General features: G+C 61.4%; 52 protein-coding genes and 2 pseudogenes (1 of these 54 only partly in view). 32 read left to right on the top strand and 22 right to left on the bottom strand.

Features of this window, described 5'->3' with window-relative positions:
• From V9K84_RS13025 to pvdM, 4 genes are all read right to left on the bottom strand, one after another.
• On the bottom strand, positions 1-1612 hold the 5' portion of the coding sequence (locus tag V9K84_RS13025) for a cyclic peptide export ABC transporter (RefSeq protein WP_088515651.1). The gene continues 38 nt to the left of window position 1, outside the view; only the first 1612 of its 1650 coding nucleotides appear in the window; the start codon lies at positions 1610-1612; its stop codon lies beyond the left edge, outside the window.
• Positions 1613-1648: 36 nt separating this feature from the next.
• Positions 1649-2521 (bottom strand): formylglycine-generating enzyme family protein, encoded by an 873-nt coding sequence (locus V9K84_RS13020; protein WP_088515709.1) that lies wholly within the window; start codon positions 2519-2521, stop codon positions 1649-1651.
• Between the two features lie 76 nt (positions 2522-2597).
• Complete coding sequence (locus tag V9K84_RS13015) at positions 2598-3887, bottom strand: aminotransferase class V-fold PLP-dependent enzyme (RefSeq protein WP_088515652.1); 1290 nt, start codon at positions 3885-3887, stop codon at positions 2598-2600.
• A gap of 19 nt (positions 3888-3906) precedes the next feature.
• Positions 3907-5253, bottom strand: a complete 1347-nt coding sequence (gene pvdM, locus V9K84_RS13010) for a pyoverdine-tailoring dipeptidase-like protein PvdM (protein ID WP_043863160.1) — start codon at positions 5251-5253, stop codon at positions 3907-3909.
• 211 nt (positions 5254-5464) lie between these two features.
• Here pvdM and V9K84_RS13005 point away from each other — a divergent pair, with 211 nt between their 5' ends.
• Positions 5465-7084: a PvdJ/PvdD/PvdP-like protein gene (locus V9K84_RS13005; protein WP_088515653.1), complete on the top strand. Its 1620-nt coding sequence runs from the start codon at positions 5465-5467 to the stop codon at positions 7082-7084.
• Between the two features lie 21 nt (positions 7085-7105).
• Here the strand turns inward: V9K84_RS13005 and V9K84_RS13000 are convergent, their stop codons facing one another.
• Genes V9K84_RS13000 through V9K84_RS12990 form a run of 3 tightly spaced genes read right to left on the bottom strand, consistent with a single transcriptional unit; the run spans position 7106 to position 11663 of the window.
• Positions 7106-8512: an efflux transporter outer membrane subunit gene (locus V9K84_RS13000; RefSeq protein ID WP_088515654.1), complete on the bottom strand. Its 1407-nt coding sequence runs from the start codon at positions 8510-8512 to the stop codon at positions 7106-7108.
• A 7-nt stretch (positions 8513-8519) separates the two neighbouring features.
• Complete coding sequence (locus V9K84_RS12995) at positions 8520-10493, bottom strand: MacB family efflux pump subunit (RefSeq protein WP_043863157.1); 1974 nt, start codon at positions 10491-10493, stop codon at positions 8520-8522.
• On the bottom strand, positions 10494-11663 hold the full coding sequence (locus V9K84_RS12990; protein WP_054915663.1) for an efflux RND transporter periplasmic adaptor subunit: 1170 nt from the start codon (positions 11661-11663) through the stop codon (positions 10494-10496).
• Between the two features lie 256 nt (positions 11664-11919).
• On the opposite strand from V9K84_RS12990, the gene V9K84_RS12985 reads away from it, so the two are divergent.
• From V9K84_RS12985 to V9K84_RS12975, 3 genes are all read left to right on the top strand, one after another.
• The gene (locus tag V9K84_RS12985; protein ID WP_088515655.1) at positions 11920-12396 is read left to right on the top strand and encodes a sigma-70 family RNA polymerase sigma factor; all 477 of its coding nucleotides are present in this window, start codon (positions 11920-11922) and stop codon (positions 12394-12396) included.
• Positions 12397-12573: 177 nt separating this feature from the next.
• Complete coding sequence (locus tag V9K84_RS12980) at positions 12574-13059, top strand: histidine kinase (RefSeq protein ID WP_088515656.1); 486 nt, start codon at positions 12574-12576, stop codon at positions 13057-13059.
• 67 nt (positions 13060-13126) lie between these two features.
• Complete coding sequence (locus tag V9K84_RS12975) at positions 13127-14440, top strand: MFS transporter (protein ID WP_043863153.1); 1314 nt, start codon at positions 13127-13129, stop codon at positions 14438-14440.
• Positions 14441-14515: 75 nt separating this feature from the next.
• Here V9K84_RS12975 and V9K84_RS12970 read toward each other — a convergent pair whose 3' ends face one another.
• Positions 14516-16180 (bottom strand): electron transfer flavoprotein-ubiquinone oxidoreductase, encoded by a 1665-nt coding sequence (locus V9K84_RS12970; RefSeq protein ID WP_043863152.1) that lies wholly within the window; start codon positions 16178-16180, stop codon positions 14516-14518.
• 543 nt (positions 16181-16723) lie between these two features.
• Between V9K84_RS12970 and V9K84_RS12965 the strand changes: the two genes are divergently transcribed.
• The 9 genes from V9K84_RS12965 to V9K84_RS12925 all read left to right on the top strand — a co-directional run bounded on the left by V9K84_RS12965 (position 16724) and on the right by V9K84_RS12925 (position 23729).
• The gene (locus V9K84_RS12965; RefSeq protein ID WP_043863151.1) at positions 16724-17473 is read left to right on the top strand and encodes an electron transfer flavoprotein subunit beta/FixA family protein; all 750 of its coding nucleotides are present in this window, start codon (positions 16724-16726) and stop codon (positions 17471-17473) included.
• On the top strand, positions 17474-18403 hold the full coding sequence (locus V9K84_RS12960) for an FAD-binding protein (protein WP_088515657.1): 930 nt from the start codon (positions 17474-17476) through the stop codon (positions 18401-18403).
• Positions 18404-18473: 70 nt separating this feature from the next.
• Positions 18474-19304: a transporter substrate-binding domain-containing protein gene (locus tag V9K84_RS12955; protein WP_088515658.1), complete on the top strand. Its 831-nt coding sequence runs from the start codon at positions 18474-18476 to the stop codon at positions 19302-19304.
• A gap of 9 nt (positions 19305-19313) precedes the next feature.
• Entirely contained in the window at positions 19314-19667 is a 354-nt protein-coding gene (locus tag V9K84_RS12950) for a DUF4398 domain-containing protein (RefSeq protein WP_088515659.1), read from the top strand.
• On the top strand, positions 19664-20473 hold the full coding sequence (locus V9K84_RS12945) for an OmpA family protein (protein ID WP_043863147.1): 810 nt from the start codon (positions 19664-19666) through the stop codon (positions 20471-20473). Before V9K84_RS12950 ends, V9K84_RS12945 begins: the two co-directional genes overlap by 4 nt.
• A 189-nt stretch (positions 20474-20662) precedes the next feature.
• Positions 20663-22108 (top strand): PLP-dependent aminotransferase family protein, encoded by a 1446-nt coding sequence (locus V9K84_RS12940; RefSeq protein ID WP_043863146.1) that lies wholly within the window; start codon positions 20663-20665, stop codon positions 22106-22108.
• Between the two features lie 67 nt (positions 22109-22175).
• Entirely contained in the window at positions 22176-22706 is a 531-nt protein-coding gene (locus tag V9K84_RS12935) for a translation initiation factor 2 (protein ID WP_178075079.1), read from the top strand.
• 127 nt (positions 22707-22833) lie between these two features.
• Positions 22834-23088 (top strand): YkgJ family cysteine cluster protein, encoded by a 255-nt coding sequence (locus V9K84_RS12930; RefSeq protein ID WP_043863144.1) that lies wholly within the window; start codon positions 22834-22836, stop codon positions 23086-23088.
• Positions 23089-23123: 35 nt separating this feature from the next.
• Positions 23124-23729, top strand: a complete 606-nt coding sequence (locus tag V9K84_RS12925) for an START domain-containing protein (protein WP_043863143.1) — start codon at positions 23124-23126, stop codon at positions 23727-23729.
• Positions 23730-23863: 134 nt separating this feature from the next.
• On the opposite strand, the gene gltA is transcribed toward V9K84_RS12925, so the two are convergent.
• The gene (gene gltA / locus V9K84_RS12920; protein WP_043863142.1) at positions 23864-25153 is read right to left on the bottom strand and encodes a citrate synthase; all 1290 of its coding nucleotides are present in this window, start codon (positions 25151-25153) and stop codon (positions 23864-23866) included.
• A gap of 350 nt (positions 25154-25503) precedes the next feature.
• Between gltA and sdhC the strand changes: the two genes are divergently transcribed.
• The 12 genes and pseudogenes from sdhC to V9K84_RS12860 all read left to right on the top strand — a co-directional run.
• Entirely contained in the window at positions 25504-25890 is a 387-nt protein-coding gene (sdhC, locus tag V9K84_RS12915) for a succinate dehydrogenase, cytochrome b556 subunit (RefSeq protein WP_088515660.1), read from the top strand.
• Complete coding sequence (gene sdhD, locus V9K84_RS12910) at positions 25884-26252, top strand: succinate dehydrogenase, hydrophobic membrane anchor protein (RefSeq protein WP_043863140.1); 369 nt, start codon at positions 25884-25886, stop codon at positions 26250-26252. The genes sdhC and sdhD overlap by 7 nt, the downstream gene beginning before the upstream one ends.
• Positions 26253-26255: 3 nt before the next feature.
• On the top strand, positions 26256-28028 hold the full coding sequence (gene sdhA, locus V9K84_RS12905; RefSeq protein WP_043863139.1) for a succinate dehydrogenase flavoprotein subunit: 1773 nt from the start codon (positions 26256-26258) through the stop codon (positions 28026-28028).
• A gap of 11 nt (positions 28029-28039) precedes the next feature.
• Entirely contained in the window at positions 28040-28744 is a 705-nt protein-coding gene (locus V9K84_RS12900) for a succinate dehydrogenase iron-sulfur subunit (protein ID WP_043863138.1), read from the top strand.
• A gap of 244 nt (positions 28745-28988) precedes the next feature.
• Complete coding sequence (locus V9K84_RS12895) at positions 28989-31820, top strand: 2-oxoglutarate dehydrogenase E1 component (RefSeq protein WP_043863137.1); 2832 nt, start codon at positions 28989-28991, stop codon at positions 31818-31820.
• A gap of 42 nt (positions 31821-31862) precedes the next feature.
• Complete coding sequence (gene odhB, locus V9K84_RS12890) at positions 31863-33080, top strand: 2-oxoglutarate dehydrogenase complex dihydrolipoyllysine-residue succinyltransferase (protein ID WP_043863136.1); 1218 nt, start codon at positions 31863-31865, stop codon at positions 33078-33080.
• Positions 33081-33174: 94 nt separating this feature from the next.
• Positions 33175-34611: a dihydrolipoyl dehydrogenase gene (gene lpdA / locus V9K84_RS12885; protein WP_043863135.1), complete on the top strand. Its 1437-nt coding sequence runs from the start codon at positions 33175-33177 to the stop codon at positions 34609-34611.
• A 175-nt stretch (positions 34612-34786) separates the two neighbouring features.
• Positions 34787-35953 (top strand): ADP-forming succinate--CoA ligase subunit beta, encoded by a 1167-nt coding sequence (gene sucC, locus V9K84_RS12880; protein ID WP_043863134.1) that lies wholly within the window; start codon positions 34787-34789, stop codon positions 35951-35953.
• Positions 35953-36837 (top strand): succinate--CoA ligase subunit alpha, encoded by an 885-nt coding sequence (gene sucD, locus V9K84_RS12875; protein WP_038613108.1) that lies wholly within the window; start codon positions 35953-35955, stop codon positions 36835-36837. Before sucC ends, sucD begins: the two co-directional genes overlap by 1 nt.
• A gap of 351 nt (positions 36838-37188) precedes the next feature.
• Complete coding sequence (gene brnQ, locus V9K84_RS12870) at positions 37189-38502, top strand: branched-chain amino acid transport system II carrier protein (RefSeq protein WP_088515661.1); 1314 nt, start codon at positions 37189-37191, stop codon at positions 38500-38502.
• A gap of 178 nt (positions 38503-38680) precedes the next feature.
• The gene (locus V9K84_RS12865) at positions 38681-39421 is read left to right on the top strand and encodes a DUF599 family protein (protein ID WP_054915669.1); all 741 of its coding nucleotides are present in this window, start codon (positions 38681-38683) and stop codon (positions 39419-39421) included.
• Positions 39418-39573: pseudogene (locus V9K84_RS12860) on the top strand (MAPEG family protein); the annotation flags it as partial. The gene V9K84_RS12865 and the pseudogene V9K84_RS12860, both read left to right, overlap by 4 nt.
• A gap of 471 nt (positions 39574-40044) precedes the next feature.
• Here V9K84_RS12860 and V9K84_RS12855 read toward each other — a convergent pair.
• From V9K84_RS12855 to V9K84_RS12845, 3 genes and pseudogenes are all read right to left on the bottom strand, one after another.
• Positions 40045-40497, bottom strand: a pseudogene (locus V9K84_RS12855) (chromate resistance protein ChrB domain-containing protein).
• Between the two features lie 69 nt (positions 40498-40566).
• Entirely contained in the window at positions 40567-41937 is a 1371-nt protein-coding gene (gene chrA, locus V9K84_RS12850; RefSeq protein ID WP_043860740.1) for a chromate efflux transporter, read from the bottom strand.
• On the bottom strand, positions 41930-42871 hold the full coding sequence (locus V9K84_RS12845) for a chromate resistance protein ChrB domain-containing protein (RefSeq protein ID WP_012316910.1): 942 nt from the start codon (positions 42869-42871) through the stop codon (positions 41930-41932). The genes chrA and V9K84_RS12845 overlap by 8 nt, the downstream gene beginning before the upstream one ends.
• A gap of 191 nt (positions 42872-43062) precedes the next feature.
• Between V9K84_RS12845 and V9K84_RS12840 the strand changes: the two genes are divergently transcribed.
• Positions 43063-44367, top strand: a complete 1305-nt coding sequence (locus V9K84_RS12840) for an MFS transporter (RefSeq protein WP_012316911.1) — start codon at positions 43063-43065, stop codon at positions 44365-44367.
• Positions 44368-44407: 40 nt separating this feature from the next.
• On the opposite strand, the gene V9K84_RS12835 is transcribed toward V9K84_RS12840, so the two are convergent.
• From V9K84_RS12835 to V9K84_RS12810, 6 genes are all read right to left on the bottom strand, one after another.
• A complete protein-coding gene (locus tag V9K84_RS12835) occupies positions 44408-44581 on the bottom strand; it encodes a DUF1289 domain-containing protein (RefSeq protein WP_012316912.1) in 174 nt (57 codons plus the stop codon).
• Positions 44582-44650: 69 nt separating this feature from the next.
• Positions 44651-45592, bottom strand: coding sequence for a CDF family Co(II)/Ni(II) efflux transporter DmeF (gene dmeF / locus V9K84_RS12830; protein WP_012316913.1), 942 nt, complete (start codon positions 45590-45592; stop codon positions 44651-44653).
• Positions 45589-45864 (bottom strand): metal/formaldehyde-sensitive transcriptional repressor, encoded by a 276-nt coding sequence (locus V9K84_RS12825; RefSeq protein ID WP_012316914.1) that lies wholly within the window; start codon positions 45862-45864, stop codon positions 45589-45591. Before V9K84_RS12825 ends, dmeF begins: the two co-directional genes overlap by 4 nt.
• A 170-nt stretch (positions 45865-46034) precedes the next feature.
• A complete protein-coding gene (locus V9K84_RS12820) occupies positions 46035-46157 on the bottom strand; it encodes a hypothetical protein (protein WP_016489889.1) in 123 nt (40 codons plus the stop codon).
• 74 nt (positions 46158-46231) lie between these two features.
• On the bottom strand, positions 46232-46888 hold the full coding sequence (locus tag V9K84_RS12815; RefSeq protein WP_012316915.1) for a hypothetical protein: 657 nt from the start codon (positions 46886-46888) through the stop codon (positions 46232-46234).
• Between the two features lie 11 nt (positions 46889-46899).
• Positions 46900-47637, bottom strand: coding sequence for a HupE/UreJ family protein (locus tag V9K84_RS12810; RefSeq protein WP_012316916.1), 738 nt, complete (start codon positions 47635-47637; stop codon positions 46900-46902).
• A gap of 512 nt (positions 47638-48149) precedes the next feature.
• Here V9K84_RS12810 and V9K84_RS12805 point away from each other — a divergent pair.
• Genes V9K84_RS12805 through V9K84_RS12795 form a run of 3 tightly spaced genes read left to right on the top strand, consistent with a single transcriptional unit; the run spans position 48150 to position 49631 of the window.
• Positions 48150-48458: a metal-sensing transcriptional repressor gene (locus tag V9K84_RS12805; protein WP_012316917.1), complete on the top strand. Its 309-nt coding sequence runs from the start codon at positions 48150-48152 to the stop codon at positions 48456-48458.
• A 4-nt stretch (positions 48459-48462) separates the two neighbouring features.
• On the top strand, positions 48463-48903 hold the full coding sequence (locus tag V9K84_RS12800; RefSeq protein ID WP_012316918.1) for a YqaA family protein: 441 nt from the start codon (positions 48463-48465) through the stop codon (positions 48901-48903).
• Complete coding sequence (locus V9K84_RS12795) at positions 48900-49631, top strand: TraX family protein (protein ID WP_043860741.1); 732 nt, start codon at positions 48900-48902, stop codon at positions 49629-49631. The genes V9K84_RS12800 and V9K84_RS12795 overlap by 4 nt, the downstream gene beginning before the upstream one ends.
• Positions 49632-49703: 72 nt before the next feature.
• Here the strand turns inward: V9K84_RS12795 and V9K84_RS12790 are convergent, their stop codons facing one another.
• Together V9K84_RS12790 and V9K84_RS12785 are read right to left on the bottom strand one after the other, a co-directional pair.
• Positions 49704-49835 carry a YHYH domain-containing protein gene (locus V9K84_RS12790; protein ID WP_016489890.1) on the bottom strand — a complete coding sequence of 44 codons (132 nt, stop codon included), beginning with the start codon at positions 49833-49835 and terminating at the stop codon, positions 49704-49706.
• Between the two features lie 283 nt (positions 49836-50118).
• Entirely contained in the window at positions 50119-50802 is a 684-nt protein-coding gene (locus V9K84_RS12785; RefSeq protein WP_177336881.1) for a hypothetical protein, read from the bottom strand.
• Positions 50803-52297: 1495 nt separating this feature from the next.
• Between V9K84_RS12785 and V9K84_RS12780 the strand changes: the two genes are divergently transcribed.
• The 3 genes from V9K84_RS12780 (at position 52298) to V9K84_RS12770 (ending at position 55274) form a co-directional block, all read left to right on the top strand.
• Positions 52298-53785, top strand: coding sequence for a SulP family inorganic anion transporter (locus V9K84_RS12780; protein ID WP_009684101.1), 1488 nt, complete (start codon positions 52298-52300; stop codon positions 53783-53785).
• 11 nt (positions 53786-53796) lie between these two features.
• Complete coding sequence (locus V9K84_RS12775) at positions 53797-54648, top strand: universal stress protein (protein ID WP_012316922.1); 852 nt, start codon at positions 53797-53799, stop codon at positions 54646-54648.
• A 92-nt stretch (positions 54649-54740) separates the two neighbouring features.
• Complete coding sequence (locus V9K84_RS12770) at positions 54741-55274, top strand: NUDIX domain-containing protein (protein WP_009684099.1); 534 nt, start codon at positions 54741-54743, stop codon at positions 55272-55274.
• A 33-nt stretch (positions 55275-55307) separates the two neighbouring features.
• On the opposite strand, the gene V9K84_RS12765 is transcribed toward V9K84_RS12770, so the two are convergent.
• Positions 55308-56843 carry an IS66 family transposase gene (locus tag V9K84_RS12765; RefSeq protein WP_009684098.1) on the bottom strand — a complete coding sequence of 512 codons (1536 nt, stop codon included), beginning with the start codon at positions 56841-56843 and terminating at the stop codon, positions 55308-55310.
• Positions 56844-56904: 61 nt separating this feature from the next.
• Positions 56905-57240, bottom strand: a complete 336-nt coding sequence (gene tnpB, locus V9K84_RS12760) for an IS66 family insertion sequence element accessory protein TnpB (protein WP_009684097.1) — start codon at positions 57238-57240, stop codon at positions 56905-56907.
• Positions 57241-57671: the final 431 nt, after the last annotated feature.

The following is a 57671-nucleotide window of genomic DNA, read 5'->3' as shown; positions in this document are numbered from 1 at the left end:
GCAGGCGGATGAGCTGGTCGGCACTGTCGAAGTAACGGTCATCGTGGGAGATGACGATGATGGTCTTGCCCAGGCGCTTGAGGTCAGGCAACAGCTCGGTATAGAAGATTCGCCGGAAGGTCGGGTCCTGGTCGGCCGCCCATTCGTCGAACACCAGCACCGGTCGCTCTTCCAGCCAGGCACTGACCAGCGCCAGGCGCTTGCGCTGCCCGGTGGACAGATCGGTGGTGCTGAACACGCCATCGCGAATGCTGACCTTGTGGTCGATCTCCAGCCGCCGGAGGTAGCGCGCAGCATCCTCGGGCACGGGCTTGTCACCCTGGATCACGTCGTCGAACAGGTAGTAGTCGGCAAAGATGGTGGTGAAGATCTGCCGGTAGTCATCGCGGTTGGTCGCCGTCACCGCCTGGCCATTGAGCTCGATGCTGCCCGACTGCGGGGCGTACAGGCCCAGCAGCAGCTTGATCAGGGTGGTCTTGCCGCACCCGTTCTCGCCCACGATGAACACGATCTCACCCTGGTTGATGTGCACGTTCACCGGGCCCAGGCGGAATGGCTCGCTGCCCGGCACGGGGGCAAAACTGTAGCTCACCTGGTTCAGTGCCAGGCTGTGCAGCGCGGTGGCGGGCTGGCTCTGGTCGTCGAGCAGCAGGTGGGGCTCGGGGGAGGAGAACTGCTTGGACAGCTCGGCAATGCGGCGGAAGGCGATCTGTGCCTTGCTGATGATCGGCAGGGTGCCGATCAGGTGCTCCAGCGGGCCCTTCATGTACAGCAGCACCAGCACGAAGCCGCTCATCACCGTCTTGTCGGCGCTGGGCCACCAGGACTGCAACGCCAGCGCCAGGCCGATGACCACGAAGAACAGCATCGAGCCCAGGCTCTTGGCGATCACGAAGGTGTTGATGGAGCGGATCTGCGTGTCGCAGATGCGGTTGGCGGTGTTGCGGATGCCGTGCAGGAACATGCGCTGGCGGCGCGGGCGGTGGATGCGCAGTTCCTTGGCGCCCTCGGCAATCGCGTTGTAGTGCTTTTGCAGGTCGTCCTCGGCTTCACGCGCGGCCTCGAAGCCGCGCATGCCCCAGGCGCGGGCGACAAACTGCATCGCCGTGCCCAGGCCGATGGCCAGCAGCATCACCAGGAACATCGGCCACGACAGGCTCGCCAGGTAGCCCAGGCAGCCCAGGGTCACGGTGAGGGACACCGCCAGTGGCGCGAAGGCGAAGGCGAAGTCGCTGATGGTGTCGACGTCGTGGGTCAGCACCGGAATCAGGCGGTGGCTGCGGTAGCGTTCGATCTGGTCGATGGGCGCAGCCAGGACCTTTTCGCCCAGTTCGCGGCGCAGCCTGGCGATGATGTGCTGGCCCACGTAGTTGCTGCCGATATCGGACAGGATGGTGCTGAGCAGGGCCATCAGGCACAGCCCGGCAAAGCCCAGCACCAGCCCCTGGGTGAGGCCGCTTTCGTTGTGCAGGGCGCTGTTGATGGTGGCCAGCAGCGCGGTGACGCTGAGGCCGCCGAGCATGCCCAGGCCGATCGACAGGCTTACCAGCGGCCAGAAGGGTTTGAGCAGGCCGAACAGTTCACTGATGGCCCCGCGAGGTTTGCTGGTCATTCGAGTCTCCCGAATCACACGTGGTTGAGGGGGCGGTCAGAGCTCGCGGGCAACGCGAAAACCCAGGTAGTCGCCGCGTACATCGGGGGCGCGGCTGTTGCGGTTGCCCGAGCGCGAGAACACCGGCGCCTCGCCCCAGTCATTGCCGCGCATGATGCGGATGTCGCAGTTGCCGGTCAGCCACGCGCTGCCGTCGGCGGGGGCGCCTTCATAGCTGGTGTTGAGGCAGTCGGCGACCCACTCGTAGACGTTGCCGTGCATGTCGTACACGCCGAAGGCATTGGGCGGGAAACTGCCTGCCGGGGAGGTGTACGAGTAGCCGTCGGCAGGCCCGTAGGTGTTGGCGTGCCGGGCGATGCTGTACTTTTTTTCGTCATTGTCATCGAACGGGAACGGGAACGGTCCGCGCGAGCCGGCGCGTGCGCCGTACTCACGCTCGGCCTCGCTGAGCATGCGGTAAGTGTGGCCGGTCTTTTTCGACAGCCACCGGGCGTAGTCCTGCACGTCGAAGTAGCTGACGCACACCGCTGGCTGGCGCGGACCCTGTTTGTAGGTCGGCTTGCTGGCGGTGCAGGCACGCCCGGGTCGGGTGTCGCCGTCGGCGATCTTCACCCCGGTTTCGCGGATGTAGGCGTCCAGCTCGCCGGCGGTGACCTGGTAGCGGCTGATGGCAAAGGGCCTGGCGAAGGTCACGGTGTGCAGCGGCCCTTCGTCGTCCTCACGGCCGGTCTCACCGGGCTCGGTGCCCATGGTGAAGCTGCCGGCGGGCAGTACCACCATTTCGGGGCAGTCCTTGCAGTCGGTGAATACCTGGCCGGGCTGGCGAGGGGAATCTGCCGCGTGGGCGCCCGCGCACAGTGCCAGGCCGAGCGCGGCACTGCACGACAGCTGTGCAAGGGTGCGCGACATGCGCGGGTACGGGGTTGAACGATGGTGAGGCATGGCAGGTTCCGTCAGCTGTTGGCTACAAGATGAAAGGGCGCGATCAGGCACGCAGGCGTTGGCCCAGCACGCTGATCAGGCGATCGATTTCGGCTTCGGTGTTGAGCAGGCCGGGCGCAGCGCGCACCACCGGGCCCACGTCGCGGGACACCGCATCCACCACGATGCGGTGGCGAGTCAGGTACACGGCCACCTCGTCGGCGTCCTGGCCCTTGACCCGGAAGAAGGTGAAGCCTGACGAGTGACGCGGGCTGCGCGGGGTGACCAGTTCGATCGCCTTGTACTCGGCCAGGCGTTGCTTGAGGTAGTCGTTCAGCCCGTGGATGCGCGCCTGGATCGGCGCCTTGCCCACCTGCAGGTGCAACTCGAAGGCCTTGCCCAGGGCCCAGCGGTGCTCGAAGGCGTGGTAGCCGCCGGGGCTCATGATGGTGGCGAAGTCCTCGTTCTCGGAGAACGTGGCGAAGGTCGGCACCAGGTCCTTGAGCTCGGTGGAGGCAGCGCAGATGATGCCGGTGCCCCGCGGGCCGAACATCCATTTGTGGGTACCGGAGATGAAGTAGTCGCACTTGAGGTCGGCAAAGCGCATGTCTTCCACGCCAAAACCGTGCACGCCGTCGACCACATAGAGGATGCGGTCCTGCTCGTCGCGGTTGCGGTTGCGCTCGCGTACCAGCTCGCCGATGGCCCCGATGGGCAGTTTGACGCCGCTGCCCGAGTGCACCCAGGTCATGCCCAGTACCCGCGTGGACGGGCGGATCGCGGCGGCGATGTTGCCCAGTACCTCGTCGTCCGAGACCCGCTGCGGGTCGCGGAACAGGCGAATCTTGCGCACCTGGGTGCCCTCGCGGGTGGCGCGGTAGGCGAGGCTGTTGCGGGTGGAGTAATGCTCGTGTTCGGTGGTCAGGATCTCCTGGTGGGCGGCCACCTTAAGGCCGCCGTAGATCAGGCCCAGGCCCTCGGTGGTGCTGCCGGTGAGGGCGATCTGGCGTGGCTTGACCTCCAGGTAGCGGGCGGCCCAGTCGCGCACTTCGCCTTCGCGCTTCCATTCGGCCTGGGTTTCCCAGTCGACCCATTGCGCGGGGTGGCGGTCGAGTTTTGCGCGATAGTCTTCGATGGCATCGCGCACCGGCTTGGGATGGGAGGTGATCAGGAAGTTGGCGAAATGAGCGTAATCGGGGTCGAGCTCGAACAGGCTGCGAAAGCCGGCCCAGGCATCGCTGCCGTTGCCGGGCAGGGACGGGCCGGCGAGGGCGCCGGGCAACAGCTGGCTGCCCAGCGGCAGGCTGGCGGCCAGCAGGCCGGCGTACTTGAGAAGGGTGCGGCGATCGGTCATGACGGGGCTCGCTGGCGAGTCAACGGGAAGAGGCGGCTACAGGGCGGGCGGCGTTTTGCGCCTGTTCCCACACCCGCAGGAAGTTGCCGCCCCAGAGCTTGGCTATATCGGCCTCGGAGTAGCCGCGTGAGAGCAGTTCGGCAGTGACGTTGCGGGTTTCGCCCACATCGCGCCAGCCGTCCACGCCACCGCCCTCGTTGAAGTCCGAGCTGATGCCAACGTGATCGATGCCGACCTTGCGCACGGTGTAGTCGATGGCGTCACCGAACTCCTTGAGCGAGGCCGGCGGCTCTTCTTCGAGAATGCCGTACAGCTCGCTGGCGTACTGGCCGAAGCGCTGCTCGGGCCAGGCAGCGATGATCGGGTCGCCGGGCATCAGGGCCACCGCCAGGTTGGGCAGCGGCAGCAGGTCGAAGCGCGCTCGCAGGGCGTTGAGCTTGTCCTGGGTCTTCTGGCTCAGGGGCTTGAGGTAGGTGGAGAAGGCCACCACCTGGATCACGCCGCCGCTGTCCTTGATCAGTTGCATCTCCTTGTCGCTGAGGTTGCGCGGGATGTCGACCATCGCCCGTGGGGCGGAGTTGGACGCCACCAGCGGCGTGCGGCTGAGCCGGGCCACCTGCTCCAGGGCCTTGGTGGACATCTGCGAGACGTCGATGATCACGCCCAGGTCGTTGAGCCGCTGTACCGCCTGGCGGCCCAGGGGCGACAGCCCGTCAAGGGCGTCGGCGGTGTCGTTGAAGAACGGCAGCGGGCGCGAGGAGTCGGCCCAGGCGTTGTTACCCACGTAGCTGAAGCCGAACATGCGCATGCCGCGCGAGGCCCACAGGTCGAGCAGGTCGAGGTCGGTACCCAGCGGGTAGGCGTTGAGCATGCTGATGAACACCGCGAACTTGCCTTCGCCGTGCAGGCGCCGCATGTCCTGTGGGGTGTAGGCGATGGCCACCTGGTTGGGGTAGTCGCGCACCATCGCCATGATCGACTTGTAGCGCACTTCCTGCAGGTTGCGTGCTTCCTGCACGAAGCCTTCGGTGGGCCGGTGCGGACCGTTGGGGCCGTTCCACATTTCGGGCCAGGCAAAAATGGTCAGCGCGGCGCCGGACAGGCGCCCGCGGGCGGTCTTGACCAGGTCGAAGCGTCCGCTGCCTTCCTTGTCGGCTTCATTGCCTTCCATGCCGAAGTTGGCCGGCAGGGTAATGTGGCTGTCGAACGAGAGCAGGCGATCCTGCAGTTCATTGGCCTGCTTGACCACCTCGCGGGGGTAGCCGGCGCTGGGGCCGAAGTAGGTCCAGGCGGCCACCCCGGCACCGGCGGTGAGCGCGGTGGCCAGGCTGATGTACAAGGCTTTTTTCCAGCGTGGTGTGGTCATCGTGGTCTCAGTCAGGTTCACCGTCGAGGTTCAGGCACGAGGCCTTTGCTATCTGGTGAGGACGAGCGCAATCGGCAGAAATTTAGCCGTCGCCTGCGCCCTGCGCGGGCCGCCCGGGGCCGCTTGCTGGCTAAATTTCCCTGTGTGCACAACGTTCTAGCTTCGACAACGCCATGCTCCATGGCGCAACGCGAGACACACAGGTAGGTCAATGACGATTTCTCGACGAGGGTTCATTGCGGGTGTTGCACTGACGGGCGTGGCGGTGCCTGGGGCGCTGTACGCGCACCGCGAGCTGACACGCGAGGAATTTCCGATCACCCCCGGGGAGGCCACCGTCGACTTGCCCGATACCGCCGGCCAGCAGTTGGCCGATACCCTGCGTGGCATCTGGCAGCTGGACGGTGGCAATGCCGGCCTGGAAGGGCTTGAACACACGTCCCTGGAGTTGTTGCTGGATATTGCTCCGCGTGGCCGCGGCCTGCGCGGTTGCCTGGACACGCCCGAGCGCCTGCGCAGTGACGCCGAGCCCCGCTACCGGGTGGTGGGCGACCTGATGCCGGGTGCGCCGAATGTGTTGAGCTGGCGGCTGATACCCACAGCGGACGCTGCGGGGCTGGCGCGCTATGAGTGCCGCGTGCTGCTCGATGAGGTATGGGGCGATTTCGGTAACGCCGGCACTGCCACGCTCACCGGCCAGGTGCTGGACCTGCAGCGCCCGCTGGCCCTGCCCGAGCAGAACCACCGCTTTGTGGCGCGCAAGCGGACCTTCCCCGAAGCTCGCGAGCGCACCGCGCTGAACCCGACGTTGCTGGCGTGGCTGATCTCCCCCGAGCATCGCCTGTTCCACCAGTTGTGGCATGCCTCGCGGGACAAGTGGCACAAGCTGGCACCCAAGCAGCACGAGGCGTTGCGTGCCATCGGCTGGCAGCCCGGTCCGCGTGACCATGAGCGCGATGCCCGTGGCCCGCGCAAGGATCGCAACGGTTCGGGCGAGGACTTCTTTTTCATGCACCGGCACATGCTCGGTACCGCACGTTCGATGCAGGACCTGCCGTCCTGGCCGCGCTTTCCGATGCCGCAGCCGGAACTGGCGCGTGACCGCGCAGGCTTTTTGCGCTACTTCGACAACCAGGATGGCAACGCCTTGCCGCCCACCTGGCTGGCGCAGGGCGATGACGAGTACACCCAGTGGGTCAAGGACATCAAGAGCAGTGAGGTTTTCCATGCCAACTTCGAGCTGTGGGAGTCACGCTACAGCGACCCGCATTATCTTTCGCGCCTGACCCTGGGGCAGTTCGGCTCGGAGGTGGAACTGGGGTTGCACGACTGGCTGCACATGCGCTGGGCGTCGGTGCCGCGTGACCCGGTCAACGGTGCACCGGTGCCCTATGCGCGCACCCCTAGCGATTTTGCGCCGCGCTGGTACGGGCCCGAAAACGATTTTCTCGGCGACCCGTTCTCGTCCCACGTCAACCCGGTGTTCTGGCGCTTCCATGGCTGGATCGATGACCGTATCGAGGACTGGTACCGCGCCCATGAACGCTTTCACCCCGGCCAGGTGGTGCGGCGCGAGGTCAACGGGGTGGCGTGGTTCGCGCCCGGGCGCTGGGTGGAGGTGGCCGACCCCTGGCTGGGCCCGATCACCCACGGTTGCAGCACGGTGCCGGGCCAGCAGGTGGGCAAGAGCGTGGAGATGGACCCGGAGACCATGAAGCTGGCGTTGCGCATCACCTACAGCGACGAAGACGGGCTGGCCAGCCTGGTTCGCCGGGTGCCGCAGCGTCCGTGGTACGCCCGTCACCTGAAGGTCAGGCAGCGCCAGGTGTAAGGCGCTGCCTGCCGGTGTGCCCTAGCGTACCTGGGGGGTTGCCTGCCAGCCGCCGCCCAGCGCCTTGTACAGCGCGATGCTGGCCTGCAGGCGCGAGCGGCGCAATTGCACGTTGTCGTCCTGGGCAGCGAACAGCGTGCGCTGGGTTTCCAGCACGGTGAGCAGGTCTTCGGCACCTGCCTGGTAGCGGCTCTGGGCAATCTGGAAGGCGCGTTGCGCCTGGGCCAGCTCTTCGCTTTGCCACTGGCGCTGCTGGTCCAGCCCGCGAATGCTGTTCAGGGCCTTCTCTACGTCGGCAAAGCCATTGATGATCGCGCCGCGGTAGGTTTCCAGCAGTTCCTGCTGGCGTGCCGTAGCCTTGTCGCGCTCGGCCTTCAGGCGCCCGCCGTTGAAGATCGGTGCCACCAGGCCGGCGCCCAGGTTGTACACCGGGTTGCGCAGGATATCGTCGACGTGCGAGGCGCCTGAACCCACCCCGGCGGTGAGGGTCAGTGCCGGCAGCATGTTGGCCCGCGCCACCTGCACATCGGCTTGCGCTGCGGCCAGCTGGGCTTCGGCGCTGGCGATGTCGGGGCGGCGGGTGAGCAGCTCGCTCGGCAGGCTGGCGGCGATGTCCGGCCAGCTCAGGCGGGCGAAGGCTTCACGATCCAGCTGCAGTTGCTGGCGCGGCTGGCCGAGCAGGGCGGCCAGGCTGATCAATGTCTGCTCGGCGTCCTGGGCCAGCAGTGGCAGCTGGCGCTGTTGCGCGGCCACCAGGCTCTTCTGCTGGGCCAGTTCCAGTGCGGTGGCGGAGCCCGAGTCGTAGCGGCTCTGCACCAGGTGCAGCACGCTCTGGGCGTTGTCCAGGTTCTGTTCGGCAATGCGCTGCTGTTCGACCAGGGCCAGCCAGCGCGTGTAGTGGTCGGCCACGCCGCTGAGCAGGGTCAGCTCGACGGTGTCGCGCTCGAACTCGCTGGCTTGCAGGCTGAAACGGGCACTGTCGCGACCGGCGCGCTTGCCGCCCCAGAAGTCCACCTCGTAGGTGGCGCTCAGGCTGGCCTGGTAACTGTTGGTGGCCTTGTTGGCGGTGCTGTTGTCCAGGGTGCTGGAGCGGTAGGCGTACATGCGCTTCTGGCGCGTGGCGTTGAGGCCCGCATTGAGTTCGGGCAGCAGCGCGGCGCCTGCGATCACGGCACTGGCCTGGGCCTGGCGCACACGGGCGACGGCACCAGCCAGGTCATGGCTGCCCACCCGCGCCTGGTCGATCAACTGGTCGAGTTCGCGGCTGCCGAAGGTGGTCCACCATTGCCGGTCGAGGGTGCCGGCCGCGTCCAGGTGTTCGGTATGCCAGCGTGGCGGTAGCTGCAGGCCGCTGTCCGGGCGCGGCGGCTGGCTGGCGCAGGCCGCCAGCAACAGGCTGGCGGCAAGTAGGGTCAATGGCGCTTTCATAGTGTGTTCATTCGCTGGTAAGGGCTGCCACCGGGTCGAGCCGGGCGGCCTTGCGGGCAGGCATGAAGCCGAAGATGACGCCGGTGACCAGGGCGCAGGCAAAGGCACCGAGCACGGCGGTCAGGGAAAACGCCACGGCCACCTCGCTGAGCAGCAGCGCCCCCCCCACCAGCAGGGCCAGGCCGATGCCGGTGAGGCCGCCGACCACAGAGAGCATCACCGCCTCGGTCAGGAACTGGCGCAGGATGTCGCGCTGGCGGGCACCGGTGGCCATGCGGATGCCGATTTCGCGGGTACGCTCGCGCACGGTCATGAGCATGATGTTCATCACGCCGATGCCGCCCACCAGCAGCGAGATGGCGGCAATCGCGCCGAGCATCAGCGACAGGGTGCCCTGGGTGCGGGCTTCGGCCTGGATCATGGCGGCGTTGTTGGTCAGCTCGTAGTCGCGCTTGCCGTTGTGCAGGCGCAGCATCAACTGGTCGATGGCCTTTTCGGCCTCGTTGACGCGGCGTGCATCGGCGGCGGCAATGGCCACGTACTCGGGGTTCTGGCTGCCGAACAGGCGGATGCTGGCGGCCGAATAGGGCACCGCGATACGGTCGTCGCTGTCCTGGTCGCCTGAACTTGCGCCTTTTTCGGCGAGCACACCCACCACCTGGAAGGGCACGTTCTCGATCAGGATGTATTCGCCAATGGGGTTGGCGGCGTCCTTGAGCAGCTTTTCGCGCACCTTGTGGCCGATGACCGCGACGGCGCTGGCGTTGCGCTCGTCGGCTTCGGTGAAATAGCTGCCTTGTACCACCGGCCAGTTGAAGATGGCCGGGAAGTTGGTGTCGTTGCCGCCCACGTAGCTGGTGTAGTCGGCATTGCCGTAGCGCACGCCGGCGGTGGAGCCGTTGACCGGCATGATGCGCTGGACCTGCGGCAGCCTGCCCACGGCGGCGACGTCTTCCAGGGTGATGACCCCAGGCGGTGTACGCGGGTTGGGAGCGTGCCCGCTGAGGTAGATGATGTTGGAACCGAACGCGCCCATCTGCGCCATCACCTGGCGCTTGCTGCCTTCGCCCACCGCCAGCATCACCACCACCGAGGCCACGCCGATGACGATGCCGAGCAGGGTGAGGGCAGTGCGAAAACGGTTGATCCACATGACGCGCCAGGCGGCCTGCACGGCATCGACCAGCTCGCCCTTCCAGGCCCCGGCATATTCGCTGCCGTCGGCCATGCGTTCGCGCAGGTCGACGGCCTGCAGGGCGCCCGGCGGAGCGTCCACCGGCTGGTCCAGCGGGACCGGCGCCGAGTCGCTGATGATCCGGCCGTCGCTGATCTCGATGATGCGCCTGGCGCGGGCCGCCACCGCACGGTCGTGGGTGATGAGGATGACCACGTGGCCCTGGCTGGCCAGTTCGTCCAGCAGCTTCATGACCTCTACGCCGCTGTGGCTGTCCAGTGCCCCGGTGGGCTCGTCGGCGAGGATGATGTGGCCGCCGTTCATCAGTGCGCGGGCGATCGACACCCGCTGTTGCTGGCCGCCGGACAGTTGGTGCGGGCGGTTGGCGGTACGCTGGCCCAGGCCCAGGCGCTCGAGCAGCGCAGCGGCGCGCGCGTGTCGCTCCGGCGCCGGGGTGCCGGCGTAGATCGCGGGCATCTCGACGTTCTCCTGGGCCGAGCAGGAGGGGATCAGGTGATAGCCCTGGAACACGAAACCGAAGGCCTCGCGGCGCAGCCAGGCCAGGGCGTCGCTATCGAGGTGGGCGACGTCCTCGCCGGCGAACAGGTAGTGGCCGCTGGTGGGGCGGTCGAGGCAGCCGAGGATGTTCATCAGGGTCGACTTGCCGGAGCCCGAGGCGCCGACGATGGCGAGGAACTCACCGGCATGGATGGACAGGTCGATGCCATGCAGGACGTCGACCCGCGGCGTGCCTGCGCCGCCGTAAGACTTGCTGATGGATTTGAGCTGGATCAGTGGCGTCTGCATTCAGCCCTCGCTGCCTTCTAGCGGGCCGATCAGCAGGCGGTCGCCTTCGCTCAGGCCATCGAGGATCTCGATGTGCAGGCGGTCGCTGATGCCGGTGCGTACCTGACGTTCCTCGACGCGGCCGTTGCTGGCCACCACCCTGGCCATCTGCGTGGTGTCCCTGAGCCCGCCGTGCAGGGCGGCGATGGGGGCGGTGAGGACATTGCTGGCCTGGCTGGCCACGAAGAATACCTGGGCGGTCATCTCGGCCATCAGTGCGCTGTCGGCGTTGTCGACGTCCAGCAGTACGGTGTAGAGCACCACGCGGCCACTGCCGCTTTTGCTCGAGGTGTTCGGGCTGCCACCGCCCTGGCCGCTTTCGCCCAGCGGCTTGGGCGGGATCGGCAGGATCTGGCGCACGGTGCTGGCCCAGCGCCGGCTACCGCCGCTAAGGGTGGTGAAGTAGGCGTTCATGCCCGGCTTGACGTGGCCGATGTCGGCTTCGGAGACCTCGGCCCACACGGTCATCGGCGAGAGCTTGGCGATGCGCAGGATCAGCGGGGTCTGCTGCTGTGCGTTGAGGGTCTGGCCTTCGCGGGCATCGACGGCCACCACGGTACCGGACATCGGCGCGTAGATGCGCGTGTAGCCCAGTTCTGCCTGGTCGCTGCGCAGGGTGGCCTGGGCCTGGCGGATCTGCGCCTGGTACATGTCGATGCGGGCCTGGGTGGCCTTGAGTTCGGCGCGCGCGGTCTGTACGTCTTCCTCGCGGGTGGCGCCATTGGCCACCAGGCTCTGCTGGCGCTGGTACTTCTGGCGGGCCAGTTCGTTCTGGGCGCGCTGTTCCTGGAGCTGGGCCTGCAGGTTCTCGATGGCGAAGCGGCTGGCATCGAGCTTGGCCTGCTGGGTGGAGGGGTCGATCTCGACCAGCAACTGGCCTTCCTCGATCGAGTCGCCGGCTTCGACGTGGATCTTGCGGATCTGCCCGGAAGCCTGGGCACCTACATCGACGTAGCGTCTGGGTTGCAGGGTGCCCAGCGCGGTGACGCTGCTTTCGATGTTGGCGCGGGTGACCGCCACGGTGGTCAGTTGGTCGTTGCCTGGCAGGGTCTTCCAGGCGACCAGCGTGCCCAGGGCAAGCAGGCCGAGGCAGCACACGAGCAGGCGGCGTTTGTTTTTCGGGCGTTTCATGCGGGCTTCCAACCAGGGGGTTGATCCATGCCAGGAGGTGACGAACACGCGCTCGGCAGGCATGGGAGGCTGCAAGTTAAACGAGCGGTATTCGAGGTAATTTAAACCGGTGCGTGGCTGGGCCAGCCCGCGCCAGGGCAACACGGGCGAGAGTATGACCGAGTCGCTTGATGAGAATAATATTAATTAGTGTTATTGTGTCGAGCCATACGACCCAGCGGGTTCAACCTCGGCAACGTCGCGCACAGGTACTGTTGTGGAACACTACTATCGAGAGCTGGTGAGCTTTCTGATGTCGCGCCTGGGCAGCCGCCACGCGGCCGAAGACGTTGCCCATGACGCCTACCTGCGGGTGCTGGAACGGGCTGATTCGCAACCTATCGAGCACCCTCGTGCGTTTCTCTACCGTACGGCACTGAACCTGGTGGTGGATGGCCATCGACGCGAGCGGATCCGCCAGGTCGAACCCCTGGAGGTGCTCGATACCGACGAGCGCTGGCACAGCCCGACCCCCTTGCACGCCATGCATGGCGATCAGCGCCTGGCATTGATGCAGCGTGCGCTGGCCGAACTCAGCCCGACATGCCGCGACAGCTTCATGTTGCGCAAGCTCGATGGCCTGTCGCATCAGCAGATCGCCTCGCGCCTGGGCATTTCCCGCAGCCTGGTGGAGAAGCACATCGTCAACGCGATGAAGCACTGCCGCGTGCGCATGCGCGAGTGGGAATCCTGAGCGCGGGGCTGCGATCCAGGGTGAAAGTTCGGGCTGTTCCTTGATTTATGCGCGATTCCCTACAAGTATCAGTGGCAGACCTCTGTTCAGGCGCGATGTTTGCAGCAACTTGCAGTCGTGGATTGTCGCTGTAGGGTCAAGGACGCTAACCCCTTTACCTTCTGCCAGGTCCGGACGATGCCAAACAAATCGATGCGCATCCTGATCGCCGACGAGCACCCCAGCCAGTTGCTGCAACTGGAGAAGATGCTCAATGGACTGGGCTATTACCGCATTGCCCCGGTCGAGAGTTTCGACGAACTGCAGCGCCTGGTGCAGGCGGCCCTGCAGCCCTTCAATCTGCTGATCGGCAACATCGATCTGGCCAGCCACGCGGGCGTGGACATGGCGCGCTTCTGCAAGGCGAGCCTGCCGATCCAGCATGCCTTGCTGTATCACTCTCAGCACCTGAAGGTACCTGCAGTACCGGTGTCACAGCGCCAGGCGGTGAGCCTGAGCCTGCCCAAGGTGCCGGACAGCGAGGCGCTGGAGTCCTTCATGGCGATCATCGATGCGCCGGTGGTAATCGATCAGATGGAACTGAGCGGTGGCCTGGGCGCCCGTGCAGGCTACCTGCCGCGGCGCACCAATTTTGCCCAGACCGTGTTCTGTCGACCGTCCTGAAGCTTGTCGGGCCATTGGCCGCAGTGTTTTGCTATCCTCTTGCGTTTGCCGATTTGCGGAAACGCCCATGAGTGCCATCGCTACCCCCCGACCGTCGTTGTCACGCGCAGACCACAAGACCCTGGGCCTGGCGGCGCTGGGCGGTGCGCTGGAGATCTACGATTTCATCATCTTCGTGTTCTTCGCGCTGACCCTGAGCCAGCTGTTCTTCCCGCCCGAGATGCCGGAGTGGCTGCGTCTGCTGCAGAGCTTCGGGATCTTCGTCACCGGGTACCTGGCGCGGCCGCTGGGCGGCATCCTGATGGCGCATTTTGCCGATCACCTGGGGCGCAAGAAGGTCTTCAGCCTGAGCATCCTGATGATGGCGCTGCCGTGCCTGCTGATCGGGGTGATGCCGACCTATGCCGACATCGGCTACGCGGCGCCGCTGATCCTGCTGGGCCTGCGCATTCTGCAGGGCGCGGCGGTGGGCGGTGAGGTGCCAAGCGCCTGGACCTTCGTCGCCGAGCATGCGCCGGCCGGGCGGCGGGGCTATGCGCTGGGTTTTCTGCAGGCCGGGCTGACGTTCGGCTACCTGCTGGGCGCGCTGACCGCCACGGCGCTGGCCCAGGTGTTCACCGCCCAGGAGATTCTGGACTACGCCTGGCGCTATCCATTCTTGCTGGGCGGGGTGTTCGGCGTGATCGGGGTGTGGCTGCGCCGCTGGCTGAGCGAGACGCCGGTGTTCCTGGCGCTGCGCGAGCGGCGTGAACAACCGGTGGCCTTCCCGCTGCGCACGGTGCTGCGCGAGCACCGCCGCGCGCTGGTGCCGGCGGCCCTGCTGACCTGCGTGCTGACCTCGGCGGTGGTGGTGCTGGTGGTGATTACCCCGACGGTGATGCAGCAGCGTTTCGGCATGAGCGCGGCCGACACCTTCGCCCTGAGCGCGCTGGGTATCGTGTTCTTGAACATCGGTTGCGTGCTGGCCGGCTTGCTGGTGGACCGGGTAGGTGCCTGGCGCGCGCTGATGGTCTACAGCCTGTTGCTGCCGTTGGGAGTGGGGGCGCTGTATGCCAGCCTGATCGGCGGCTGGGGCTGGACCGGGGTGGCCTATGCGCTGGCAGGGCTGGCCTGTGGTGTGGTGGGGGTGGTGCCGTCGGTGATGGTCGGGCTGTTTCCGCCGGCCATTCGCGTGTCGGGGATTTCCTTTACCTACAACCTGGCCTATGCGCTGTGGGCCAGCACCACGCCGCTGATGCTGATTGCGCTGATGCCGTGGAGCCCATGGGTGTGTGTGGGGTTCTGCCTGCTGATGGGCACGGTGGGCCTGCTCACGGCGGTGTACTTCAGTGCGCGGGAGGACCTGCGGGCCGGGGATGAACTGGTGTTGGCGAAGGTGTGAGACCGTTTGCTCGAACGCCTTCACGAAAAAGCCCCCAGCGCCGCAAGGCGTGGGGGCTTTTTTTGTGGGCGGTACTTACATGTTCGGGTAAGTCGGGCCGCCAGCACCTTCCGGGGTCACCCAGGTGATGTTCTGCGAAGGGTCCTTGATGTCACAGGTCTTGCAGTGCACGCAGTTCTGGGCGTTGATCTGGAAGCGCTTGCTGCCGTCTTCCTGGCTGATCACCTCGTATACGCCGGCCGGGCAGTAGCGCTGCGCCGGTTCGTCGTACAACGGCAGGTTGGTGCCGATCGGGATGCTCGGGTCGGTCAGCTTCAGGTGGCACGGCTGCTCTTCTTCATGGTTGGTGCTGGAGAGGAACACCGAGCTCAGCTTGTCGAAGCTCAACTTGCCATCGGGCTTGGGGTAATCGATCTTCTTCGAGTCGGCCGCCAGCTTGAGGCAGGCGTAGTCCGGCTTGGTGTCGTGCAGGGTGAACGGCAGCTTGCCGCCGAACCAGTTCTGGTCGACATAGTTGAATGCCGCGCCGAGCATCGGGCCGAACTTGTGCATCGCCGGGCCGAAGTTGCGGCTGGCGAACAGTTCTTCGTACAGCCAGCTGGCCTTGAAGCCGTCGACGTAGGCGGTCAGTTCGTCGCCACCCTCGCTACCGGCCAGCAGCGCATCGGCCACCGCTTCGGCTGCGAGCATGCCGGACTTCATGGCGGTGTGGCTGCCCTTGATCTTGGCCACGTTCATGGTGCCCAGGTCGCAGCCGATCAGCGCGCCGCCCTTGAATACCATTTTCGGCAGCGAGTTCAGGCCGCCCTTGGCCAGGGCACGGGCGCCATAACTGATGCGCTTGCCACCCTCCAGGTACTGGGCGAGCACCGGGTGGTGCTTGAGGCGCTGGAACTCGTCGAACGGGGAGAGGTAGGCGTTGGCATACGACAGGTCGACGATCAGGCCGACCACCACCTGGTTGTTTTCCAGGTGATACAGGAACGAGCCACCGGTGTTCTCGGTGCTCATCACGTCCAGCGGCCAGCCGGCGGTGTGGATCACCAGGCCTTGCTGGTGCTTGGCCGGGTCGATTTCCCAGATTTCCTTGAGGCCGATGCCGTAGTGCTGCACGTCGCTGGCATTGTCCAGGTCGAAGCGCTTGATCAGTTGCTTGCCGATATGCCCACGGCAGCCTTCGGCGAACAGCGTGTACTTGCCGCGCAGTTCCATGCCGGGGGTGTATACGCCTTCCTTGGGGTTGCCTTCGCGGTCGACACCCAGGTCGCCGGTGATGATCCCGCGGACCACGCCGTTTTCATCGAACAGCGCTTCCTGGGCAGCGAAGCCTGGGTAGACTTCCACGCCCAGGTTCTCGGCCTGCTGGGCCAGCCAGCGGCACAGGTTGCCCAGCGAGATGATGTAGTTGCCTTCGTTGTGCATGGTCTTGGGCACGAACAGATCGGGCACCTTGACCGAGCTGCTGGCGTCGCGCAGCACGTAGATGTCGTCGCGCTTGACCTCGGTGTTCAGTGGCGCGCCGAGTTCTTTCCAGTCCGGGAACAGTTCGTTCAGGGCACGCGGCTCGAACACCGCACCGGAGAGAATGTGTGCACCGACCTCGGAGCCTTTCTCGACCACGCAGACGCTGATTTCATTACCGGCTTCGGCGGCCTTCTGCTTCAGTCGGCAGGCGGCGGACAGGCCTGCCGGGCCAGCGCCGACGATGACCACGTCGAATTCCATGTATTCGCGTTCCACAGGTTCTCTCCTACTCAAGGCTCATCGGTTTTTCTTTGTTGGCGGGTGTCAGGCGGTCATTTCGAAGTACCCGGGTGTGTAGCTCGGGTGATGACGGACTACACCGCTTTCTCTTGGCCGCGCATTATATCTACACCACTTGCGAGGTCCAATACAAACGTTTGTTTGAATTTGCCGCAGCCCAGTAAAATCAAAGACGCACGGCTTGAAGCTGGCTGGTTTGCCGTATTGACCGGATTGGGCGTTACGGTCAAGATACGGGCGGTTTTACGCTCGCCGTAGGCTGACCGTCGGATGCAGGAGCACCCCTAAAAACCAGGCAAAAAGCAGGGCAGTTACGCCAGGACCCGCCTTTGTAGTGGAGTTTACACGCCACGACAAACAATGACCCACGGGTTTTGCGCGCAAGCGTCGAGAACAGACTGCACAGTCAGTTGAGTTTCACCTGCTCGCGTTCGTTTTTGGAGGTGCCCTTGTACCCACGCGCAATCGCCCGGTTCTGCCCAGGCGACATTCTTTTCACCGGAGAGTAACGAGGAATCCATGAAGGTTCTTGTAGCTGTCAAACGAGTGGTCGACTATAACGTCAAGGTTCGCGTCAAGGCGGACAACTCCGGCGTAGACCTTGCTAACGTCAAGATGTCCATGAACCCCTTCTGCGAAATCGCCGTAGAAGAAGCCGTGCGCCTGAAAGAGAAGGGCGTGGCGAGCGAAATCGTCGTCGTTACCGTCGGCCCGGCCACTGCCCAGGAGCAGCTGCGTACCGCCCTGGCCCTGGGTGCCGACCGCGCCGTGCTGGTCGAGTCGGCTGAAGAGCTGACCTCGCTGGCCGTGGCCAAGCTGCTCAAGGCTGTGGTCGACAAGGAGCAGCCGCAGCTGGTCATCCTTGGCAAGCAGGCCATCGACAGCGACAACAACCAGACCGGCCAGATGCTGGCTGCGCTGACCGGCTATGCCCAGGGTACTTTCGCCTCCAAGGTGGAAGTGGCCGGCGACAAGGTCAACGTCACCCGTGAAATCGATGGCGGCCTGCAGACCGTTGCTCTGAACCTGCCGGCCATCGTGACCACCGACCTGCGTCTGAACGAGCCGCGCTATGCGTCGCTGCCGAACATCATGAAGGCCAAGAAGAAGCCGCTGGAGACTGTGACTCCGGACGCGCTGGGCGTTTCCACCGCCTCTACCAACAAGACCCTGAAAGTCGAAGCGCCAGCTGCACGCAGCGCTGGTATCAAGGTCAAGTCGGTGGCTGAACTGGTCGAGAAACTGAAGAACGAGGCGAAGGTAATCTAAATGACTATCCTGGTTATCGCTGAACACGAAAACGGCGCCATTGCCCCGGCGACCCTGAACACCGTTGCTGCCGCCGCGAAAATCGGTGGCGATATCCACGTACTGGTCGCTGGCCAGAACGTGGGTGGCGTTGCCGAAGCTGCCGCGAAAATCGCTGGCGTGGCCAAGGTGCTGGTAGCCGACAACGCTGCCTATGCGCACCAGCTGCCGGAAAACGTCGCGCCGCTGGTGGCCGAGCTTGGCAAGGCCTACAGCCATGTGCTGGCACCTGCCACCTCCAACGGCAAGAACATCCTGCCGCGCGTTGCCGCGCTGCTGGACGTCGACCAGATCTCCGAGATCATCGCGGTCGAGTCGGCGGACACCTTCAAGCGTCCGATCTACGCCGGTAACGCCATTGCCACCGTGCAATCGAGCGCTGCGGTCAAGGTCATCACCGTGCGTGCCACCGGCTTCGACGCCGTTGCCGCCGAAGGTGGTTCGGCTGCTGTCGAAGCGGTTGGCGCTGCCCACGATGCGGGCAAGTCGGCATTTGTCGGCGAAGAGCTGGCCAAGTCCGATCGTCCTGAGCTGACCGCTGCCAAGATCGTCGTTTCCGGCGGTCGCGGCATGCAGAACGGTGACAACTTCAAGCACCTGTACGCGCTGGCCGACAAGCTCGGCGCCGCCGTGGGTGCTTCGCGCGCCGCGGTCGACGCAGGCTTCGTGCCCAACGACATGCAGGTCGGCCAGACCGGCAAGATCGTTGCGCCGCAGCTGTACATCGCCGTCGGTATCTCCGGCGCGATCCAGCACCTGGCCGGCATGAAGGACTCCAAGGTGATCGTTGCGATCAACAAGGACGAAGAGGCGCCGATCTTCCAGGTGGCCGACTACGGCCTGGTCGCCGACCTGTTCGAAGCCGTACCTGAGCTGGAGAAGCTGGTTTAATCCAGCCGCTTCACTTATAAAGAGCCCGGTCTTTTGATCGGGCTTTTTTATTTCGCGACGCAAGGGAGGCATGTGCATGGGGTGGCTTGGCCGAATGGCGATGGCGGGATTGCTGGGGTTTGCCTGCTTGCCCACGGCGGCGCTGGCGGTGGGCAAGTGCGAGCGTCTGGTGGCGACCGGCAGCCCCGATGCGCCGCCCTATGCCTGGCGCGACCCGCAGGACCCCAGGCACCTGATTGGCGCCAACGTCGACCTGCTCAAGCAGGTGGCGACGGAGCTTGGGCTGAAGGTCGAGGTGCTGTACGCAGGCAAGCGCAACGAGGCGCAGCATGAAGTGCGCAGCGGACGCATGGACCTGCTGGTGGATGCGCCGCTGGCCACTGAAGACCTGACCCGCGTCGACTTCATCCACCCGGCGCTGCTGCAGAACGACTACCTGGTGTGGACCCGGCACGACTCCACGCTGGCCTACGACGGCCTGGCCGATCTGCACCAGCACCAGGGCGCGATCTCGGAGAAGGCCAGGCTGACCCCGGCGTTCGCCCAGTTTGCCAAGGACCAGTTGAAGCTGGCGCCGGCGCAGAACCTGACCCAGGCATTCCAGAAGCTTTTGCTTGGCCAGGTCGACTATGTGCTGGCCGGGCGTTACGCCGGCATGGCCATGGCGCAGACCCTTGGCATGGCCAACGACCTGATCGCCCGCGGCCTGCCGCTGGATCGCCCGGGGCTGTACCTGGCGCTGTCGCACAATTCGGCGTGCAATGACGCCTGGTTGCGCGGACAGCTGGCCAAAAAACTGACAGAATTGCCGGCCTCAGGCGTGCCTCAGGCAGTACTGCAACGCAATGTCGAGCGCTGGAAGGCGCAGCTGCAGCAACCGCTCGACGCCCCCAAACAGTAGGAAGATTGTGTGAGAACTCAACCGCTTTTCGCTGCCATGGCGTTACTGGCCCTGGCCGGTTGCGCTGCCGACCCGGCGCCCCACGAGCAGATGCGCCTGTCCGAACAGGCGCTGGAGCAGGCCAAGGCCGTCGGTGCCACCGACGAAGTGGCCGAGCTGAAGCTGGCCGAAGACAAGCTTGCCCGCGCCCGCAGCAACATGGCCAGCGAGTCGTACCGTGATGCGCGGCTGCGCGCCGAGCAGGCCGAGCTTGATGCGCGGCTGGCCGAAGCCCGGGTGCTGACCATCAAGAGTCAGGAGCAGCTGTCGCTGCTGCAATCGCGGGTAAATCGTCTGCGCAAGCAGTTGGGGGAGCAACAGTGAGTTCGATCAAGCCCTTGGTGGCCGTGTTGTGTGCAGGTGTGCTGGGGTTGCAGGGCTGCGCCAGCGAGCGCAGCGAAACCGCCCTCGACCAGGCCGCCGCCAGTTTCCAGGCAGTGAAGGACGATTCCAATGTGCTGCGCAGTGCGCCGCGTGACGTGATCCGCGCCGGCGAGTCGCTGGCCCGTGCCGAGCGGTTGTCCAGCTACGTGGGCAGTGGTGCGGACGTGCGCCATTACGCCTACCTGAGTCAGCGCTACAGCGAGATTGCCCGCGAGCACAGCAACCTGGTGCTCAATCAGGAGCGCCTGGCCAAGCTCGAACTGGAGCGCCAGCGCCTGCAGCTGGCCCTGCGCGAAGCCAAGCTGGTCAGCGTGCAGCAGCAGGGCAAATGGCTGGAGGCGCAGATCGTCAGCCTGGCCACGACCCAGAGCGACCGCGGCCTGGTGATGACCCTGGGTGACGTGCTGTTCGATACCGGGCAGGCCGAATTGAAGAACTCCGCCAGCCGTACCGTGCTCAAGCTGGTGCAGTTTCTGCAGCTCAACCCCCGGCGCGTTGTGCGCATCGAGGGGTATACCGACAGCACCGGCACCCCCGAGGACAACCTGACGCTGTCGCGTGATCGTGCGCAGGCCGTGGCGGACATGCTGGTCGACCTGGGCGTCGACGAAAAACGCATCCAGGTCGAAGGCTATGGCGACCAGTACCCGATCGAGGCCAATGCCTCGGAGCGGGGCAGGGCGCAGAACCGTCGGGTGGAGATCGTGTTTTCCGACGAGAAAGGCCACCTGGGCGCGCCGCGCTGAGGTCGAGGTAAACAACAAACCGGTGATAGTCACCGGTTTTTTTATGCCGCAAAGCTTGAAAAAGCCGCTGTCACACAACTGTGTAGTCGACTATTCTGGCATCTGTGCCCGTACACTTATGCACTGTTCCGGTATTCTTCGCCGACTGTACAAGAACAATTAGATAGCCCGCGTTTCGAGATCCGTCCCATGACCAATCTGTTGCTCTACCAGCGCATCGCCCAGCAACTGGCGGAAGACATCCGCCGCGGCGTCTATCAGCCCGGTGAGCGCGTACCGTCGGTACGCAAGATGAGCTCGCAGCTCAATGTCAGCCATGCCACCGTGCTGCAGGCCTATGCCAACCTCGAGGACCAGGGGCTGATTCGCGCGCGGCCGCAATCGGGCTACTACGTCCACCAGACCCCGGCCCTGACTGCGCAGACCCCGGACATCGCGCGGGTCGAGCGTCCAGGGCTGGTCACGCGCAGCAGCATCATCCAGCAGGTACTGACCGAAGCCCGGCGTGATGGGGTGTTCCCGCTGGGGGCGGCGGTTCCGCATGTGGACTACCTGCCGGTGCGGGCGCTGCACCAGCAACTGGCCAAGGTCACGCGGTTCCAGAGCCCGCGCGCGTTCAGCTACATGTTCAGCCCGGGTTTCGAGCCGCTGCGCCGGCAGATCGCCATTCGCATGCGCGACGCCGGGGTGGTGGTCGACCCGTCCGAAGTGGTGGTGACCCACGGTTGCGTCGATGCGCTGCAGATGTCGTTGCGGGTGCTGACCCGGCCAGGCGACCTGATCGCCGCCGAGTCGCCCACCTATTACGGGCTGCTGCAACTGGCGGACCTGCTGGGGCTCAAGGTGATCGAGATCCCCAGCGACCCGGCCACCGGCATCAGCCTGGAGGCCCTGCAACTGGCGGCCAACCAGTGGTCGATCAAGGCGCTGGTGCTGACTGCGCGGTTGAGCAACCCGCTGGGCGGCACCATTCCCGAGGAGCGCCAGAAGCAGTTGCTGCGCCTGGCCTCGGATTTCAATATCCAGATCGTCGAGGACGATATCTACGGCGAGCTGATGTTCGAGCAAGGGCGCACCAAGGCACTCAAGGCCTTCGACCGGCTGGGGCGGGTGATCTATTGCTCGAGCTTTTCCAAGACCCTGTCGCCGGGGGTGCGTATCGGCTGGATGATCGCGGGCAACTATCAGCAGGAAATCCAGCGACTGCAGACCTTTACCACGCACTCGGCGTGCAGTGTGACGCAGATGGGGGTGGCGGCCTACCTTGAAAATGGTGGCTATGACCGCCATCTGCGCTACATTCGCCAGGAATATCGCAAGAACCTCAGTGCCTACCAGCTGGCGGTACAGCAGCACTTTCCGGAAGGCACCCAGATGAGCCGGCCTACCGGGGGCTTCATCCTGTGGGTCAGCCTGCCGGGGCGGGTCAACACCCAGGAGTTGCATGTACGTGCCTTGCAGCAGGGCATCAGCATCGCGCCCGGGCTGATCTTCAGTAACACGGAGCAGTTCAACCACTGCATTCGCCTCAACTGCGGCATTCCGTGGAATCGCGAGGCTGAGCGGGCGCTGCTGACATTGGGGATGCTGGCCCATCAGCTTTGCCAGGAAACCGCCTCGGGCGGATACCTCTAGATCGCGGGCTTGCCAGCGACTGCAGGAACAAGGAGCATGTGCGACTCATGAATACGTCTCGTTGCCTATGAAAGCGTTTAGCTGTGCTGCCGTGATGTTGTGTGCGCTGGGCCTGTGTGCAACGGGCCCGGCACTGGCTGTGCCCGGACCGGGGCCGATACTGCTGGCACAGGCGTCGGCTGCCCCGGCACCGGACCGGAAGCCTTCGACCCAGGCCCCGGTAAAAGCGAGTGCCAAGCCACAGGCCAAGCCCAAGGCGCAACCCAAGACCAAGGCTGGCGACCCCAGGAAGACGCCGGCCAAGGCGGTAAAGTCGGGCAAGCGCAAGGCCTCCGAGGTGATTGCCGCGCCCTTGCCCAAGGCGCGCCTGGATCTGAGCCTGCCCCCGGAGATGGTCAAGGACCTGCAGCCGAGCAGTCAGGAGGAAGTCCGTGTGCGACGTCCGCTGCTGCCGTCGTTGTTCGAAGAAAAGCCTGCCGCGGACAGCCCGTTCCAGCTCAATGGCCGCTTGATCAGCAACGAAATGCAATTGCAGTTGCGCAATGATGCCCGTCAGGACATCGAGGGTGCAGCCATCGATTTCGAGTTCAAGCAATAAACGCTGCTCGACCTGTCGGTCACATTCTGCGCGGCGATATTTCATCTGAGCGGTAATTTCAAACACCTGTTTTAGCGGTTACTATCCCCATTCACCCATCATTTGTTAGGCCGAGGTCCATGTCGTCATGAACTGCCGTGAAGGCTGTGGCGCTTGCTGCATTGCCCCTTCCATCAGCTCGCCCATTCCCGGCATGCCGCACGGCAAGCCGGCTGGCGAACGCTGTGTGCAACTGTCCGAGCACAACCTCTGCAGCCTGTTCGGCCAGCCTGAACGGCCGGCGGTGTGCTCGGGCTTCCAGGCGGAGGTGGACACCTGCGGCAATGATCGCGACGAGGCGATCAGGATCATCGGTTGGCTGGAGCAAGTGACGGCGGCTTGAGTGAGTGGAACTTCGCAAACAAGGAAAACAACACGATGGGTTCGATGAAGCGGGTAGCGGTGATTTGTGGTCTGAGTGCGATGTTCATGTCGGTGGCGCAGGCTGAAGACTGGAAGGTTGCCAAGGAAGGGGATGGCATCAAGGTATCGCTGAGCGAAGTGAGTGGTTCGAACTACAAGGCCTATCAGGGCGTGACGACCATCAAGGCGCCGCTGGCCAAGGTCCGGGCGCTGCAGGAAGACGTGGCCGGGGCCTGTGCCTGGATTCACGAGTGCAAGAGCCAGAAGCTGCTCAAGCACGAGGGTGACCAGAGCTGGACCTACACCCAGTTCAATACGCCGTGGCCGGTCACCCCGCGCGATTCGATCATCCATGTAACCACCAGCGAAGGTGCCGACGGCAGCCTGACCCGCAAGCTGGAGGGTGTGCCCAAGTACCTGCCGGAAGAAAAAGGCTATGTGCGGGTGGCTGAAGTGCAGGGTTTCTGGAAGCTGGTGCCCAAGGGTGACACTACCGAGGTGACATACCAGGTGCACACCGAGCCAGGCGGCAGTGTGCCAGCGATGGTGGCGAACAAGTTCGTGGTGGATGCGCCGTTCAATACGCTCAAGGCGTTGAAGGAGCGGGCGGAGAAACCGTAACAGTTTGATGGTTGGCTGGAATATGTCTCAACTGTAGGGGCCGCCAAGGCTTGCTCCTCCTGCATGAAGCGTTACGCAACAAAAAAGGCTGCCCGAGGGCAGCCTTTCTTGTTGTTGCAGGCGAGCCGTTTGGCTTACTTGCGGTCTTCCAGTTTGACGATGTCACGCGACTCGTAGCCGGTGTACAGCTGGCGCGGACGGCCAATCTTGTACGGGCTGGAGAGCATTTCCTTCCAGTGCGAGATCCAGCCGACGGTCCGCGCCAGGGCGAAGATCACGGTGAACATGCTGGTAGGGATGCCGATCGCCTTGAGGATGATCCCCGAGTAGAAGTCGACGTTCGGGTACAGCGAGCGCTCGATGAAGTACGGATCGGTCAGGGCGATCTCTTCCAGGCGCATGGCCAGTTCCAGCTGCGGATCGTTGGTGATGCCCAGCTCGCGCAGCACTTCGTCGCAGGTCTGCTTCATCACGGTGGCGCGCGGGTCGCGGTTCTTGTAGACGCGGTGACCGAAGCCCATCAGCTTGAACGGGTCGTTCTTGTCCTTGGCCTTGGCGATGAAGGTGTCGATGTTCGAGACATCGCCAATTTCGTCGAGCATGGTCAGCACGGCTTCGTTGGCGCCGCCGTGGGCAGGGCCCCACAGTGCAGCGATGCCGGCAGCGATACAGGCGAACGGATTGGCGCCCGAGGAGCCTGCCAGGCGTACGGTGGAGGTCGACGCATTCTGTTCGTGGTCGGCGTGGAGGATGAAGATCCGGTCCATTGCCTTGGCCAGTACCGGGCTGATCGGTTTGATCTCGCACGGGGTGTTGAACATCATGTGCAGGAAGTTTTCGGCGTAGGTCAGGTCGTTGCGCGGGTACATCATGGGCTGGCCCATGGAGTACTTGTAGACCATCGCGGCCAGGGTCGGCATCTTGGCGACCAGGCGCACTGCCGAGATTTCCCGGTGCTGCGGGTTATTGATGTCCAGCGAGTCGTGATAGAACGCCGACAGGGCGCCAACCACGCCGCACATGACGGCCATCGGGTGGGCGTCGCGGCGGAAGCCGTTGAAGAACGACTTCAACTGCTCGTGCACCATGGTGTGATTTTTGACGGTGCTGACGAACTGAGCCTTCTGCTCGGCATTCGGCAGTTCGCCGTTGAGCAGCAGGTAGCAGGTTTCCAGGTAGTCGGATTGCTCGGCGAGCTGTTCGATCGGGTAGCCGCGATGCAGCAGGATGCCCTTGTCGCCGTCAATGTAGGTGATCTTGGACTCGCACGATGCGGTCGCCATGAAACCAGGGTCGAAAGTGAAGTGACCCGTGGCCCCCAACCCTCTAACGTCGATAACATCGGGACCAACGGTGCCGGTTAAAATGGGCAGCTCGACGGGGGCTGCGCCCTCGATGACCAACTGCGCTTTTTTGTCAGCCATGTGGCCTCCTATTAATGCTTGAAATCATCAGACAGACCCCCCACGCAGGGCCCGCACCACTATAGTGAGATAAATTCGAATGTCAATTTGCCTAAAGCACGGTTGTAAAGGGCTTTGGGCGCTGTTTTTCCGCGAAATTGCGGCCCGTTTACGCCTTTTGTTCGCCAAAGGCAATGCGCTATTTGGGCTAGGGCTTCACGTTGTCATTAGTAGCCTAACTGTCTATACTCGGCACCCGACCGCCAGGGGCTTTAAAGCCCGCTTTTCTGGGGTCGTCACTCCCTGGGTGGTGGGTACCTGACCAGTACACTTACCAACAACTTTGCCCTGCTTGCTAGGGGCTCTTCAGTGTGAAAAAAGCCGTGAAAAGCCAACGACCTGTAAACCTAGACCTAAGGACCATCAAACTCCCCATTACCGGCGTTACGTCATTTCTTCACCGTGTTTCCGGCATCATCCTCTTTCTGGGCCTGGGCATCATGCTGTACGCATTGAGCCAATCCCTGAGTTCCGAGGAAGGTTTTGCCGAGGTGAAGGCATGCCTGACCAGTCCGCTGGCCAAATTCGTGGCGTGGGGCCTTCTGTCCGCCTTGCTGTATCACCTGGTTGCCGGTGTGCGCCATCTGATTATGGACATGGGCATCGGTGAGACGCTGGAAGGCGGCAAACTGGGCTCGAAAATCGTTATCGCCATTTCCGTGGTGGTGATCGTTCTGGCGGGAGTTTGGATATGGTAACTAATGTCACGAACCTGTCGCGTTCGGGCCTCTATGACTGGATGGCGCAGCGCGTTTCTGCGGTCGTTCTCGCGGCTTACTTCATTTTTCTGATCGGCTACCTGGTGGCGCACCCTGGCATCGACTATGCCCAGTGGCACGCCCTGTTCTCCCATAACGCGATGCGGATCTTCAGTCTGCTGGCCCTCGTTGCCCTGGGCGCTCACGCCTGGGTCGGCATGTGGACCATTGCCACCGACTACCTGACGCCGATGGCGCTGGGCAAGTCGGCGACTGCAGTTCGTTTCCTGTTCCAGGCGGTATGTGGTGTCGCGATGTTCGCGTACTTCGTCTGGGGTGTGCAGATTCTCTGGGGTATCTGATTCATGGCTAACATTCCAACGATTTCCTTCGACGCCATCATCATTGGTGGTGGCGGTGCCGGCATGCGCGCTGCGCTGCAGCTGGCTCAAGGCGGCCACAAGACCGCCGTGATCACCAAGGTGTTCCCGACCCGTTCGCACACCGTATCGGCCCAGGGTGGCATCACCTGCGCCATCGCTTCGGCCGACCCGAACGATGACTGGCGCTGGCACATGTACGATACCGTCAAGGGTTCCGACTACATCGGTGACCAGGACGCTATCGAATACATGTGTCAGGAAGGCCCGGCTGCGGTGTTCGAGCTGGACCACATGGGTCTGCCGTTCTCGCGTACCGAAACCGGCCGTATCTACCAGCGTCCGTTCGGTGGCCAGTCCAAGGACTACGGTAAAGGTGGCCAGGCCGCCCGTACCTGCGCCGCTTCCGACCGTACCGGTCACGCGCTGCTGCACACCCTCTATCAGGGCAACCTGAAAGCCGGCACCACCTTCCTCAACGAGTGGTACGCGGTTGACCTGGTCAAGAACCAGGACGGCGCCTTCGTCGGCGTGATCGCGATCTGCATCGAAACCGGCGAGACCGTCTACATTCGCGCCAAGGCCACCGTACTGGCCACCGGCGGTGCAGGGCGTATCTACGCCTCCACCACCAACGCCCTGATCAATACCGGCGACGGTATCGGCATGGCCCTGCGTGCCGGCGTGCCGGTGCAGGACATCGAGATGTGGCAGTTCCACCCGACCGGCATCGCCGGCGCAGGTGTACTGGTTACCGAAGGCTGCCGTGGTGAAGGTGGTTACCTGATCAACAAGCACGGCGAGCGTTTCATGGAGCGCTACGCGCCAAACGCCAAGGACCTCGCCGGTCGCGACGTTGTGGCCCGCTCCATGGTCAAAGAGATCATCGCCGGCAACGGCTGTGGCCCGAACGGCGACCACGTGATGCTCAAGCTCGACCACCTGGGCGAGGAAGTGCTGCACAGCCGCCTGCCAGGCATCTGCGAGCTGTCCAAGACCTTCGCGCACGTCGATCCGGTCGTTGCGCCCGTACCCGTCGTTCCAACCTGCCACTACATGATGGGCGGCGTTGCCACCAACATTCATGGCCAGGCGATCTCGCAGAACGCCGACGGCGAAGACACCATCATCGAAGGGCTGTTCGCGGTCGGTGAAGTGGCTTGCGTATCGGTTCACGGCGCCAACCGCCTGGGCGGCAACTCGCTGCTCGACCTGGTGGTGTTCGGCCGTGCGGCCGGCCTGCACCTGGAAAAGGCCCTGAGCGACGGTATCGAATACCGCGACGCCAGCGACACCGACGTGGAAGTCGCGCTGAACCGTCTGAACAAGCTCAACGAGCGTACCGACGGCGAAGACGTGGCAACCCTGCGTCGCGAGCTGCAAAGCTGCATGCAGAACTACTTCGGCGTGTTCCGCACCGGCGAATACATGCAGAAGGGTATCGAACAGCTGGCTGGCCTGCGCGAGCGTATCGCCAACGTCAAGATCAACGACAAGTCCCAGGCCTTCAACACCGCGCGTATCGAAGCGCTGGAGCTGCAGAACCTGCTGGAAGTCGCTGAAGCCACTGCAATCGCTGCTGAAGTGCGCAAAGAGTCCCGCGGTGCCCACGCCCGTGAAGACTTCGAAGACCGTGACGACGAAAACTGGCTGTGCCACACCCTGTACTTCCCGGGTGAAAAGCGGGTTGCCAAGCGTGCAGTCAACTTCTCGCCGAAAACCGTTCCGACGTTCGAGCCTAAAGTCCGGACTTACTAAGGGTGGCCACTATGTTGAAAGTCGAAGTTTATCGCTACAACCCCGACACCGACTCGGCACCTAAGACCCAGGTGTTCGAAGTCGATACCGGCGGCAAGGACCTGATGGTTCTGGATGTGCTGGCACTGATCAAGGAACAGGACGAAGGTTTCTCCTATCGTCGTTCGTGCCGCGAAGGCGTGTGCGGTTCCGATGGCATGAACATCAACGGCAAGAACGGCCTGGCCTGCATCACCCCGCTGTCGGCGGTGGTGAAGAAGAACAAGCTGGTCGTGCGTCCGCTGCCCGGCCTGCCGGTCATCCGTGACCTGGTCGTTGATATGAGCATCTTCTACAAGCAGTACGAGAAGGTGAAGCCGTTCCTGCAGAACGATACCCCGGCGCCGGCGATCGAACGCCTGCAGTCCCCGGAAGAACGCGAGAAGCTGGACGGTCTGTACGAGTGCATCCTGTGCGCTTGCTGCTCGACTTCCTGCCCGTCGTTCTGGTGGAACCCGGACAAGTTCCTGGGCCCGGCCGCTCTGCTTCAAGCTTATCGCTTCCTGGCCGATAGCCGTGACACCAAGACCCAGGAGCGCCTGGCGTCCCTGGATGACCCGTTCAGCGTATTCCGCTGCCGCGGGATCATGAACTGCGTAAACGTTTGCCCCAAAGGTCTGAACCCGACCAAGGCAATCGGCCACGTACGTAACATGCTGCTGCAAAGCGGCACCTGATTCAAAAGTGTTGTACCCGTAGCACACCGAAGTGCGGGCCCTTGCCCGCACCGAGGTGCAACTTGAGCAAAGGCCAAAAGCCCGAGCTTTTACCTATGAAGATATGAGACCAGCAGGGGCGTCCGGGCTGGTACCCGGTAAATCTGCGGAACTCTCGGTGGCTTGGTTCAGTCGCTGCATACGGACTCAACTCAGCTTGCTGTGGTTCTTGCCGATCGAGGCCCCTAACCGAGGGTGACCAAGCATGCAAGAAAGCGTGATGCAGCGCATGTGGAACAGCGCCCACCTTTCAGGTGGTAACGCTGCCTATGTGGAAGAGCTCTACGAGCTCTACCTGCACGACCCTAACGCTGTGCCAGAAGAGTGGCGCACTTACTTTCAGAAGTTGCCCGCCGAAGGCAGCACTGCCACCGATGTATCGCACTCGACGATCCGCGACCATTTCGTACTGCTGGCAAAGAACCAGCGCCGCGCCCAACCGGTTTCCGCCGGTAGCGTGAGCAGTGAACACGAGAAGAAGCAGGTTGAAGTGCTGCGACTGATCCAGGCCTACCGTATGCGCGGCCACCAAGCCGCGAAGCTCGACCCCCTGGGGTTGTGGCAGCGCCCTGCGCCAGTAGACCTGTCGATCAATCATTACGGCTTGACCAATGCCGATCTTGATACGACCTTCCGTGCCGGCGACCTGTTCATCGGCAAAGAGGAAGCGAGCCTACGCGAAATCTTCGAGGCGTTGCAGCAGACATATTGCCGCACCATCGGCGCCGAGTTCACCCACATCGTCGACTCCGAGCAGCGCAGCTGGTTCCAGCAGCGTCTGGAGAGCGTGCGTGGGCGTCCTGAATTTTCCGCAGACATCCAGAGCCACCTGCTCGAGCGCGTTACCGCGGCAGAAGGCCTGGAGAAATACCTGGGTACCAAATACCCGGGCACCAAACGTTTCGGCCTGGAAGGCGGCGAAAGCCTGATTCCGATGCTGGACGAGCTGATCCAGCGCTCCGGTTCCTACGGTACCAAGGAAGTCGTGATCGGCATGGCCCACCGTGGTCGCCTGAACGTACTGGTCAACACCTTCGGCAAGAACCCGCGCGAGCTGTTCGACGAGTTCGAAGGCAAGAAGAAGGTCGAGCTGGGTTCCGGTGACGTGAAGTATCACCAGGGCTTCTCGTCCAACGTGATGACCGCCGGCGGTGAAGTTCACCTGGCCATGGCGTTCAACCCTTCGCACCTGGAAATCGTCTCGCCAGTGGTGGAAGGTTCGGTGCGTGCCCGTCAGGACCGCCGCAACGACAGCGTTGGCGACAAGGTACTGCCGATCTCGATCCACGGCGACGCGGCCTTCGCTGGCCAGGGCGTGGTCATGGAAACCTTCCAGATGTCGCAGACCCGCGGTTTCAAGACCGGCGGCACCGTGCACATCGTGATCAACAACCAGGTTGGTTTCACCATCAGCAACCCGCTGGACTCGCGTTCCACCGAGTACTGCACCGACGTCGCCAAGATGATCCAGGCGCCGATCCTGCACGTCAACGGCGACGATCCGGAAGCGGTGCTGTTCGTGACCCAGCTGGCGGTCGACTACCGCATGCAGTTCAAGCGTGACGTGGTCATCGACCTGGTCTGCTACCGTCGTCGCGGCCACAACGAGGCCGACGAGCCGAACGGCACCCAGCCGCTGATGTACCAGCAGATTAGCAAGCAGCGCACCACCCGTGAGCTGTACGCCGATGCGCTGACCCAGGCCGGTCGTCTGGATGCCGAGCGCGTCCAGGCCAAGGTCGACGAGTACCGCAATGCGCTGGACAACGGCCTGCATGTTGTGAAAAGCCTGGTCAAGGAGCCGAACAAGGAGCTGTTCGTCGACTGGCGTCCATACCTGGGCCACGCCTGGACCGCGCGTCACGACACCCGCTTCGACCTCAAGACCCTGCAGGAGCTCTCGGCCAAGTTGCTGGAGCTGCCGGAAGGCTTCGTGGTTCAGCGCCAGGTCTCGAAGATCTACGAAGATCGCCAGAAGATGCAGGCCGGTGGCTTGCCGATCAACTGGGGTTACGCCGAAACCATGGCGTACGCCACCCTGGCCTTCGAAGGTCACCCGATCCGCATGACGGGTCAGGATATCGGTCGCGGCACCTTCTCTCACCGCCATGCGGTGTTGCACAACCAGAAGGACGCCAGCACCTATATCCCGCTGCAGAACCTGTTCCCGGGCCAGCCACGTTTCGACCTGTACGATTCGTTCCTGTCCGAAGAGGCGGTACTGGCGTTCGAATACGGCTACTCGACCACCCAGCCCAATGCGCTGGTGATCTGGGAAGCCCAGTTCGGCGACTTCGCCAACGGTGCCCAGGTGGTTGTCGACCAGTTCATCACCAGCGGCGAGCACAAGTGGGGCCGTCTGTGCGGTCTGACCATGCTGCTGCCACACGGTTATGAAGGGCAGGGGCCTGAGCACTCCTCGGCGCGTCTGGAGCGTTACCTGCAACTGTGTGCCGAGCACAACGTTCAGGTCTGCGTACCGACCACGCCGGCTCAGATCTACCACCTGCTGCGTCGTCAGGTCATCCGTCCGCTGCGCAAGCCGCTGATCGTGCTGACACCCAAGTCGCTGCTGCGCCACAAGCTGGCCATCTCGACCCTGGAAGAACTGGCCGAAGGCTCGTTCCAGACCGTCATTCCGGAAATCGACAGCCTCGATCCGGCCAAGGTGACGCGCCTGGTGTTGTGCAGCGGCAAGGTCTACTACGATCTGCTGGAAAAACGCCGTGCCGAAGGCCGTGAAGACATCGCTATCGTGCGTATCGAGCAACTGTATCCGTTCCCTGAAGACGATCTGGTTGAAATCCTTGCGCCTTACACCGGTCTGAAGGACGTGGTGTGGTGTCAGGAAGAGCCGATGAACCAGGGCGCGTGGTACAGCAGCCAGCACCACATGCGTCGCATCCTGAGCCGTCACAACAAGGACCTGGTCCTTGAGTACGCCGGTCGTGACGCCTCGGCAGCACCTGCCTGTGGTTACGCTTCGATGCACGCCGAACAGCAGGAAAAACTGCTGCAAGCTGCCTTCACCGTTTAATGCCATCGCGCACCAGAAACCGAATTTAAGGAACCACTGATAATGGCTATCGAGATCAAAGCCCCTACTTTCCCGGAATCGGTTGCCGATGGCACCGTTGCCACCTGGCACAAGAAACCGGGCGAAGCCGTCAAGCGTGACGAGCTGATCGTCGACATCGAGACCGACAAGGTCGTCCTGGAAGTGCTGGCCACCGCCGATGGCGTGCTGGGCGACATCGTCAAGGGCGAAGGCGAGACCGTGCTGTCCGACGAAGTGCTGGGTTCGATCAATGAAGGCGCTGCACCAGCTGCTGCTCCGGCCGCCGCTGCCGCCGCACCTGCCCAGGCTGCCGCTGCGGCCGACGCTGGCGAAGACGACCCGATTGCTGCGCCTGCCGCACGCAAGCTGGCCGAAGAAAACGCCATCGACCTGGCCAGCGTCGCTGGCACCGGTAAAGGCGGTCGCATCACCAAGGAAGACGTCGTCGCTGCCGTCGCCAACAAGAAGGCCGCTCCGGCTGCCGCTGCTGCCAAGCCGGCCGCTGCTGCCGCTGCCCCGGTTGTCGCCACTGGCGACCGTACCGAGAAGCGTGTGCCGATGACCCGCGTGCGTGCCACCGTGGCCAAGCGTCTGGTCGAAGCACAGTCGAACATGGCGATGCTGACCACCTTCAACGAAGTCGACATGACCGAAGTCATGGCACTGCGTTCGAAGTACAAGGACCTGTTCGAGAAGTCCCACAACGGCGTGCGCCTGGGCTTCATGTCGTTCTTCGTCAAGGCTGCCACCGAAGCGCTGAAACGCTTCCCGGCTGTCAACGCCTCGATCGACGGCAGCGACATCGTCTACCACGGCTACGCCGACATCGGTGTTGCCGTGTCCAGCGACCGCGGCCTGGTGGTACCGGTACTGCGTAACGCCGAGCAGATGAGCCTGGCCGAAATCGAAGGCGGCATCGCCACCTTCGGCAAGAAGGCCCGTGACGGCAAACTGTCGATCGACGAGATGACCGGCGGTACCTTCACCATCACCAACGGTGGTACCTTCGGTTCGATGATGTCGACCCCGATCGTCAACCCGCCGCAGGCTGCAATCCTGGGCATGCACAACATCATCCAGCGTCCGATGGCCGTCAACGGCCAGGTCGTGATCCGTCCGATGATGTACCTGGCACTGTCCTACGATCACCGCCTGATCGATGGCAAAGAAGCCGTGACGTTCCTGGTGACCATCAAGAACCTGCTGGAAGACCCGGCTCGTCTGCTGCTGGACATCTGATAAACAGCTGCAGGCTGCAAGCGACAAGCTTCGAGCAGAAGCGTGTTCGCCTTGCCGCCTGCAGCTTGCCGCTTGACGCTAAAAGGAATCTTTTATGACCCAGAAATTCGACGTGGTAGTGATTGGTGCAGGTCCTGGCGGCTATGTAGCCGCGATCAAGGCTGCCCAGCTCGGCCTGAGCACTGCCTGTATCGAGAAGTACGTTGACGGCGAAGGCAAACTGGCCCTCGGCGGTACCTGCCTGAACGTGGGTTGCATTCCGTCCAAGGCGCTGCTGGACAGCTCCTGGAAGTACAAGGAAGCCAAAGAGAGCTTCAACGTGCACGGCATCTCCACTGGCGAAGTGAAGATGGACGTGGCTGCGATGGTTGGCCGCAAGGCTGGCATCGTCAAGAACCTGACCGGCGGCGTTGCCACCCTGTTCAAGGCCAACGGCGTCACTTCGATCCAGGGCCACGGCAAACTGCTGGCCGGCAAGAAAGTCGAAGTCACCAAGCCTGACGGCAGCACCGAAATCATCGAAGCCGAGAACGTGATCCTGGCCTCCGGTTCGCGTCCGATCGACATTCCGCCGGCTCCGGTCGACCAGAAAGTCATCGTTGACTCCACCGGCGCCCTGGAATTCCAGACCGTGCCAAAACGCCTGGGCGTGATCGGCGCCGGCGTCATCGGCCTGGAGCTGGGTTCGGTATGGTCGCGCCTGGGTGCCCAGGTGACCGTGCTCGAAGCCCTGGACACCTTCCTGATGGCAGCCGACACCGCTGTTGCCAAGGAAGGCCTGAAGACCCTGACCAAGCAAGGTCTGGACATCAAGCTGGGCGCTCGCGTGACCGGCTCGAAGGTCAACGGCGACGAAGTCGAAGTGACCTACACCGACGCCAACGGCGAGCAGAAGATCACCTTCGACAGGCTGATCGTTGCAGTCGGCCGTCGCCCTGTGACCACCGACCTGCTGGCTGCCGACAGCGGCGTGACCATCGACGAGCGCGGTTTCGTGTTCGTTGACGACTACTGCGCTACCAGCGTACCGGGCGTCTACGCCATCGGTGACGTGGTACGTGGCATGATGCTGGCGCACAAGGCCTCGGAAGAGGGCATCATGGTCGTCGAGCGCATCAAGGGCCACAAGGCCCAGATGAACTACGACCTGATCCCATCGGTTATCTACACCCACCCGGAAATGGCCTGGGTCGGTAAAACCGAGCAAGCCTTGAAGGCTGAAGGCGTTGAGGTTAACGTGGGCACCTTCCCGTTCGCGGCCAGCGGCCGTGCGATGGCGGCCAACGACACCGGTGGTTTCGTCAAGGTCATCGCCGATGCCAAGACCGACCGCGTTCTGGGTGTACACGTCATTGGCCCAAGCGCTGCCGAACTGGTGCAGCAGGGTGCAATCGCAATGGAATTCGGCTCCAGCGCCGAAGACCTGGGCATGATGGTCTTCTCCCATCCGACCTTGTCTGAAGCGCTGCACGAAGCCGCTCTGGCCGTGAATGGCGGTGCCATCCACGTAGCCAACCGCAAGAAGCGTTAAACAATAAGAAACCACGGCGGACGGCCCGTCGTGAGTCTTGCGTGCATGGCTCACCGCGGAAAGTCCGCCGGACTCGAACTCCCGGAGCATACCGGGGGCAAGCGGTCACAGGTGGCGCGGCACTCCACAGGAGCGCAGCGCCGAAGCGCAGTACCTAACGAAGACGGTAAAAAGCATGAATCTTCACGAGTATCAGGGTAAGCAGCTGTTCGCTGAATACGGCCTGCCAGTTTCCAAGGGTTTCGCAGTCGACACCCCTGAAGCTGCAGCAGAAGCCTGCGACAAGATCGGTGGCACCGAGTGGGTTGTAAAAGCCCAGGTTCACGCCGGTGGTCGCGGTAAAGCGGGCGGCGTAAAGCTGGTTCGCAGCAAAGAAGACGCCAAGGCGTTCGCTGCCCAGTGGTTGGGCAAGCGTCTGGTTACCTACCAGACCGATGCCAATGGTCAGCCAGTCACCAAGATCCTGGTTGAATCGTGCACTGATATCGCTAAAGAGCTGTACCTGGGCGCTGTCGTTGACCGTTCGAGCCGTCGTATCGTGTTCATGGCCTCCACCGAAGGTGGCGTGGACATCGAGAAAGTCGCTCACGACACTCCGGAAAAAATCATCAAGGCCACTATCGATCCACTGGTTGGCGCTCAGCCATTCCAGGGTCGCGAGCTGGCATTCCAGCTGGGTCTGGAAGGCAAGCAGGTTGCTCAGTTCGCCAAGATCTTCGTCGGTCTGGCCAAGCTGTTCAAAGAGCACGACCTGGCACTGCTGGAAGTGAACCCGCTGGTGATCAAGGCCGACGGCGATCTGCACTGCCTCGATGCCAAGATCAACATCGACGCCAACGCCATGTACCGTCAGCCCAAGCTGAAAACCTTCCACGACCCGTCGCAGGACGATCCTCGTGAAGCCCACGCTGCCAGCTTCGAGCTGAACTACGTGGCCCTGGAAGGCAACATCGGCTGCATGGTAAACGGTGCCGGCCTGGCCATGGGTACCATGGACATCGTCAACCTGCACGGCGGCAAGCCAGCCAACTTCCTCGACGTAGGTGGTGGCGCTACCAAAGAGCGCGTGACCGAAGCGTTCAAGATCATCCTGTCCGACAGCAATGTCGCGGCCGTACTGGTCAACATCTTCGGCGGCATCGTTCGTTGCGACATGATCGCCGAAGGCATCATCGGTGCAGTGAAAGAAGTTGGCGTTAAAGTGCCGGTTGTTGTTCGTCTGGAAGGCAACAACGCTGAACTGGGCGCCAAAGTACTGGCAGAAAGCGGTTTGAACATCATTGCGGCAACCAGCCTGACCGACGCTGCTCAACAAGTTGTCAAAGCTGCGGAGGGCAAGTAATGAGCGTCCTGATCAATAAAGACACCAAAGTCATCTGCCAGGGCTTCACCGGCTCGCAGGGTACCTTCCACTCCGAGCAAGCCATCGCCTACGGCACCAAGATGGTTGGCGGCGTGACCCCAGGCAAAGGCGGCACCACTCACCTGGGCCTGCCGGTGTTCAACACCGTGAAAGAAGCAGTAGCTGCTACCGGCGCCGACGCGTCGGTCATCTACGTACCGGCTCCTTTCTGCAAGGACTCGATCCTGGAAGCAGCGTTCGGCGGCATCAAGCTGATCGTGTGCATCACCGAAGGCATTCCTACCCTGGACATGCTCGATGCCAAGGTCAAGTGCGACGAGCTGGGTGTTACCCTGATCGGCCCTAACTGCCCAGGCGTCATCACCCCGGGCGAGTGCAAGATCGGCATCATGCCAGGTCACATCCACTTGCCAGGCAAGGTCGGTATCGTGTCGCGTTCCGGCACCCTGACCTATGAAGCCGTGAAGCAGACCACTGACGCCGGTTTCGGTCAGTCCACCTGCGTCGGTATCGGTGGCGACCCGATCCCGGGTTCGAACTTCATCGACATCCTGAAGCTGTTCCAGGAAGACCCGAAGACCGAGGCGATCGTGATGATCGGCGAGATCGGCGGTTCGGCTGAAGAAGAAGCGGCTGCCTACATCAAGGCAAACGTCACCAAGCCAGTGGTTTCCTACATCGCCGGTGTGACTGCCCCAGCGGGCAAGCGCATGGGCCATGCTGGCGCCATCATTTCGGGCGGCAAGGGTACTGCAGACGAGAAGTTCGCAGCCCTGCAGGACGCCGGTGTAAAAACCGTGCGTTCGCTGGCCGACATCGGCAAGGCCCTGGCCGAGCTGACCGGTTGGGAAGTGAAGAAGTAAGCTGCGGCTGACCTTCCACGCTTCGGCAAAGGCCACCCTCGGGTGGCCTTTGTGCTTTCTGGTGTACAACGCTGCCCCCTGTAGGGGCCGGCCTTGCCGGCGAAGCAGACAGCGCGTTCTTGCATAAAAGTCGGTCATCCACGCGACATGCATATTCGCTCATCGGACAAGCACCCCTCTGGCAGTGCGTTTTGCGGCCAGATTCGTTAACCTGTGCCCTCATTTTGTGCCAGCACCCCAAAAGGGAGCTACACGCTAAACGGGTCTGCTCCATCCGGGCAGGCAGCATTTCCCTCACCCAAGGGGAAGTCCCTCTCTAAATCCCGATTTCAGAAGTGTGGTATTTCCTTAATGAAAGTCTTGAAAGGCCAGGACATCCTGGCGCTTGGTTTTATGACGTTCGCGTTATTCGTGGGCGCAGGCAACATCATTTTCCCGCCTATCGTCGGCCTGCAATCGGGCCCCTACGTCTGGTTGGCCGCCCTGGGCTTTCTGGTCACTGCCGTGGGCCTGCCCGTGATCACCGTGGTGGCACTGGCCAAGGTCGGTGGCGGCATGGACGCGCTGAGCAGCCCGATCGGCAAGGTGGCCGGTGGCCTGCTGGCGGCTGCCGCGTACCTGGCCGTAGGCCCGCTGTTCGCCACCCCGCGTACCGCGACCGTGTCCTTCGAGGTAGGTGTGGCACCGCTGACCGGCGAGAGCCCGACCGCGTTGTTCATCTATAGCCTGGTGTACTTTGCCGTGGTGCTGGCCGTGTCCATGTACCCGGGCAAGCTGCTCGATACTGTCGGGCGCTTCCTGGCCCCGCTGAAGATCATCGCGCTGGCCGCGCTGGGCATCGCCGCGTTCATGCTGCCGGCCGGCACCATGGGGGTGGCGCAACCTGAATATGTCGCCGCGCCGTTCTCCCAGGGCTTCATCAATGGCTACCTGACCATGGATACCCTGGGCGCGCTGGTGTTCGGTATCGTCATCGTCAACGCGATCCGCTCGCGTGGCGTCGACTCGCCGCAACTGATCACCCGCTATGCCATCATCGCCGGCCTGATTGCCGGTGTCGGCCTGGCGCTGGTGTACATCAGCCTGTTCCGCCTGGGTGCGGGCAGCCACGAGATCGCCGCCGGTGCGAGCAATGGCGCGGCGGTGCTGCATGCCTATGTACAGCACACTTTCGGTTCGCTGGGCAGTGGCTTCCTGGCTGTACTGATCGCGCTGGCCTGCCTGGTCACCGCCGTGGGCCTGACCTGCGCCTGCGCCGAGTACTTCAGCCAGGTACTGCCGTTGTCGTACCGTATGCTGGTGGTGCTGCTGGCCGGCTTCTCGCTGGTGGTGTCGAACCTGGGCCTGACCAAGCTGATCGCGTTCTCGATCCCGGTGCTGACGGCAATCTACCCGCCCTGCATCGTGCTGGTGGCGCTGAGTTTCTGCGGCAACCTGTGGAACTCCCAGACCCGCATCATGGCCCCGGTCATGGCGGTGTCGCTGCTGTTCGGCATGATCGACGCGCTCAAGGGCGCCAACCTCGCTGGCTGGCTGCCGGAGTCGCTGGCGCACCTGCCGCTGAGCGAGCAAGGCCTGGCCTGGCTGGTGCCTTCGGTGGCGATGCTGGCTGTTGCCGTGGTGCTTGACCGCATGCTCGGCAAGCCGCGCGAAGCGGTCGCCTGAGTGCCGGCCGCGGCAGGCGAGGGCCACAAGCCATGATCGCCTGCCGGGCCAGCCTCTGAAGAGCCCCGCATCCATTCGGATGCGGGGCTTTTTCGTCTCGGGGCCACGTGTCTTTTTGCCGCTGGCAGCGTCGAAAGGCGGACAATGCACCATCCTGTGCCATTTCTTCGGGAGCGCCATGAGCTTCATCCAGAACAACCTGATCAACCTGTTTGCCGCCTGCTGGTTCGTTGCCTGCTGGGGCGGCTACACCCGCTACGCCAGCTGGAAGGCCCGTGATACCGCCTGCCTGGCCAGCGTCATGCACCTGTACCGCGAGGACTGGATGCGCCGCATGCTGCTGCGCGACAACCGCATCGCCGACGCCAGCGTGATCGGCAATCTGGAGCGCAACGCATCGTTCTTCGCCTCCAGCACCCTGATCATCCTGGCCGGTATCCTCACCGTGCTGGGCGCCTCGGACCGCGCCTGGTCGCTGCTGGCCGACCTGCCGCTGGTACAGCAGACATCCCAGGGCATGTCCGAAATCAAACTGTTATGCCTGGCGATGGTTTTCGTGTACGCCTTCTTCACCTTCAGCTGGTGCATGCGCCAGTACAACTTCGCCGCCGTGCTGGTGGGCTCGGCACCGATGATCGGCGAGCGTCAGGTCAGCGAGCAGGAGCGCAAGGCCTTCGCTCTGCGCGGGGCGCGGGTTATCTCGCTGGCGGCCAACCAGTTCAACTTCGGGCTGCGCTCGTACTATTTCGGCATGGCCTTGCTCAGCTGGTTCATCAGCCCCTGGCTGCTGGTGCTGATGAGCACCGGGGTAGTACTGGTGCTGTACCGCCGCGAGTTTCATTCCGACGTGCTCGACGTGATGGTCTATACCCCTACAGAGGCGCCATTGCCTGAGCCGAACAAGGAACCTGTCGCATGAGTATTCCGTTCTGGTGTGTGTTGATCAGCGCACTGCTGATCTATGTGGCGCGGGTGCCGGTGGCGCGTGCGATGAAGCAACAGGGCAGCTACGACAACCACCTGCCGCGCAGCCAGCAGGCGCAACTGACCGGCATGGGCGCCCGGGCGGTGGTGTTACGGATTAATAAACTTTGTCACAAAAGCTCTTGGATTCCGCGGCCGAGCGGGGGCGCTGATCCTGGAGAAGAGAGAATAAAGGTTGTCACAAAGCATAATCTTTCAAAAATTCTTGGGCTTTTCCGTTTAATAAAGGTCGTCACAACAGTAAAGGTTGTCACAGCAAAGGTTCAGCCAAAGAAAAATCACAAGGATATATCGTGCAAAAACCCCGGAAAAATTATGATGGTATCTTTGTACACAGAGGTAATCGGTACGAGCTTCTCCTGTTCACAGGTACTAAGTCTGTCTCATGCCCCCTCTTCACTCTGCCAGCACACAGTCCTAGATCGGGCCTTACAGTCCGGTTGGAAGCGATTCTCGGCTGCGCGGCGAAACAAGCAAAGGGCCAGTACAGCGAGCTCATGACGCAGCCCCACCGATACGTCATCAGAAGAAATTTCCATTGCCCGGCAAGCTGAGTTCTTACATCTGCGGTGGCCTGGTGTGCGTTTCACCGTGGCAGTCACGGCACCATGCAAAGAGGGCGTCTTACAGAATCCGGCCATGTTTGAGCATTTCGTGGTCATCCGTGTAGCAGCGAAACAGCCCCAAAGAAATGGCGTAAAGCCCCGCCGACTGGGGCGTGAGATCCAGCCTGGACGTGTCCGCGCCACGGACGATTTCGGCGAGCTTGGCCAGAGTGGGATCATCGAGCTGGTACTTCTTGAGGAAGGCGTCGAAGCTGCTTAACGGCCCGACATGGCTCAGGTCTACCCCTAGAATGTCATAGAGCGTGGCACCTTCATCACTTGCCACGCGCAAGACCTCGCTGCTGGGGACGTAGCGGAAAACCGGGACTGTATCGATGAAGCGCTGGATGAGCCAAGGACAGGCGATCCGATCGATCTTTGGACGTTCACGCGTTACCCATTTCATTGGACACCCCACCGCCGGCAGGCGATGGGTCATGAAACACCGGCCGATGATGTCGGCCGGCAGTTGGTTTCAACCACGCAACATGTGGACTGCCAGGCCTGCCAGGGCGCAAGCGAATAGAACCTGAATGACACCCCGCTTAAAGCGGAATAGGGCAATTGCTGCAGCAACCGCTATCACCGCTGAAGGCCAGTCAAACGCCCCACTGAAGCCTTTTGGCCAAAGTACGTGGTAGCCGAAGAACATGGCGAGGTTCAGGATCACCCCCACCACAGCCGCGGTGATGCCTGTCAGCGGTGCAGTGAATTTCATCTCGTTGTGAGTCGACTCCACCACTGGGCCACCGGCAAGGATGAAGATGAAGGAAGGCAGGAAGGTGAACCAGGTCACGAGGCTCGCCGCGACTGCACCGGCAAGGAACGGGTGCTCCGCACCGAACATCGGATGCACGTACCCACCGATGAATCCGACGAAGGCAACCACCATGATCAGTGGCCCTGGCGTGGTTTCCCCCAAAGCGAGGCCATCGATCATTTGGGTTGGCGTCAGCCACCCGTAATGACCGACAGCGCCCTGGTAGACATAAGGCAGCACCGCGTACGCCCCGCCAAACGTCATCAGTGCAGCCTTGGTGAAGAACCAGCCCATCTGCGTCAGGCTGCCGTCCCAGCCAAACGACAGCGTTAGCAACCCCATGGGCAGCACCCACAGCGCTCCACCGACCAGCAGCAGGTGTACCAGATGTCCCCAGCTGAAACGGGCATGCTCAGGGGTTGGGGTGTCGTCATCGATCAGCGCCGGACCGAAGCTGTTCTTCGCGGCCCCATGACCGCCGCCGATCACGAACTTGCCGGGTGCGAAGCGGCCCCCCACATAGCCGATGATGGCGGCCACCAGCACGATCAGCGGGAACGGCACGTTGAGGGCGAAGATAGCGACGAACGAGGCGCCGGCCATAGCCCACAGCCAGCCGTTCTTGAGGGCTCGTGAACCAATCCGGTGTGCAGCGTGGACGACAATGGCGGTGACCGCCGGCTTGATGCCATAGAAAATGCCCGCGACTACCGGCACCTCGCCAAAGGCGACATAGACCCAGGACAAACCGATCAGGATGAACAGTGAAGGCAGCACGAACAATGCGCCGGCAATTACCCCACCCCAGCTGCGGTGCATGAGCCAACCGATATACGTTGCGAGCTGCTGAGCCTCGGGGCCGGGCAGCAACATGCAGTAGTTCAGCGCGTGTAGAAACCGTTTCTCGCTGATCCACCCCCTACGCTCGACCAACTCCTGATGCATGACTGAGATCTGTCCGGCAGGCCCGCCAAAGCTGATGAAGCCTAACTTGAGCCAGAACAGGAAGGCTTCATACAGACCGATCGGCTGCTGAGACGCTTGCGATGGCGGCTGTTCACTTACTGCGGAGGTGGTATCAACCATTTTGGGCTTCCTCGCTTGCGAAAGCCGTCAGCAGGCCATCGAAGATGCCTCCTGCGACCATTGTCAGTTGATCGTCATCGCCAATGCTCTCTCTCAATCCGGCGAGGACACGCTCGATACCGGGTGCTTCGGAAGGTTGTACGCCTCCCACATCCAGGTAGTGGATGACACCCGCCAGGCGTGCCAGGCCTGGCTGCTGAAAGGCGAAGCTCTCGATGAGGGTTTCGAAGGAAACCCGCTGGCCAACGTGGCTGAATCGGGCCCCATCAAAATCAAAGCCGAGCGCATCGCTTGGGCAGTCGCTGGGACTGTCCAACCAAATGAATTGGGCATCGGCATCAACGAAGCGACGGATCAGCCAGGCACAGGCCAACCGGTCTACCCAAGGACGTTTTCGCGTTGCCCATCGGCGACCTTGGTATTCGCTGCGCTCCAGCTGGTTGATCGCCTCATCGTGCGCACTCGGCTCATCAGAAGACAGAGCGCGGCTAATCGCGGTCTCAAGCTCCTGCAGGGCCGCGTCGGCTTGGGTCTTGAGTACACCTGGGAAGAAATCGATCGCTGCCAACTGGCCGAAGGCCTTCCTGAGCTTGCGCACCTGTCGGGCTGTCAGCAACGCATTATCCGGGGATAGGTCAGCTCGGCAGCCTGCAATTTCTTCCATCAGCTTGGCGTATTCATCGCTTCTGTCGAATAGCCCGCTGAAGCGCTCCTCGCGTTCTGGCAACGACAGCAGAAATGCCGTGCCGTTGATGGCTAGCACATCTCGCTCCACGGCTTCGAACGTTTCGCGGCCCGCGCTTTGTTCCGGCAGCAAGTACACACCATCGCGTAGCACGGCGGCGCCAGAGGCCTTCAGCGTTCTCCAGGCGCGCATTCGTTCGGTGGCGTTTGCTGTCGGCAGTCCCAAAATCAATAGCGACCAGCTAATCATGTAGAAAACTCAACATAAAATGTATCTTTTCCTACATTAAGCCAGTTTCGTCCAAATGCAACGGGTATTCATCGAGCGTGTCGAGCCGTATGGAATCGCGTTGACCATATCCCCCTTGGGGGGGATACGCTGTTGTCGATCTGATGAAGTTCAGGCGATAGAGATCGCCTCCAGCCGTGCACGGAGGTGCCATGCTATCTGTCCTGAAAAACCGCACTTACAGGCACCTGTTCATTGCTCAGGTGATTGCCTTGATCGGCACCGGCCTGGCGACCGTAGCGCTTGGGCTTCTGGCCTATAATCTAGCCGGCGCGCAGGCCGGCGCCGTCTTGGGCACTGCGCTCGCGATCAAGATGGTGGCCTACATTGGCGTGGCGCCGATTGCCGGTGCGTTTGCCGAACACCTACCCAGAAAAGCCATGCTGGTCTCCCTCGACCTGGTCAGGGCAGCCGTGGCGCTGTTACTCCCGTTTGTCACCGAGATCTGGCAGATCTACGTGCTGATTTTCGTGCTGCAGTCTGCATCTGCCGCGTTTACGCCAACGTTCCAGGCCACCATTCCTGACATCCTCCCTGACGAGCGTGAGTACACCCGGGCGCTATCACTTTCGCGCCTGGCTTATGACCTGGAGAGTGTTATTAGCCCGATGCTCGCGGCAGCCCTGTTGACCGTGGTCAGCTTCCACAGCCTGTTCGGTGGCACCGTCGTGGGTTTCCTCGTGTCAGCTGCGATGGTGGTTTCAGCGGTATTGCCGGTAGCCGTTCGCGGGCCCAAGCGGAGCATCTACGAGCGGACGACCAAAGGCCTACGGATCTTCCTGCGTACCCCGCGCCTGCGCGGCCTCCTGGCCTTGAACCTCGCAATTGCTGCAGCCAGCGCGATGGTTATCGTGAATACGGTCGTGTTGGTTCAGGCGAAGCTTGGGCTGGATCAGAGCGCGATGGCCATGGCGTTGATGGCTTTCGGTGGCGGTTCGATGGTGGTGGCCATGCTGCTTCCGCGACTTCTTGAGCGTCTGGACGATCGTAAGGCCATGCTTGCCGGCGGAGCGATCCTGGTGGCTGGTTTGCTGATCGGGGCTTTCGTCTCCAGTTATTCGGCCTTGGTTGTTCTGTGGGTGGTGCTGGGCGCTGGATATTCCCTGGCACAAACGCCGTCGGGGCGGATCTTGCGTCGATCTTCTTCGGCTCAGGATCGACCAGCGCTGTTCGCGGCGCAGTTCGCCTTGTCTCATGCTTGTTGGCTGATTACCTACCCGCTGGCCGGGTGGCTGGGAGCCAGCGTCAGCCTCACTGCTGCGTTCGTTGGCCTAGGTCTACTCGCTGGGTTTGCGTGGACACTGAGCAAATGGATCTGGCATCCCGACCATGAGCACGAGGTTGTGTCGCATCAGCACGACGATCTTTCGGAAGATCATCCTCATGTCGCTGATGGAAAATCTCATGCGCACTCGTTTGTCATTGATGAGCTCCACCGGAAATGGCCACGGCGATAGCGCCCTCCATCCAGGGCGGTGGAGAGTCGCTGGGTCGGTGCTATTTCTTGAGCGCCTTCAGCCGCGCACTGGCTTTCTGTACGGCGGCCATCTTCTCCGGACGTTTCATGCGCTTCCACTTGCGGATTTCATCTTTCGACCGTCCGCAGCTTACACAGAGATCGCCCTTCAACTGACAGAGTGAAATACAAGGGTTCTCGATCTGCGAAGCCATGGATGAGTTACCTGTGGGCAGGATTGTGGCGCGTGAGTGCAGGCCGCCTCAGCGGCCCGCATCCACAGATTAGGCTTGGTGAATTTCGACGGTCAGGTGCCGAATTTCATGAACCGGCAACAGCCGCTCACGAATACTTTCAACACTGGTTGCGGCTTTGCCAACAACGCTGACGATAGCGGCGTGGGCGTCGGGGCCTACGCGCCAAACGTGAAGATCGCAGATGCGGACGTCACCCGGTTGCTCAATGAACTCGCGGATTTCCTGCGCTACGTGATCATCAGTTTTGTCCAGAAGGACGCCGGCAGTCACTTTCATCAGGTTCCAGGACCAGCGCCCGATAACAACGGCGCCGACGATGCCCATCACAGGGTCGAGCCAGACCCATCCAAGGTATTTGCCCGCCAGCAGTGCGACGATCGCAAGGACCGAGGTCAGTGCATCGGCCAGGACATGCACATAGGCCGATTGCAGATTGTTGTCGCCGTGCCCGTGGCCATGATCGTGGTGATGGTGGTGGTCATGCCCGTGATCATGGTTGTGCCCGTGGCCCAGCAGCAACGCACTCACGATGTTCACCAGCAAGCCAACTATCGCGATACCAATCGCGATGCTGAATTGCACTTCATTCGGTTGGAACAAACGGACGATCGACTCAGCACCCACTGCCAGGGCAACGAGTCCCAGGATCAGCGCCGAAGCAAACCCACCCAGATCGCCGACCTTGCCCGTACCAAAACTGAACCCAGAGTTGGTGGCGTGTCGCTTGGCATACGCGTATGCAGCGGCCGCGATGCCGAGCGCACCAGCGTGTGTGGCCATGTGGAAGCCGTCGGCGAGTAGGGCCATCGATCCGGTGATGTAGCCTGCGGCAATCTCACCCACCATCATTACAACGGTCAGCAACACGACCCAGAGCGTGCGCTTCGCATTCTCTTCATGGGAGGCACCGAGAAAAACATGGTCATGGGTGGTTGCCGTCGTGCTCATAGCTTGGATGTCCGAAGTCATTTTGAGTACCGCTGAATGGCTTCCAGGAGTTCTTCTACGCCCTTGCTGCGCTCTTCGTCAGTAAGTGACGGGTGAGCTACGTGCGCCCTGGCGTGATCCTTGATGATTTCGTCCAGCAACCCATTCATCGCTCCACGGGCCGATGCCACCAGTAGCAGGGTCTTGGCGCAGTCCTCTTCTTCCTGAAGGGCTTTTTCAATTGCCTGCACCTGCCCAGCAATGCGTTTGACGCGCTTGAGCAGCGCCTCTTTGTTCGATGCGAGATGGCCCATACCATACTCCCCCTATGTATATTGGCGCGGAGATTGTCATACCCCACCCCCCTATACAAGAGACCAGTAATCAGCAGGCGATTTTTGAGACGAGCGGGATGACTGGCGAACGTATCAACCGTCATCCTGAGGAGCGGTAGATAGAGCCTTCCTTGGCTCTAACCGGGGTATCAGTCGTGAGCGTGGCCATGGCCCGCGCTATCGTTCGACACCTCTGGCTCGGCATCGCCGCATGCGACGAGCAGGCCGAGGAGACCGATTACAGCGAGCGAACGTAGCAGTTTGATGGTCATGTCGTAGGTTCCACAGTGGTGAGATCAAAAAATTGATAGGTCGAGGCTCACTTCTAGTGAGCCTCGACCACGCGTCATTTCTTCAGGTTGAGATAGTCGCCAGTCGTGTTCAGCACAATGGTGACGTTACCCGTGGTACGGTTGCGCCAGAACCAGCCATGGGTGCCGTCGAAGAGCGCAGTCAGCTCACCCTTGTCGCTTTGCACCTGACGACCCTTGCTGTAGCTGTGGAAGTCGCCCTGGGCCGCGTCATAGGTTTCACCGTGGGTGTCGTGGTTGACCGGTCCCGAAGCATTCCACTCATATGCAACGACAGTTCCCTTACGCATTTCGAGCTTGATCTCGCGCCCTTCGCCTGGCTTGAGGGTCAAACTGACCTCGTCGGTTTTTGCCGCTGGCTGCACTGCTTGCTGGGCAGGCTGCACCGCTGCAACTTGTGGAGCCGGAGCGGGAGCAGCCTCGGGAACCGGTGCCGGTATTGCCGGCGCAGGTACAGCGGCTTTCGTAGCGGCCTCATCGGCCAAGGCTTCTTGGGCGAGGGAGATCTTGATCTCGCCCATCTGGGTAAGACCCATGGCTCGGCCCAGACCTGTTGGGTCGACGGCATACTCCGAAGGCATGACCACGGTGACCAGAAGGCCCATCGCGGCAGCGAAGGCGATGGCGGTGGATCGAATGAGCTGACGGCTGCTCGGCAGTTCGTTTGCCGAAGGAAGTGGGGAGTTGAACATGTTCAGAATCCTCAAGCGGTAACAATCAGGCCAGTCAGCTGATAACCCATCAGCAGGAAACCGGCGCTCATCATGGCAACGTTGGCGGTGTAGGCGTGACGCCAGAAACCACCGGTTCTTCTCCAGAAGCCCATCACGATCAGGATGGCGCTCAGCGCGAGCAACTGACCGATCTCAACCCCGACATTGAAAGCAATGAGGTTGGGGATCAGGCCGTCGGCCGAGATTTCGTACTCCTGGATCTTTGTTGCCAGGCCAAAGCCATGCAGCAGGCCGAAGACGAGCGTCGCGGCTTTGGTGTTCGGCTGGTAACCGAACCAGCGCTTGAAGGCCCCCAGGTTGTCCATCGCCTTGTAGACCACCGAGAAACCGATGATCGCGTCGATGATGTAGGAGCTGATGCTGATCTCAGTAAGCACGCCGAACAGCAGCGTGACCGAATGTCCAACGGCGAATAGCGTGACGTAGAGGCCCACGTCCTTGAGGCGGTAGAGGAAGAAGATGACGCCGAACAGGAACAGCAGGTGGTCATAGCCCGTCATCATGTGCTTGGCGCCCATGTAGATGAACGGGATCAGCATGACCCCCGAGCTTTCCTGGATGAATCCCTTGTCGCCTTCCGCTACGGCGTGTGCCAATGCCTCCGGCATGCCGATAAGCAATGACGCGACGAACAGGAACAAGAGGCAGATGGGATGGCGTGCACGCACAGCGAGCAAGCTCCCACCCGTTATCGAGTGTAAACGCATGGATCAATCCTTTTTGCAGTGATCGAGAGCCGCAAAGCGGCCAGGGTCAGGAAGCAAAAGCAGGACGAGGTGGGCGTTCGATTCGGAAGATAGGCGGGTGTGGTACCGAGTTGCCTGACCAGGCCAATGGCATGGACGGGCCGAAGATAGGTGTCAGTTGCGCAGCAGAAGAGAGCTGAGGGGTCTCGTGCTGGTGGTCGGGCGTGAGCGGGGCATGATAGTGGTCAGTGCAATGCGCGCAGCTCCATGAGGCCTCGCCATGGTCATGCCCATGCTTCATGTTCCCTGCTTCTTGGGCAGCGACTTGAGTCGGTACTGCCAACGAATAGGCGTGCCCCGTCCAGGCCAGCATAACGGCCATAGCCAAAGCCACGAGGATGGCTGATGACAGGAAACGACGGGACATTCAGATGCCTATGACGCTGATTCAACAGCAACGTTGCACGTTTGACCTAACCCCCTGGGGGGGATAGCATCGCCAGCGTAATGTATCGCCGACAGAGACTCAAGATATGTCCGATGATCACCAGCACGATGATGAACAGGGCCATGCCCATACTCACCAGAGCCATGAGGCGATCATCAAGCGCCTGAAGCGTGCAGACGGCCATCTGCGCAGCATCATTGCCATGATCGAGGATGGGCGCGAGTGTGTAGACATTGCCCAGCAACTGCATGCGGTTGAAAAGGCCGTCTGCCAGGCCAAGCGCACGCTCATCCAGGACCATATCGACCACTGTCTTGAGGACTCGGTTGCAGCCTTGAGCAAGGGCGATCGATCGGCCCTGGACGAATTCAAGCAAATTACCAAGTACCTGTAGGGCCGTGTTCGAGCTCACCAGCTACCTCGGCCTGTTTCTGGCAGCTTTTGCGGCCGCCACGCTGCTACCCATGCAGTCAGAAGCCGCGCTGGCCGCGATGCTAGTGTCTGAGCTGTACCTGCCCGTGGCGCTTGTCGCGGTGGCTACCGCCGGCAATGTGCTGGGTTCCGTGGTTAACTGGTTTTTGGGTCGAGGCGTCGAGCACTTCAAGCACAAGCGCTGGTTCCCGATTAGGGAGTCCAAGCTGGAGAAGGCACAAGTCTTCTACCAGCGCTATGGATACTGGTCACTGCTATTGAGCTGGGTACCCATTATCGGCGATCCAATTACGTTGGTAGCCGGGGTCATGCGCGAGCCACTTTGGCGGTTCACACTGTTGGTGACCTTGGCCAAGGGTGGGCGGTACTTGCTACTGACTCTTTTGGTACTCGGGAGCATGCCGTGACGTCAGATCCCATCCGTCACAGAGAGCGGCACACGGGCCAGGACCTGATCAAGTGGATCGCCTTGATTACGATGGTGCTCGATCACATGCGGTTGGCCTGGCCGGCTACCAGTAACCTGTTTGTCTTAGTCCGACTGTCCTTTCCTTTGTTCTGTTTGGCGGTGGCCATCAACGTTTCGCGGAACCAGCCTGGTGAGTTGTTTATCCGGAGTAATGGCCGGTATCTCGCCCTTTTGGTGTTGTTTGCGGCGCTATCAGAAGTGCCATACCGGATGGTCAGCACCTCAGGCACATTCAACGTCCTGGTCACGTTGGCGTTGGGTCTGCTGGTCGCTTGGGAAGTGCAGCACCGGACGCTCGAAAGCCTGGTACTGGCCGGCGGGGCGATTCTGGCTGCCTATTTGCTGAGCGAGCCGTTGATGTTCGGCTTTTATGGAGTGTTCGTGCCGGCAGCTCTGGTGCTCGCGATCAAGCGCCCCGAACTTTTCGCGTTACTGCCCGTCGCACTCTGTGCTGCTGCCAACTCTCGAACTGGCCTGTTCGAGCAAGCAGCGCAACTAGAACCATTCGCCATCCTCGCACTGTCGACCGCCGCTCTTGCACCTCTGCTCGGTTTGGCGCTGTTCTGGGCCCCATTGCCGTTCAAGGTCGTGCCTGTCAAACAGTGGAGCTATTGGTTCTACCCCGGCCACCTGGTGGCGCTACTGGGTATTCGCAACTTGCTTTAGCTGCTGGCTTTGCTTCTATGGCTGGCATCCTCAGGGTCAAGAACACCAGCGCTGAAGGACCTGCGGACCGCCTTAGTGACAGTGGCGCTCGCCCGTTTTGTGGTTGGTGTGGCAACCCTTGGAGTCGGTACCGCCGCTATGTGCGAAGGCAGTGACCGAGGAGAACGACAGGACTGCTGCGATCACGAGGTAAACGATTTTCATCAGGCTACTCCATGCTTGGTTTTTGTACGTGGCTTCGGCCACCGGCGAAGATTATGGCTAATTGCCTTCATACGGCAAGCGGCTGCGTCCCCGACGAGGTGTGGTCCAATGAAAGGGGTAATTACGGGCGTCGGGCTGGAGCCCGTGGAATTAAACGCTGCGAGAGTTTTAATTCTCTAAATCCAATCGTCCCGAGTCCCGTATACACCTACAGGCCTCCTAATGAGGCCCAAAGAGTGGTGAACTGGCGCTTGCGCTACAGCGCAGAACCCGATACGGGGAGCTAGTTGAAAAGCTCCAAGAAACGGCTGAAATTGACGGCAGCTATGGCAAGGCCACTCAGTACGATAACTGTCGTGTAGATCGGATGGTCTTTGACGATTTCAATCAACACAACAGGGTGCACCCCGTTCCGCTCGTACCATTTGGATTTCGTCTTCAAGGACTTGTCATGTGTCCGTTCGAAGAAGTTCGCAAACATATCGAGCTTCCTCAAGGTCGATTGATGCATTTTTATGTACTCAGCGTTCACAAAGGCGGCAGCCTCATCAGCGCCCGGCAGCGCGTCTTGGTCGCTGGCATTGTTGAGTTCAGCTAATGCCATGATCCTGCCTTTCCTTCCCTTGCTATCGGCATGCGGGGCATAATTTCTTCCATACAACGCAACCAGCTCACGCGCAAGGTCAACCTTCTTGTCATCCGGCAGCTCTACGGGTTTGCCGCCGAGTACCCGGAAGCGATGCTCAAGCGCAAAGAACCCGAAATTTTCGTCTCGCATATTCCAGTGCAGGAAACGGCAATCCTTGTGCTTATCAAGCCATTGGAAAAAGCCTTTGAGCATCGACTTTTCGAATTTATTGAGCTCTGCTTGCATGCTGGAGAGCTGTTTGCTGAGCTCTGCTTCTTTATGGATGGACCATGATTTGGTCTGGCCGGTTTTTAGGTTTCGTGTGGCGATGGAGGTCACACGTTTCGACTCCCCCGTATCGTTCTGATAAAACGATTCGCAGGAGTAGTGGATTACGTAAACTCGGTTCGCGTCGAGGTAGAGGTCTTCGATTAACGCTCTGCTCCTTTTGCGATCCTTTACCCGATCTAGCTCTGCTCCCACCACCTTCCCCTCAACCCAGTGCAATGTAGGCGAAGCTGGTGATTCTGCCCTCAAATGTGAGTACCCGCTAGATTTACCCCTAGCTTTGCCTTTGACTCTCCCTGAGGGTATACCGCCTGGGGATAACCAGCTTGCTTTGTCTTGGCGGATTGCCCTGCCGATTGACGTGGCCCACATAAGCCGCTTCAAATGCCGTCAGAACGCAGGACCATTCGCTCCCGTCGAGCTGGCTGGTGGGCGTGAGCCAAGAGGCGTATCCTACAAGCGCTTGCTCCGAGACTTGTTGGCCTACAGCCTCCCCTTGGAGACATCTGATAGCCCGCCGCCGAGGCGGGCTTCTTTGCTACCAGATCTGTACAGCAGCGCCTTTGGTTGGCTAGCTGCCCAAGCTAGGCTCTGCCAGAACGCATGCCCATAAGCGGTCTACCTGTCTCCCTAGGCACGCCGGTTATCGACGTACCCAAATCTTTTATCAGGCGCATGGAAAGCAGGCGGAGGTTTGGCGAAATTCGCTTACGCAGTCATTGCTTCGCAGGAATCTGCGCAGGTCATACAGGCCTGTGCGCATTGCTGACAGTGGTCAGCATCTCGGTGCGAAGGCCTGCCCGATCATTTAAGGCTGGAAAATCACTGCTTCTGAATGCTCACGATTTCGCGACGCTTCCCCCCATACGGAACCCAAATTTCACCTTGTCTCCTACGTTCAAGCCCTTCAGCTGTGCAGGCTCAGCTTGGATCCGTCCCTGAAAACGTTATGGAGTCATGAAAATGATTCCTCGACAGATCAGCGCCCAGCCGCGTGCCATCGCCCCGCTGCTACGCAGAACGATGGTGTGAAATTAAGAGGGAGTCAGACGCGGGGAGGACGCCATGGATCGGGGGGGAGAACCTGTCGCTATGCCTACAGCATAGGTATCGGCAGGTCGTGGGTAACCGTCTGGCCAACTCACCCCTCAGCACACAGACCAGCTCGGACAAGAACGGGTGGAAAACAAAGCCTTGCCCGCAGGTATACCCATTGAATAAGCCTGTATCTGACGTAGGTCATGCAGAGCCTGCCAGCGGGTCGCAATCGACGATGGCTTCATTGTATACTTCGGCTCCGCATACCCCTTGAGCTACAGGAACATCAGCATGACTGTACTCCAAACGATCTACTGGCAGCCTACGCCGCCTTAGCGCTACGCCCCCTCGCAACAACCTGCTTCCGCTAGCCTCGCTCGCGGGTGCTCACTGCTGTACGCCTGGTTTTACACCTTAAGCACACAGCAAAAAATCCTCAAAATTTGAATTTGTATCGATTCGCTCGCCACTCCCTTGGCGTGCGCGATGCTTTGCCTTGGATATTTATATGCTGCAAAAACTTAGACAAACGTGGTTTTCCAACGTCCGTGCCGACGTGCTCGCGGGGCTGGTGGTCGCACTCGCGCTGATCCCGGAAGCCATCGCCTTTTCCATCATCGCCGGGGTAGATCCCAAAGTCGGTCTCTACGCCTCCTTCTGTATCTGTGCTGTCATCGCCTTTGTCGGCGGGCGCCCCGGAATGATCTCGGCGGCGACAGGCGCCATGGCACTGCTGATGGTTACGCTGGTAAAAGAGCATGGACTCCAGTACCTGCTGGCCGCGACGCTACTATGTGGCGTACTTCAAATCCTTGCCGGCTACCTGAAGCTCGGCTCGTTGATGCGCTTTGTTTCACGCTCGGTAGTCACCGGCTTCGTAAACGCATTAGCGATTCTGATTTTTATGGCGCAATTGCCTGAGCTGACCAATGTCACCTGGCATGTCTATGCCATGACCGCTGCGGGCCTGGGAATCATCTACCTGTTCCCGTATGTACCGAAAATCGGCAAGGTGATTCCCTCTCCATTGGTGTGCATTCTGACGCTGACTGCCATCGCCATTTACCTCGGTTTGGATATCCGCACCGTCGGTGACATGGGCCAACTGCCTGATACGCTCCCGATCTTCCTCTGGCCTGAAGTTCCGCTGAATTTTGAAACCCTGCGCATCATTTTCCCGTACTCGGCTGCGTTGGCAGTAGTGGGTCTACTCGAATCAATGATGACCGCGACCATCGTCGACGACCTTACCGACACCACCAGCAACAAAAACCGCGAGTGCAAAGGCCAGGGTGTGGCCAACATCGCTGCCGGCATGCTTGGCGGCATGGCAGGTTGCGCCATGATCGGCCAGTCGATCATCAACGTGAAATCTGGTGGCCGCACCCGTCTCTCGACATTGTGTGCCGGCGTTTTCCTGCTGCTGATGGTGGTATTTCTTGGCGAGTGGCTCTCCAAAATCCCTATGGCGGCACTCGTGGCTGTGATGATCATGGTGTCCATCGGCACCTTTAGCTGGGATTCCTTGCGTAATCTGAAAGAGCATCCGCTGTCGACCAACCTCGTCATGGTGGCGACCGTCGTGGTCGTCGTGGCCACTCACAATCTGGCTTACGGCGTACTGGTAGGTGTGCTGCTGGCCTCCCTGTTCTTCGCAAACAAGGTCGGGCACTACCTGGATATCAAGAGCACTCTTGAAGAGACGAAATCGCATCGGACTTACCGCGTCGTGGGCCAGGTGTTCTTTAGCTCTGCGGACAAGTTCACTGAGGTTTTTGACTTCAAGGAGGCGCTCAACAAGGTCACCATCGATCTCACACAGGCGCATTTCTGGGATATCACCGCCGTCGCAGCGCTGGATAAGGTCGTGATCAAGTTCCGACGCGAAGGCGCTGAGGTTGAAGTGCTCGGTCTCAATGAAGCCAGCGCGACAATCGTTGACCGCTTCGGCGTGCATGACAAACCCGGTGCCATCGACAAGCTCATGAGCCACTAAGGAGAACGACAATGACCCGCGTAATGGCATGCATTGATAACTCACAATCCTCATTGGCGGTCTGCGATTACGCAGCATGGGCCTCGCAACGACTCAGCGCTCCCCTGACCTTGCTTCATGTGCTGGATAAGGAGAAATATCCTGCATCCGCTGACCTCAGCGGCAATATCGGTCTCGGTAGCAGAGAACATCTGCTGGAAGAGTTGGCCATGCTGGATGCGCAGCGGGCAAAACTGGCGTTGGAGCATGGGCAGCACATGCTTGAAAAAGCTCGCGAGCGAACAGTTCACTCTGGCGCCATGTCACCTGATATGAAGCAGCGCCATGGCCATCTCGTCGAGAGCCTGAGCGATCTCCAAGACGATATTCGGTTACTGGTGATTGGAAGAGTCGGTGAGGACAGCACGCGCAGTGCCCAAAGTCTTGGCAGCCAGATTGAAGCGATAGTCCGAACTATCCACCGCCCCACCCTGATTACAACCAGCCATTTCAGGAAACCTGAAACGGTCATGGTGGCATTTGACGGCAGCGCAACAGGCCACAAGACCTTACAGATGCTTGCTTCAAGCCCGCTGTGCGAAGGCCTGCCAATTCATATCGTCATGGTTGGAACGGATTCTGAAGACAACCAGAACGCGCTGGAGAAGGCACGAACCACGCTTGCGTCTTCCGGCTCGCTGGTGCATTCCGAGATCCGCCCAGGCGAAGTAGAGTCCACACTGCATGCGTATCAGGCAGAGCACGGCATTGACCTCTTGGTCATGGGGGCGTACGGGCACTCACGCATCAGGCAGTTTCTGATAGGCAGCACGACCACGACGATGCTGCGTACATCCACTGTACCCTTATTGCTGCTTCGCTGAGCCAGTTCCACTGGCCACAGTATTTCCAGAACTGAGGAAATACCGTGGCCACCCTGGACGATGACTAACTGATCTTGCCGCTACGAGACCACATGCAACTCATAACTGAAATTGTTCACCCCGAGCTGAAATCCAAGCAGGGCAGAGTATTCCGTCGACATGCAGCTCGCGGCATCGTGATGCGGGGTGAACAGATCCTGTTGCTGTTCACCGAGCGCTATAACGATTTCAGCTTTCCTGGAGGCGGCCTTGATGGTGACGAGGACATTGTCGCAGGCCTGAAGCGTGAGCTTGAGGAAGAGACTGGTGCTCGTGAAATACAGGTGCTCCAGCACTACGGTTACATCGAGGAGTACCGGCCCTACCAAAAGCCACAGTACGATCTGATGCACATGACCTCGCATTTTTATCAATGCGAAGTAGCGCCCCAGCTAGAGCCGGTGAGAATGGAAAGCCACGAAATCGCTAATGGTATGCGGCCTGTCTGGATCAACCTGCATGAAGCCATCGCACACAATGAAGCCGTCATGCAGCGTCACGAGTCTTCGATGGGGCAGTCAATTCTGCGCGAAACCTACATGCTGAGAAAAGTCGCTTCCGAATTGTTGATGCCAATCAGCCTTTGAGCTGACTATTTGGCGAAGTCCACTTAGCCTGCCTCAGGCAAGCATCCAATGCTGCGGGAGTAATTGCGTGATTTCGCTCGCCCGCTGTGTCGGAAGCCGCATCAGTACATCCTTGAGATAGGCATACGGATCGTGCCCATTCATACGCGCCGACTGGATCAGGCTCATGATTGCCGCCGCCCTTTTTCCACTGCGCAGCGACCCGGCAAATAACCAGTTCGAGCGCCCAAGCGCCCACGGCCGGATCAAATTCTCGATCTGGTTATTGTCGATGGGCACAGCACCATCTTCCAGGTAGCGCGTCAGCGCTACCCAGCGTTTAAGGCTGTAATCCAGGGCCTTGGCCGTGGCCGAACCCTCGGGCACAAGTTCGCGTTGGGCCAACATCCACTCATGCAGTTTTTCAGCGATGGGCACCGCTGTTTCCTGACGTAATCGCCAGCGGGCTTCGTCGCTCATTTCCTTGGCGTGTCGCTCGACTTCATACAACCCGCCAATCGAGTGAAGCGCCTGCTCCGCCAACTGGCTTTTATTGGCTGCATGCAGGTCGAAGAATTTGCGGCGTGCATGGGCCATGCAGCCGATTTCGGTGATGCCCAGCTCGAAGCTGGCCTTGTAGCCGGCGAAGTCATCGCAGACCAGCTTACCGTTCCACGTGCCCAGGAAGTTACGCGCATGTTCGCCGGCACGGCTGGGGCTGAAGTCGTAGACCACGGCCTTTAGGGCCGAGAAAGGCGTGGTGCTATAGGCCCACACGTAAGCGCGGTGGGTTTTCTTTTCGCCTGGTGCGAGCATCTGAACCGGGGTCTCATCGGCGTGGATCACGCCCTGGGCCAACACATGCTCACGCAGCGCATCGACCAGAGGCTGGAGCTGCACACCGGTCTGTCCGATCCATTGCGCCAGTGTCGAACGGGCGATGGGCAGTCCGGCCCGACCAAAAATCTTCTCCTGCCGGTACAGCGGTAAATGGTCGGCGAACTTCGCCACCATCACGTGGGCCAAAAGGCCTGCGGTCGGGATGCCCTTGTCGATCACTTGGGCCGGTACAGGCGCCTGGATCAGTGTTTCACACTGACGGCACGTCCATTTTCCACGCACATGCCGCTCAACTGTGAACACGCCCGGAGTGTAATCGAGCTTCTCGCTGACGTCTTCGCCGATTCGCTGAAGCTGGCAGCCGCACACGCACTGAGTATTCTCTGGTTCGTGACGGATCACGGTTCGCGGAAACTGCGGCGGCAGTGGTGCACGCTTGGGCTTATGACGTGGCTCGGCCGGTGCGGCCGGCGGATTGGCTGCCTTCAGCTCGGCTTCGATAGCTGCGATATCGGTATCGAGCAGATCATCAAGCAGACTGCCTTGGTCGGGGCTCAGTTGCTCGCTGCGCTTGGCGAACTTGTGTCGCTTGAGGATGGCGATTTCATGAGCCAGTTGCTCGTTGACCGTTTCGAGGCGTTGGATTTTCTGGCTCATGGAGTCGACCTGGGACAGCAACTGCATAGCCTGTTCGGCCAAGCCGCGCAGCTGTTCCGGTGTCATCTGGTCGAGATTGGGCGAGGAAGTCATGCCGCTGATTGTGTCAGAGCAGGTCGTCAACAGCGATAAACCGATGGGCTAATGGCAGGGGCTAAAGCACTGTGATCGCGCTGCCTGCGCCGACCCGCTGCCACGGCAAACCCAGTACCAAGGCTTGAAGTTGCTCGTTATCGAGTTCGACTTCCGATCCGTGACGGATGCCGGGCCAATGAAACTTGCCTTGGTTCAATCGTCGCGCTGCCAGCCAAATGCCCACACCGTCATGCACCAAGACTTTCATTCGGTTGGCACGGCGATTAGCGAAGAGGTATGCGCAGTGCGGCTTCGCCACACCGAACACCGCGATCACCCTGGCCAGCGCGGTCTCGGTACCGGCGCGCATGTCCATAGGCTCGGTGGCAAGCCAGATGGCATCGATCCGAATCATTCCAACAGGTCTCGCAGAAAGGTGGCACAGGCGACAGCGCTTTCGGTCGGCCAGTTCACTTTGACGGTGCCACGCGGGTGCTGGATTTCAATGCAGATACTTGATGAAGCTGCCTGCGAATGTCCTCCGGCTAGCGGCAAGGGCACTGGAATGAAAGCAGGTTGCAGCGCCATAGTTTTGTTCGTGAGTACCCTAATCCATTTATGTACGAGGTTCGCGTTAAGGCTGTGCTTCTGCGCGACGCTGGCAATCGATGCGCCGGGCTGGGCGCACTCTTGGACAACTTGGGCCTTGAAGGATTTTGAATAGGAACGGCGTTGTGACTGCATGGAAAGACCCGCTTAAAAGGCTAGAAATGGTGTCCACTTAAATTAGGTGGACACCATCGCCTTTGGCGTCGGGGTCAGGAAGGTGAGTTGGCCGGACGGTTA

Source organism: Pseudomonas sp. AE27, assembly GCF_037113495.1.
Lineage (GTDB): Bacteria > Pseudomonadota > Gammaproteobacteria > Pseudomonadales > Pseudomonadaceae > Aquipseudomonas > Aquipseudomonas palmensis.
Note: the sequence above shows the minus strand (reverse complement) of the source record. Positions and strands in the feature narration are given on the sequence as shown.

Bases quoted from the DNA above. Each gene is read 5' to 3' on its own strand.
- V9K84_RS13020 (WP_088515709.1), bottom strand. From the start codon at position 2,521: ATGTCGCGCACCCTTGCACAGCTGTCGTGCAGTGCCGCGCTCGGCCTG.
- V9K84_RS13015 (WP_088515652.1), bottom strand. From the start codon at position 3,887: ATGACCGATCGCCGCACCCTTCTCAAGTACGCCGGCCTGCTGGCCGCC.
- pvdM (WP_043863160.1), bottom strand. From the start codon at position 5,253: ATGACCACACCACGCTGGAAAAAAGCCTTGTACATCAGCCTGGCCACC.
- V9K84_RS13005 (WP_088515653.1), top strand. From the start codon at position 5,465: ATGACGATTTCTCGACGAGGGTTCATTGCGGGTGTTGCACTGACGGGC.
- V9K84_RS13000 (WP_088515654.1), bottom strand. From the start codon at position 8,512: ATGAAAGCGCCATTGACCCTACTTGCCGCCAGCCTGTTGCTGGCGGCC.
- V9K84_RS12995 (WP_043863157.1), bottom strand. From the start codon at position 10,493: ATGCAGACGCCACTGATCCAGCTCAAATCCATCAGCAAGTCTTACGGC.
- V9K84_RS12990 (WP_054915663.1), bottom strand. From the start codon at position 11,663: ATGAAACGCCCGAAAAACAAACGCCGCCTGCTCGTGTGCTGCCTCGGC.
- V9K84_RS12980 (WP_088515656.1), top strand. From the start codon at position 12,574: ATGCCAAACAAATCGATGCGCATCCTGATCGCCGACGAGCACCCCAGC.
- V9K84_RS12975 (WP_043863153.1), top strand. From the start codon at position 13,127: ATGAGTGCCATCGCTACCCCCCGACCGTCGTTGTCACGCGCAGACCAC.
- V9K84_RS12965 (WP_043863151.1), top strand. From the start codon at position 16,724: ATGAAGGTTCTTGTAGCTGTCAAACGAGTGGTCGACTATAACGTCAAG.
- V9K84_RS12960 (WP_088515657.1), top strand. From the start codon at position 17,474: ATGACTATCCTGGTTATCGCTGAACACGAAAACGGCGCCATTGCCCCG.
- V9K84_RS12955 (WP_088515658.1), top strand. From the start codon at position 18,474: ATGTGCATGGGGTGGCTTGGCCGAATGGCGATGGCGGGATTGCTGGGG.
- V9K84_RS12940 (WP_043863146.1), top strand. From the start codon at position 20,663: ATGACCAATCTGTTGCTCTACCAGCGCATCGCCCAGCAACTGGCGGAA.
- V9K84_RS12935 (WP_178075079.1), top strand. From the start codon at position 22,176: ATGAAAGCGTTTAGCTGTGCTGCCGTGATGTTGTGTGCGCTGGGCCTG.
- V9K84_RS12930 (WP_043863144.1), top strand. From the start codon at position 22,834: ATGAACTGCCGTGAAGGCTGTGGCGCTTGCTGCATTGCCCCTTCCATC.
- V9K84_RS12925 (WP_043863143.1), top strand. From the start codon at position 23,124: ATGGGTTCGATGAAGCGGGTAGCGGTGATTTGTGGTCTGAGTGCGATG.
- gltA (WP_043863142.1), bottom strand. From the start codon at position 25,153: ATGGCTGACAAAAAAGCGCAGTTGGTCATCGAGGGCGCAGCCCCCGTC.
- sdhD (WP_043863140.1), top strand. From the start codon at position 25,884: ATGGTAACTAATGTCACGAACCTGTCGCGTTCGGGCCTCTATGACTGG.
- sdhA (WP_043863139.1), top strand. From the start codon at position 26,256: ATGGCTAACATTCCAACGATTTCCTTCGACGCCATCATCATTGGTGGT.
- V9K84_RS12900 (WP_043863138.1), top strand. From the start codon at position 28,040: ATGTTGAAAGTCGAAGTTTATCGCTACAACCCCGACACCGACTCGGCA.
- V9K84_RS12895 (WP_043863137.1), top strand. From the start codon at position 28,989: ATGCAAGAAAGCGTGATGCAGCGCATGTGGAACAGCGCCCACCTTTCA.
- odhB (WP_043863136.1), top strand. From the start codon at position 31,863: ATGGCTATCGAGATCAAAGCCCCTACTTTCCCGGAATCGGTTGCCGAT.
- lpdA (WP_043863135.1), top strand. From the start codon at position 33,175: ATGACCCAGAAATTCGACGTGGTAGTGATTGGTGCAGGTCCTGGCGGC.
- sucC (WP_043863134.1), top strand. From the start codon at position 34,787: ATGAATCTTCACGAGTATCAGGGTAAGCAGCTGTTCGCTGAATACGGC.
- sucD (WP_038613108.1), top strand. From the start codon at position 35,953: ATGAGCGTCCTGATCAATAAAGACACCAAAGTCATCTGCCAGGGCTTC.
- brnQ (WP_088515661.1), top strand. From the start codon at position 37,189: ATGAAAGTCTTGAAAGGCCAGGACATCCTGGCGCTTGGTTTTATGACG.
- V9K84_RS12865 (WP_054915669.1), top strand. From the start codon at position 38,681: ATGAGCTTCATCCAGAACAACCTGATCAACCTGTTTGCCGCCTGCTGG.
- chrA (WP_043860740.1), bottom strand. From the start codon at position 41,937: ATGGTTGATACCACCTCCGCAGTAAGTGAACAGCCGCCATCGCAAGCG.
- V9K84_RS12845 (WP_012316910.1), bottom strand. From the start codon at position 42,871: ATGATTAGCTGGTCGCTATTGATTTTGGGACTGCCGACAGCAAACGCC.
- V9K84_RS12840 (WP_012316911.1), top strand. From the start codon at position 43,063: ATGCTATCTGTCCTGAAAAACCGCACTTACAGGCACCTGTTCATTGCT.
- V9K84_RS12835 (WP_012316912.1), bottom strand. From the start codon at position 44,581: ATGGCTTCGCAGATCGAGAACCCTTGTATTTCACTCTGTCAGTTGAAG.
- dmeF (WP_012316913.1), bottom strand. From the start codon at position 45,592: ATGACTTCGGACATCCAAGCTATGAGCACGACGGCAACCACCCATGAC.
- V9K84_RS12825 (WP_012316914.1), bottom strand. From the start codon at position 45,864: ATGGGCCATCTCGCATCGAACAAAGAGGCGCTGCTCAAGCGCGTCAAA.
- V9K84_RS12820 (WP_016489889.1), bottom strand. From the start codon at position 46,157: ATGACCATCAAACTGCTACGTTCGCTCGCTGTAATCGGTCTCCTCGGC.
- V9K84_RS12815 (WP_012316915.1), bottom strand. From the start codon at position 46,888: ATGTTCAACTCCCCACTTCCTTCGGCAAACGAACTGCCGAGCAGCCGT.
- V9K84_RS12810 (WP_012316916.1), bottom strand. From the start codon at position 47,637: ATGCGTTTACACTCGATAACGGGTGGGAGCTTGCTCGCTGTGCGTGCA.
- V9K84_RS12805 (WP_012316917.1), top strand. From the start codon at position 48,150: ATGTCCGATGATCACCAGCACGATGATGAACAGGGCCATGCCCATACT.
- V9K84_RS12790 (WP_016489890.1), bottom strand. From the start codon at position 49,835: ATGAAAATCGTTTACCTCGTGATCGCAGCAGTCCTGTCGTTCTCCTCG.
- V9K84_RS12780 (WP_009684101.1), top strand. From the start codon at position 52,298: ATGCTGCAAAAACTTAGACAAACGTGGTTTTCCAACGTCCGTGCCGAC.
- V9K84_RS12775 (WP_012316922.1), top strand. From the start codon at position 53,797: ATGACCCGCGTAATGGCATGCATTGATAACTCACAATCCTCATTGGCG.
- V9K84_RS12770 (WP_009684099.1), top strand. From the start codon at position 54,741: ATGCAACTCATAACTGAAATTGTTCACCCCGAGCTGAAATCCAAGCAG.
- V9K84_RS12765 (WP_009684098.1), bottom strand. From the start codon at position 56,843: ATGACTTCCTCGCCCAATCTCGACCAGATGACACCGGAACAGCTGCGC.
- tnpB (WP_009684097.1), bottom strand. From the start codon at position 57,240: ATGATTCGGATCGATGCCATCTGGCTTGCCACCGAGCCTATGGACATG.